Source organism: Verrucomicrobia bacterium CG1_02_43_26 (assembly GCA_001872735.1).
GTDB lineage: Bacteria > Verrucomicrobiota > Verrucomicrobiia > Opitutales > CG1-02-43-26 > CG1-02-43-26.
This window is the reverse complement of the sequence record MNWT01000007.1, coordinates 1-57,671: the sequence shown is the minus strand read 5'-3', so window position 1 is coordinate 57,671 and position 57,671 is coordinate 1. Positions and strand designations below refer to the sequence as shown.

Annotated in this window: 47 protein-coding genes, 1 tRNA gene and 2 pseudogenes (1 of these 50 running past the window's edge); 28 read left to right on the top strand and 22 right to left on the bottom strand. The window is 44.0% G+C overall.

The window, feature by feature from the left end:
• The 5 genes from AUJ82_03640 to AUJ82_03620 form a co-directional block, all read right to left on the bottom strand.
• Positions 1-1,471 carry the 5' portion of a hypothetical protein gene (locus AUJ82_03640; GenBank protein ID OIO60215.1) on the bottom strand. The gene continues 254 nt to the left of window position 1, outside the view, so only the first 1,471 of its 1,725 coding nucleotides appear in the window; its start codon is at positions 1,469-1,471; the stop codon falls past the left edge of the window.
• Positions 1,472-1,554: 83 nt separating this feature from the next.
• Positions 1,555-3,468, bottom strand: coding sequence for an amidophosphoribosyltransferase (locus AUJ82_03635; protein OIO60214.1), 1,914 nt, complete (start codon positions 3,466-3,468; stop codon positions 1,555-1,557).
• A 15-nt stretch (positions 3,469-3,483) separates the two neighbouring features.
• Positions 3,484-5,760, bottom strand: coding sequence for a phosphoribosylformylglycinamidine synthase II (locus tag AUJ82_03630; protein ID OIO60213.1), 2,277 nt, complete (start codon positions 5,758-5,760; stop codon positions 3,484-3,486).
• 13 nt (positions 5,761-5,773) lie between these two features.
• Positions 5,774-6,448, bottom strand: coding sequence for a phosphoribosylformylglycinamidine synthase I (locus AUJ82_03625; GenBank protein OIO60212.1), 675 nt, complete (start codon positions 6,446-6,448; stop codon positions 5,774-5,776).
• Between the two features lie 27 nt (positions 6,449-6,475).
• Entirely contained in the window at positions 6,476-6,742 is a 267-nt protein-coding gene (locus AUJ82_03620) for a phosphoribosylformylglycinamidine synthase, purS protein (protein OIO60228.1), read from the bottom strand.
• Positions 6,743-6,926: 184 nt separating this feature from the next.
• On the opposite strand from AUJ82_03620, the gene AUJ82_03615 reads away from it, so the two are divergent.
• The 10 genes from AUJ82_03615 to AUJ82_03570 all read left to right on the top strand — a co-directional run bounded on the left by AUJ82_03615 (position 6,927) and on the right by AUJ82_03570 (position 20,225).
• Positions 6,927-9,152 (top strand): hypothetical protein, encoded by a 2,226-nt coding sequence (locus AUJ82_03615; protein OIO60211.1) that lies wholly within the window; start codon positions 6,927-6,929, stop codon positions 9,150-9,152.
• A gap of 184 nt (positions 9,153-9,336) precedes the next feature.
• The gene (locus AUJ82_03610; GenBank protein OIO60210.1) at positions 9,337-9,630 is read left to right on the top strand and encodes a hypothetical protein; all 294 of its coding nucleotides are present in this window, start codon (positions 9,337-9,339) and stop codon (positions 9,628-9,630) included.
• Between the two features lie 33 nt (positions 9,631-9,663).
• The gene (gene gatA, locus AUJ82_03605) at positions 9,664-11,139 is read left to right on the top strand and encodes an aspartyl/glutamyl-tRNA amidotransferase subunit A (GenBank protein ID OIO60209.1); all 1,476 of its coding nucleotides are present in this window, start codon (positions 9,664-9,666) and stop codon (positions 11,137-11,139) included.
• A 24-nt stretch (positions 11,140-11,163) separates the two neighbouring features.
• Entirely contained in the window at positions 11,164-12,618 is a 1,455-nt protein-coding gene (locus AUJ82_03600) for a glutaminyl-tRNA synthase (glutamine-hydrolyzing) subunit B (protein OIO60208.1), read from the top strand.
• A 3-nt stretch (positions 12,619-12,621) separates the two neighbouring features.
• The gene (locus AUJ82_03595) at positions 12,622-13,095 is read left to right on the top strand and encodes a hypothetical protein (protein OIO60207.1); all 474 of its coding nucleotides are present in this window, start codon (positions 12,622-12,624) and stop codon (positions 13,093-13,095) included.
• A gap of 17 nt (positions 13,096-13,112) precedes the next feature.
• Positions 13,113-13,607: a hypothetical protein gene (locus tag AUJ82_03590; protein OIO60206.1), complete on the top strand. Its 495-nt coding sequence runs from the start codon at positions 13,113-13,115 to the stop codon at positions 13,605-13,607.
• Positions 13,608-13,641: 34 nt separating this feature from the next.
• The gene (locus tag AUJ82_03585; protein ID OIO60205.1) at positions 13,642-14,997 is read left to right on the top strand and encodes a signal recognition particle protein; all 1,356 of its coding nucleotides are present in this window, start codon (positions 13,642-13,644) and stop codon (positions 14,995-14,997) included.
• A 78-nt stretch (positions 14,998-15,075) separates the two neighbouring features.
• Positions 15,076-15,567: a hypothetical protein gene (locus tag AUJ82_03580; protein ID OIO60204.1), complete on the top strand. Its 492-nt coding sequence runs from the start codon at positions 15,076-15,078 to the stop codon at positions 15,565-15,567.
• Positions 15,568-15,720: 153 nt separating this feature from the next.
• On the top strand, positions 15,721-18,633 hold the full coding sequence (gene secA / locus AUJ82_03575) for a preprotein translocase subunit SecA (GenBank protein ID OIO60203.1): 2,913 nt from the start codon (positions 15,721-15,723) through the stop codon (positions 18,631-18,633).
• A complete protein-coding gene (locus AUJ82_03570; GenBank protein ID OIO60202.1) occupies positions 18,633-20,225 on the top strand; it encodes an apolipoprotein N-acyltransferase in 1,593 nt (530 codons plus the stop codon). Before secA ends, AUJ82_03570 begins: the two co-directional genes overlap by 1 nt.
• Here AUJ82_03570 and AUJ82_03565 read toward each other — a convergent pair.
• The 3 genes from AUJ82_03565 to AUJ82_03555 form a co-directional block, all read right to left on the bottom strand.
• Entirely contained in the window at positions 20,178-21,641 is a 1,464-nt protein-coding gene (locus AUJ82_03565) for a hypothetical protein (protein OIO60201.1), read from the bottom strand. The genes AUJ82_03570 and AUJ82_03565 overlap by 48 nt on opposite strands.
• Positions 21,642-21,840: 199 nt before the next feature.
• Positions 21,841-23,427, bottom strand: a complete 1,587-nt coding sequence (locus tag AUJ82_03560) for an adenylosuccinate synthase (GenBank protein ID OIO60200.1) — start codon at positions 23,425-23,427, stop codon at positions 21,841-21,843.
• A 2-nt stretch (positions 23,428-23,429) separates the two neighbouring features.
• A complete protein-coding gene (locus AUJ82_03555; GenBank protein OIO60227.1) occupies positions 23,430-24,899 on the bottom strand; it encodes a malate dehydrogenase in 1,470 nt (489 codons plus the stop codon).
• Between the two features lie 386 nt (positions 24,900-25,285).
• Between AUJ82_03555 and AUJ82_03550 the strand changes: the two genes are divergently transcribed.
• Entirely contained in the window at positions 25,286-25,582 is a 297-nt protein-coding gene (locus AUJ82_03550) for a hypothetical protein (GenBank protein OIO60199.1), read from the top strand.
• On the opposite strand, the gene AUJ82_03545 is transcribed toward AUJ82_03550, so the two are convergent.
• Positions 25,575-26,501, bottom strand: coding sequence for a phosphoribosylaminoimidazolesuccinocarboxamide synthase (locus AUJ82_03545; protein ID OIO60198.1), 927 nt, complete (start codon positions 26,499-26,501; stop codon positions 25,575-25,577). The genes AUJ82_03550 and AUJ82_03545 overlap by 8 nt on opposite strands.
• A gap of 97 nt (positions 26,502-26,598) precedes the next feature.
• Here AUJ82_03545 and AUJ82_03540 point away from each other — a divergent pair, with 97 nt between their 5' ends.
• From AUJ82_03540 to AUJ82_03515, 6 genes are read left to right on the top strand one after another with little or no spacing between them, the layout of a single operon-like run.
• On the top strand, positions 26,599-27,327 hold the full coding sequence (locus AUJ82_03540) for a tRNA pseudouridine(55) synthase TruB (protein OIO60197.1): 729 nt from the start codon (positions 26,599-26,601) through the stop codon (positions 27,325-27,327).
• Positions 27,324-28,295, top strand: coding sequence for a riboflavin biosynthesis protein RibF (locus tag AUJ82_03535; protein OIO60196.1), 972 nt, complete (start codon positions 27,324-27,326; stop codon positions 28,293-28,295). The genes AUJ82_03540 and AUJ82_03535 overlap by 4 nt, the downstream gene beginning before the upstream one ends.
• Positions 28,292-28,798: a hypothetical protein gene (locus AUJ82_03530; GenBank protein OIO60195.1), complete on the top strand. Its 507-nt coding sequence runs from the start codon at positions 28,292-28,294 to the stop codon at positions 28,796-28,798. The genes AUJ82_03535 and AUJ82_03530 overlap by 4 nt, the downstream gene beginning before the upstream one ends.
• A gap of 22 nt (positions 28,799-28,820) precedes the next feature.
• Complete coding sequence (locus AUJ82_03525) at positions 28,821-29,615, top strand: short-chain dehydrogenase (protein ID OIO60194.1); 795 nt, start codon at positions 28,821-28,823, stop codon at positions 29,613-29,615.
• 54 nt (positions 29,616-29,669) lie between these two features.
• Positions 29,670-31,331 (top strand): hypothetical protein, encoded by a 1,662-nt coding sequence (locus AUJ82_03520; protein OIO60193.1) that lies wholly within the window; start codon positions 29,670-29,672, stop codon positions 31,329-31,331.
• Positions 31,328-32,314, top strand: a complete 987-nt coding sequence (locus AUJ82_03515) for a 3-beta hydroxysteroid dehydrogenase (GenBank protein ID OIO60192.1) — start codon at positions 31,328-31,330, stop codon at positions 32,312-32,314. Before AUJ82_03520 ends, AUJ82_03515 begins: the two co-directional genes overlap by 4 nt.
• A gap of 5 nt (positions 32,315-32,319) precedes the next feature.
• Here AUJ82_03515 and AUJ82_03510 read toward each other — a convergent pair whose 3' ends face one another.
• The gene (locus AUJ82_03510; protein ID OIO60191.1) at positions 32,320-33,423 is read right to left on the bottom strand and encodes a hypothetical protein; all 1,104 of its coding nucleotides are present in this window, start codon (positions 33,421-33,423) and stop codon (positions 32,320-32,322) included.
• A 181-nt stretch (positions 33,424-33,604) separates the two neighbouring features.
• Between AUJ82_03510 and AUJ82_03505 the strand changes: the two genes are divergently transcribed.
• Genes AUJ82_03505 through AUJ82_03495 form a run of 3 tightly spaced genes read left to right on the top strand, consistent with a single transcriptional unit; the run spans position 33,605 to position 36,702 of the window.
• Positions 33,605-34,726 (top strand): aminopeptidase, encoded by a 1,122-nt coding sequence (locus AUJ82_03505; protein ID OIO60226.1) that lies wholly within the window; start codon positions 33,605-33,607, stop codon positions 34,724-34,726.
• Between the two features lie 4 nt (positions 34,727-34,730).
• Positions 34,731-35,765, top strand: a complete 1,035-nt coding sequence (locus tag AUJ82_03500; GenBank protein OIO60190.1) for a hypothetical protein — start codon at positions 34,731-34,733, stop codon at positions 35,763-35,765.
• Positions 35,752-36,702, top strand: coding sequence for a hypothetical protein (locus AUJ82_03495; protein OIO60189.1), 951 nt, complete (start codon positions 35,752-35,754; stop codon positions 36,700-36,702). The genes AUJ82_03500 and AUJ82_03495 overlap by 14 nt, the downstream gene beginning before the upstream one ends.
• Here AUJ82_03495 and AUJ82_03490 read toward each other — a convergent pair.
• From AUJ82_03490 to pgi, 4 genes are all read right to left on the bottom strand, one after another.
• Positions 36,670-37,551, bottom strand: coding sequence for a hypothetical protein (locus AUJ82_03490; protein OIO60188.1), 882 nt, complete (start codon positions 37,549-37,551; stop codon positions 36,670-36,672). The genes AUJ82_03495 and AUJ82_03490 overlap by 33 nt on opposite strands.
• A gap of 4 nt (positions 37,552-37,555) precedes the next feature.
• Positions 37,556-38,269: a 16S rRNA (cytidine(1402)-2'-O)-methyltransferase gene (locus tag AUJ82_03485; protein ID OIO60187.1), complete on the bottom strand. Its 714-nt coding sequence runs from the start codon at positions 38,267-38,269 to the stop codon at positions 37,556-37,558.
• Between the two features lie 247 nt (positions 38,270-38,516).
• The gene (locus tag AUJ82_03480) at positions 38,517-39,158 is read right to left on the bottom strand and encodes a hypothetical protein (protein ID OIO60186.1); all 642 of its coding nucleotides are present in this window, start codon (positions 39,156-39,158) and stop codon (positions 38,517-38,519) included.
• A gap of 145 nt (positions 39,159-39,303) precedes the next feature.
• Entirely contained in the window at positions 39,304-40,923 is a 1,620-nt protein-coding gene (pgi, locus tag AUJ82_03475; protein OIO60185.1) for a glucose-6-phosphate isomerase, read from the bottom strand.
• Positions 40,924-41,066: 143 nt separating this feature from the next.
• On the opposite strand from pgi, the gene AUJ82_03470 reads away from it, so the two are divergent.
• The 3 genes from AUJ82_03470 to AUJ82_03460 are packed head-to-tail and all read left to right on the top strand — an operon-like array spanning position 41,067 to position 43,145.
• Positions 41,067-41,807: an SMC-Scp complex subunit ScpB gene (locus AUJ82_03470; protein OIO60184.1), complete on the top strand. Its 741-nt coding sequence runs from the start codon at positions 41,067-41,069 to the stop codon at positions 41,805-41,807.
• Between the two features lie 11 nt (positions 41,808-41,818).
• Positions 41,819-42,880 carry a chorismate mutase gene (locus AUJ82_03465; protein ID OIO60183.1) on the top strand — a complete coding sequence of 354 codons (1,062 nt, stop codon included), beginning with the start codon at positions 41,819-41,821 and terminating at the stop codon, positions 42,878-42,880.
• Between the two features lie 4 nt (positions 42,881-42,884).
• Positions 42,885-43,145, top strand: a complete 261-nt coding sequence (locus AUJ82_03460; GenBank protein ID OIO60182.1) for a hypothetical protein — start codon at positions 42,885-42,887, stop codon at positions 43,143-43,145.
• Between the two features lie 17 nt (positions 43,146-43,162).
• On the opposite strand, the gene AUJ82_03455 is transcribed toward AUJ82_03460, so the two are convergent.
• Positions 43,163-44,269 (bottom strand): hypothetical protein, encoded by a 1,107-nt coding sequence (locus AUJ82_03455; GenBank protein ID OIO60225.1) that lies wholly within the window; start codon positions 44,267-44,269, stop codon positions 43,163-43,165.
• 89 nt (positions 44,270-44,358) lie between these two features.
• Positions 44,359-44,432: transfer RNA gene (locus AUJ82_03450), tRNA-Gly, on the bottom strand.
• 92 nt (positions 44,433-44,524) lie between these two features.
• On the opposite strand from AUJ82_03450, the gene AUJ82_03445 reads away from it, so the two are divergent.
• The 3 genes from AUJ82_03445 to AUJ82_03435 all read left to right on the top strand — a co-directional run bounded on the left by AUJ82_03445 (position 44,525) and on the right by AUJ82_03435 (position 47,532).
• Positions 44,525-45,691, top strand: a complete 1,167-nt coding sequence (locus AUJ82_03445; GenBank protein ID OIO60181.1) for a secretion system protein — start codon at positions 44,525-44,527, stop codon at positions 45,689-45,691.
• Positions 45,692-45,711: 20 nt separating this feature from the next.
• On the top strand, positions 45,712-46,902 hold the full coding sequence (locus tag AUJ82_03440) for a phosphoribosylformylglycinamidine cyclo-ligase (GenBank protein OIO60180.1): 1,191 nt from the start codon (positions 45,712-45,714) through the stop codon (positions 46,900-46,902).
• Between the two features lie 72 nt (positions 46,903-46,974).
• On the top strand, positions 46,975-47,532 hold the full coding sequence (locus AUJ82_03435; GenBank protein ID OIO60179.1) for an elongation factor P: 558 nt from the start codon (positions 46,975-46,977) through the stop codon (positions 47,530-47,532).
• A gap of 86 nt (positions 47,533-47,618) precedes the next feature.
• On the opposite strand, the gene AUJ82_03430 is transcribed toward AUJ82_03435, so the two are convergent.
• Positions 47,619-48,956: a pyrimidine-nucleoside phosphorylase gene (locus tag AUJ82_03430; GenBank protein OIO60178.1), complete on the bottom strand. Its 1,338-nt coding sequence runs from the start codon at positions 48,954-48,956 to the stop codon at positions 47,619-47,621.
• Positions 48,957-49,109: 153 nt separating this feature from the next.
• On the opposite strand from AUJ82_03430, the gene AUJ82_03425 reads away from it, so the two are divergent.
• On the top strand, positions 49,110-50,873 hold the full coding sequence (locus AUJ82_03425; GenBank protein OIO60177.1) for an arginine--tRNA ligase: 1,764 nt from the start codon (positions 49,110-49,112) through the stop codon (positions 50,871-50,873).
• 175 nt (positions 50,874-51,048) lie between these two features.
• Here the strand turns inward: AUJ82_03425 and AUJ82_03420 are convergent, their stop codons facing one another.
• From AUJ82_03420 to AUJ82_03405, 4 genes are all read right to left on the bottom strand, one after another.
• A complete protein-coding gene (locus AUJ82_03420; GenBank protein OIO60176.1) occupies positions 51,049-53,568 on the bottom strand; it encodes a hypothetical protein in 2,520 nt (839 codons plus the stop codon).
• Positions 53,569-53,698: 130 nt separating this feature from the next.
• Positions 53,699-54,262, bottom strand: coding sequence for a hypothetical protein (locus tag AUJ82_03415; GenBank protein OIO60175.1), 564 nt, complete (start codon positions 54,260-54,262; stop codon positions 53,699-53,701).
• Complete coding sequence (locus tag AUJ82_03410) at positions 54,259-55,263, bottom strand: hypothetical protein (GenBank protein OIO60174.1); 1,005 nt, start codon at positions 55,261-55,263, stop codon at positions 54,259-54,261. Before AUJ82_03410 ends, AUJ82_03415 begins: the two co-directional genes overlap by 4 nt.
• Positions 55,248-56,402: a hypothetical protein gene (locus tag AUJ82_03405; protein ID OIO60173.1), complete on the bottom strand. Its 1,155-nt coding sequence runs from the start codon at positions 56,400-56,402 to the stop codon at positions 55,248-55,250. Before AUJ82_03405 ends, AUJ82_03410 begins: the two co-directional genes overlap by 16 nt.
• 358 nt (positions 56,403-56,760) lie before the next feature.
• Between AUJ82_03405 and AUJ82_03400 the strand changes: the two are divergent.
• Positions 56,761-57,406 (top strand): annotated as a pseudogene (locus AUJ82_03400) (IS1595 family transposase).
• Between the two features lie 28 nt (positions 57,407-57,434).
• On the opposite strand, the pseudogene AUJ82_03395 reads toward AUJ82_03400, so the two are convergent.
• Positions 57,435-57,671: pseudogene (locus AUJ82_03395) on the bottom strand (hypothetical protein).

Sequence of the window (57,671 nt, the reverse complement as noted above, 5' to 3'; positions counted from 1 at the left end):
TAATATCATCAAATAGTCCAAGAGGTGGGCCAGAGGGCTCAAATTGCTTAAACAGGGAATTGTTTCTAAAGAAAAGCACGGGGCAATGTCCTGCATTGATAATAAAGGCTCTATCCAAAGAAGGGGGAATCATAACCACCGCACAGGTTGCAAAGATCGTAAGATCACCAATCTGTGCGCGAAGGGTCTCGTTAAACATATTAACCAACTCATTGAGGCCGGTAAGATTGCGCGTGGCAATATGGAGTGCCGTCCGCATAACGGCTGCCAGAAAAGCAGCAGAAACCCCTTTACCCATAACGTCTACGATCGCTAAATAAAGTTCACCATGGCTACCAATGCAAGCATCAACGTAGTCACCGGAAACTTCTCTCGCACTTTTACGTTGAGCAAAGAGTCTCCAATGATTTTGTTCCTTAATCTCAGGAATAGGAAGGAGGGTCTTCTGTATTTCCGATGCAATTTCAAGCTCTTGCAGAGCCCTTTGCTCACGGCTACGCATGATTGTATTGTTCTCGTGTGCAACTGCTATGCCAAATAAATCCGCAAATGTACGCACGGTATTAAGATCTGAAGCATTGATATAGTGTTTTTCATTACTACAAGCGACTGTAAGGGTCCCTAAAATTTGCTGGGAAGCTCGTATAGGGCAACATATACCGCAGTTAAAACCGTAAAGGCTGGAGTTTTTTGTTATTTCAGAGGGTTTTTCCCAAATAAACTCCTGTCCTTCTTCGATAACAATGTTGGGTATATCGCCTTCATCAACAGATTTGTAGTAAGAGATCTGTTGCAGATCTTTTAATAATGTGGGGTTAAGGGCTTTTCCAAAATAGAGGAAAACACCATTATTAGGCACAACGCGCGAAATATCCTGAATTGCATTTTCGATGAAATTGGAAACGGAGTCCGCATCGATCAGCGCTCTCCCCAAATGGTGAAAGGCAGCTAAACTCTCATAGCACTGCGCAAGCTCTTCGATCGTGGAATCAATAATTTTCTGACTAGGGTCGTTTGCAATAATTTCAGGCTGTTTTCTAATCAAAACCTGGCGATAGCCGGATGAGCCATACCAATGTTGCCACGAATTACAAAACTGCTTGATAATATAAAGACCTCGCCCACTCTGCGCTAGGGGATCATCTGGCAAACCGGGTTGATGGGTCGTTTCAATCGCAGGGCCATGACCGCAATCTATGACTTCTAGCCATACTTCATCCCCACGGGCACTCCAGTCTACCGTGACTTGTTTAGACGGATCTTCCTTGCTGCCGTGGAGAACCGCATTAACAACTGCTTCCGAAAAAACGAGCTTCCAGCTTTCGAGATCTCCGCCCTCTATGCCCAAATATTTCAGGAAATGGGTAAACTCTCGTCGCAAGCCTTCTACATACTCAACGCGCGCTGGAAAGGTATACAATTTCCCAACGATGGGAGAATCGCGTGTACTGAGGGTTTGAGGGGTTTCCATAGGAGATCAGGCGAGAGGCATCTCTTCACTATTTATAACAAATAATTTAGCCGAGATCACTCCTAAATTTTAGGCTTAAGAACTCAATAGCTACGACCTTGCTTCTTTTCGTAGTAATTTAAAAATGCTTTGTTTAAAACAACTTGGCCTCCGGGCGTAGGGTATTTCCCCGTAAAGTACCAATCTCCGGTATGATCCGGAATAGAGGCACGCAAAGCTTCTATCCCTTGAAAAACGATCTCCAATTGGCCAGTCCAACCGTTATCTGCAGGATACACCAGTTCCGCGATTTTTTTTGAAATTTCTTGCGGTGAAAAAGGCTCATAGAGGCGTTGAACAACATTCTTAACCTGGTTAGCCGGAAGGTCTTTTTGAGCAAGGCATTGTTGATAAACCTCGTGTATAAGGGCCGATTTCCCTTGTTCTTCTAATAACGCTATCGTCGCCTGGAACGCGATAAATTTGCCGAGCTCAGACATATCGATGCCATAGCAATCCGGGTACCGAATTTGAGGCGCAGTAGATGCAATGATAATTCGTTTTGGGTTCGTGCGGGAAAGAATGTGTAGAATGGATTCTTTAAGCGTGGTGCCGCGGACAATCGAGTCATCCACGCATACCAAGGTGTCCTCTTCTTTGATAATCCCGTAAGTGACATCATAGACGTGCGAGGCGAGGTTAATGCGATCTTTTTCTTGGCTGATAAATGTGCGTAGCTTAATATCCTTAAGCGCTATTTTTTCGGCACGCGGCCAATTTGCCATAATGAGTTCATCTAAGAGCGCGTCATTTAAATCATCATTTTTTGCGGCTTTTAAAATCTGCTCTTTAACCTCTTGGCGGCGCAGTAGCCGCAGTTCTTCGAGTAAGCCATTATAGGCGGGTTCTGCAGTATTGGGTATATAGCCAAAAACTGTTTTGGAGAAATCATAATTAACAAGCTCGGCTAAGGGCTTTGCTAAGCAAGCTCCCAGCGATTTGCGTTCTTGGTAGATTTCGGGGTCGTTTCCTCGAGAGAAGTAAATCCGCTCAAAAGAGCATTTTTGGGGTTCTTGCTTTTCCGCAAAGGGAACTTCGTAGGAATTACCCGTGTTTTTAATCACAAATACGTGGCCTGGCTTGAGCTCTTGAACCTGCTCTGCGCCAATTCCAAAAATAGTCATCAAGGGTACGCGCTCAGAAGCAACCGCAATCACTTCATCGTTGATAATATAGTGGCACGGGCGTATGCCTAGCGGATCCCTAAACACAAAGGCATCACCATTACCAATGAGACCGGCAATGACGTAGCCACCGTCCCAATCTTGAGTGGCTTCTCTAATAATAGAAGCGGGATCTAGCTCTTTGCTAATGATCTCTGTGATCTGTTCTCCAGGAACACCCCGTGCTTTCATTTCACGGTATATGCGGCCGTGAGCCTCGTCTAAATGAGATCCTATACGCTCCAATATGGTCTGTGTATCGGTATCAAAGATCGGATGCTGGCCTCGGCTCACAAGCTCTTCGTTGAGCTTATTAACATTCGTGAGATTAAAGTTACCTGCGAGGAGAAGGTTACGGGTAATCCAATTACTGCGGCGAAAGTAGGGATGACAGCTGCTTTGAGAACGAGATCCTGAGGTAGCGTAACGTAAGTGCCCCAACAGAACTTCACCCCCGAAGGGGAAAAAATCTTTTACCGAATCCGGGTTATCGCGTTGAATTCTGCCCTTGCGTACTAACTCGTTATACTCTCGCAAGCATTTATTGAAGATGTATGTGAGGCAGTTTTCATTCATGTCCCTTCTGCGAAACATGTAACGCCGCCCTATCGGAGCATTTAATTTCACACAACCGATACCCGCGCCATCTTGGCCGCGGTTGTGCTGTTTCTCCATCAATAAAAATAATTTTCGAAAACCATAAAGCGCAGTGCCATATTTCTCATGGTAATAGCTGAGAGGCTTTAAAAGCCTTATCATGGCTATTCCGCACTCATGCTTTATTTGGTCTGACATTATAAAAATTTATCTCTAAAGATGCTCGTCCATGATGGCTGGTAGCACAAGGCGCCAACGTTTTTTGAGTTCATGTGTATTCCAGGAAACGTGATTGCTTTTACCTAAATTCAAATTAATCTCCCCGGATTGGTTAGCCAAGCCCAATAAGTTGGCCGGAAGATTTATCGCTTTAGCTGCTTCTAGAATACGGGAAACGTTACCCGCATTACAGCCGATAATGATGCGGTTCTGGCTTTCCCCAAATAAGAGAGCATCTTTACGCATACTAGTGGCTTGCGTGAGATCTAAATCAATCCCAAATTGGCCTTTTCGAAAAATCATTTCTATGACCGCGACTAAGAGGCCGCCTTCAGAAATATCATGAGCCGCTTCAATGACGCCTTTTTCAATTTGGTCTAAGACAAACGCATGCAATAGAACCGCCCTCTCTAAATCTACTTGAGGAACTTCGCCTACGTTCAAGTCATGAACAACTTTCAGGAAATAACTTCCGCCAAGCTCATCCGGCCAGCCGCCCAGAAGGATCAAGGCTTCATCGCCTCGCTGAATGCGTTGCTGTATGATGTGTTCTTTTTTATCAATGATGCCGGCAATGGAAACAACGGGGGTTGGATCAATGGCGGTATCAGCATGCTCATTATATAAACTGACATTCCCTCCCACGACCGGTATATCGAAAAATTCGCACGCAGCCGCAAGTCCACGAACACTCTCTTTTAAGTAATAGTATTCATCGTTCTTGTACGGGTTACCAAAATTAAGATTATTAGTCATCCCCAAGGGCCTTGCACCTGAGCAAGTAAGATTCCTTATGCACTCAAGAACTGCTATTTGCGCGCCTTTATACGGATCAAGGGCACAGTATCTATTATTACAGTCATTAGATATGGCTAAATATTTTTCATGCCCGTTGCCCACACGTAAGCGCACGACGCCGGCGTCAGATCCGGGCTCAACCACTGTGCTCGCAAGCACCATATGGTCATACTGGCGCCATATCCAGCGTTTATCGGCGATTGTTGGGTGGCAGAGTATATCAATAAGTGTTTTTTCGATACCCTTTGCATCTAAATCAGGAATGGATTTGGGATCCCATTTACGATCAATTGCTAAGTCTTTGGGTTCAGTAACGTCTCTTTCATATACAGGGGCTTCTTCTACTAAAGAGCTTGGCGTAATCCGAGCAACCGTCTCCTTACCGTGTTTTACAATCAAAATAGGTTCTTCTATCACCTTACCAATGCAAACAGCATGGAGATCCCATTTAGTAAAGATGGATTCAATCTCTCTCTCCCTGCCTTTTTCAATGACAACCAACATACGTTCCTGGCTTTCTGAAAGCATGATCTCAAAAGGTGTCATCCCGGTTTCCCGTTGAGGGACTTTGCTGATATCAGCCTCTATCCCTACCCCACCCCGAGCAGCTGTTTCTGAAAGCGCGCAGGTAAGGCCTCCCGCACCCATATCCTGAATACCGACAACTAGCCCCGGAACAGACATTAACTCTAAGCAAGATTCCATCAGGAGCTTTTCCATAAACGGATCTCCTTTCTGAACAGCTGGGCGGTCTTTATGACTTTCCGCGGAAAGTACTTTAGATGCAAAACTAGCGCCACCCATGCCATCTCGTCCAGTTGGCGGGCCTACGTAATAAATCAAATTCCCTACTCCAGTAGCGGCACCTCGCTTAATTTGATCATGTCTCAATAAACCAAGACATAGGGCGTTCACTAATGGGTTACCCTCATAACAAGCATCAAAATAAGTATCTCCAGCAACGTTAGGAATTCCTACACAATTGCCATAGGCAGCAATCCCATGAACCACCCCGCGTAAAAGCTTTTGGGTTTTAGGAGAAGATAAATCACCAAAGCGAAGGGAATTCGTTAAGAGCACAGGCCTCGCACCCATTGTAAAGATATCTCTCAAAATTCCTCCTACTCCGGTAGCTGCTCCCTCAAAGGGCTCCACCGCACTGGGGTGGTTGTGAGATTCTATTTTAAAACAGATAGCCCAGCCGTCACCAATGTCGATAACACCTGCGTTTTCCTCGCCTGCGGCAACTAGCACCTGGCCTAGCGCCTCGGGATCTTTTTTAACCTTGGGGAGTAGCTTGAGTAAAGGTCTGGAGTTCTTATAAGCACAATGCTCAGACCACATGACACTAAACATGCCCAGCTCTACCATATTGGGCGCACGGCCCATAAGTTCTTCTATTTTAAAATACTCGTCCTCAAAAAGGCCTAATTTCAGGGCTGTTTCTAAATGATTGTTCTCTTTAATGATCATGTTTAACGCTGATTTACATCATTTTGGAGTTGAGGAATGCCTTTAAGACGGAAATGCCATGAGTGGAGGGGTGTATAGGCTCCACAGCTCTTTCTGGGTGCGGCATCATGCCAAAAATATTACCGGCTCTGTTTCGAATGCCAGCTATCTGGTTTAAGGATCCATTGGGGTTACCTCGTTCTCCTGAGTAGCGGAAAAGGACTTGCTTATGGGCCTCGAGCTCATCGAGTAACTTCCCTGGTATGCGGTAATTACCGTCACCATGGGCAATGGGAAGCTCTATATGCTCGCCCAATTTCTCTACATTAAAAGAAGGGGTAGAATTCTGTACCGCTAGCCCCTGCGTATGGCAACGAAACTCTTGGCAATTATTACGCACAAGCGCGCCAGGAAGCAGCCCCATTTCACACAAAATCTGAAAACCGTTACAAATACCCAAAATGCGGCCGCCTTGTTTGGCAAAATCAGCCAATGCGTTCATAATCGGGGAAACACAGGCAATCGCACCCGGGCGTAGGTAATCCCCAAAGGAAAAGCCGCCGGGCAAAATAACCGCATCACATTCCCCTCCAAAGCTCTTCTCCTTATGCCATACCATGCGAACCGGAATACCCAAGACATCTTTAACTGCATGGAACATGTCTTGATCACAGTTTGATCCCGGAAATTGTACTATACAAACGTTCATTATAAAAATCTTTAGTTTAGAGCCGTTTTATTCTCCAGAGCCCACTTCGAATCGGTAATCTTCGATGACGGAGTTGCACAAGAAATCGCGACAAATTTTATCTAATTCCTGCAAAAACTCGCGTGGGCTCTGAAGCGCATCCTCATCGAAATCATGCATATCAAACTCAATGACCTTCCCGATACGGACATCACCTTTTGTATAATAGCCCAAAGATTCCATAGCGTGCTTCACAGCGTTACCCTGCGGGTCCAGTAAATTCTTTTTCGGTGTAATATAGACAGTAACTTTCACAATCAAGTATGTTGGGCACAATTGGCCTCCGTTGCAAGGAAAAGGTGCGGGATTCCCAAAGCATTTTAAAACTACCATAAAAATTGAGCCTATAATTAAACTATAACTAAAATACAATTAATATTGACATTATTTAATAACTTAATATAATTATAGCTTATATTCAATTAGTGAAGCATTTATCATGGAAAAATCAAGAAATTCAAGAAACAACAGTCAAACAAGTGCAGAATTCCTTCTTAGGAAACAAAAGAATGAAGATAATAAAGGTAGTAATAGTAATGTAACAAACCTGACTGCTAACAAGAAGAACGTACCCACAGGATTTTTTGCGTGGATTGCTTGGTTGTTTGGCATAAAATGCAAATCTGTTAAAACCGAAAATCAGAAAAGCATCTCGGAATACAATGTTAAGCCTATAACCATAAAGACTAACACTATAACTGTAAAAGATCTAGTAACTGTATTAACCCAAAACGATATAAACAGCAAGAAAGGCGAGCTCTCTGATGTAACAAATATCATAAACGCTCTTTCATCTGACATTCCGTATAAGTCTCAAATGAAAACTTATCTGCAAGGATTAAAGGCAGAAAATCTACAACTAATCTACAACAACATAAACGACCCTCAGTTACTCAATACAATTGAGCTCATGTCGCACTTGGATAAAAATCCGGAAAGCTTAGAAGTCTGGAAGAAGATCAAACATAATCTAACGGTTATCAAGGCAAACTTTAATACTTTCATCACTAACAATGAGATAACTATTGAAAAAAAATATACTAAAATAATAGGTTCCAAGGAGGTATCAAAAAGCGATCTACGATCCATACTTCTCAACCAACAAACAGCTGGATTAAAGAAGTCTCAAATAGGCAGCGTATTTGAAGGAACATTAAGCCGACTAATTATTGAGCAAGATCTAGTCACTGAAAAACGTATTAAAATCAATGATGAAGATAGCTCTGCTACACAAGAAAACTATACCCTCATTAACAATGATCCCGAGTACGTACTTGTAGAATTCGAGAAAGAAGAATACCTCACATTCAATGATATTCATTGGACACAAGAAGCTCATATACCTGCCAACCCAAACATCAAAAATACAAAAGCAGAATCTCTTACAGACCTTATTGGTGATGAAAAACCAATAGAATCGATCGTTGTTAAAGAAAAAACGCAGCTAGACAATTTTCTTGAAGAAACCAAAGATAAAATTGAGGAAACGACTCAAATCGTGCATGAAAAAATTCAAGAACTTATCGTAAAGCCGTTAGATAACGTTAAGGAAAAAATTGAAGTAAGCTATAATCAGTTTCACAAAGACTATATTAGTAAATCGGAAAAGGCTGCAACAGATATTATCAAAACATTGACCTCTAAAAATGTCTCTGTAAACGACTTCGTCCAGCAAATTAAGTGCATACGCAATGACGAGTCGGGTGAGCTTAGAAAAGAAATTATAAAGCAAATTAAGAATTATAACACCGACACGCTCGGCCACATAGAAACACTGTACAATAACACAAAATCGGAAAACATTTCTAACGATCTTAAGAAGGCTTTAATTCAAGAAATAGGCATTTCTTATACAGAGGCTATAAGTTTGTTAAATTCTACAGCAAAAGCAGCTCTCGAGTCTAACAATTACTCACTCGAAGAAAATATTACTGAAGATGATCATGAAAAAATCGTTACTATCGACGAAAAGAAAACCGAGACTAAAGAAGAAGTAAAGGTTCCTACCGAAAAGAAAATTGAAAAGAAGGTTGAAATACAGAAAAAAGAAACTGTAAAAAATGTCACGATTGAAAAGAAAGAAGAAGAATCTAGCTGGTTCTCCGGGCTTAACAACATTACTCAATTAGTCACCGAAAAATACACCGAATATACTAAAGACCCCGTTACGGACTTCTTTAATGTCTTCGAAAAGAACAGCTTGAACGAAAAAAATGTGCTTAACATGATCATTCTGTTCGAACAGGCTTCAAGGGACAATATCAACTTCCCTAAATTACTTGAAGATATTGAGACAAAAGAAGTCGGGGTGCTGATTAACTTGTGGAGCTTTTTCGGAAACTTGCAACTAAACAGCAAGTTAAAAATAAAAAGTGATAAAGTTAAGACTAAAATAGAAAATAACGAAAAACTTACAAAAACAGATAAGTTTTGGCTAAACCTGTATTCGAGATTTCAGAATACGCAAAAAGCAATTGCAAGAGAGTATAAACAGAAAACCGAAACCTCGATTAGCAGCATAGGCATTGTATCCAAAAAGGATCAAATTGATAACAAGAAATTCAATGAGATTTTTAACAACTTTATCCAGGAACTCAAAAAGTCAAATTCTTCAAAAAAGGCTGAATTAAAAGAAGACAGCTGGGGTGGATTCTTCGGGCTTTAATAAAAATCAAATAAATTTCGTAAATCAAAGGGGGTATTTGGTATTTATACCGGTTCCTCCTTTTTCGTTTTTCATCAACTGTACTTCTAGCTACCCCAAACAAGCCATCGCAACATGGCATTGACTTTCTGTTCTCTCTGCATATGATTCAGGGTAATTACTAATCATTAACAGAAGATTGGCTATGGCAGAAAAAGCAGAAGAAATTAATATTGATTATTTAGCAGAACTGGCGCGTATATCGCTGACCGATGAGGAAAAGGATAATTTACGGTTCCGGCTTGAGAAAATATTAGGTTTCTTCGATAAAATTAATGCTGTAGATGTTACCGGTGTCGAGCCCATGGCCCATACCTTTCCGGTATACAATGTTTGGGATGAAGATCATACAACTGTGCCGTATACTGTTGAGCAAGCTTTGATGAACGCGCCGCAAAAAAGCCACCACCAGATTGTTGTCCCTAAGGTAGTCGAATAGTCATCCTTTTAATTTTTACATCTATTTATAACTATGGAAACTCTCTCAAACGAACTCCATTACAAGACTGTCTCCGAAGTCGTTCATCTGCTGAACAAAAAAGAGATCTCGTCTGTCGAATTAACCAAAGCCGTTATTGCACGTACAGAGTCTACCGAAAACGATTTAAAGTCCTTTATCAGCTACGATAAAGATGATGCCCTCATCTACGCAGAACTTTCGGACAAACGTCGCAAGGATGGAAAGACCATGGGGCCATTGGACGGTATTCCTGTTTCATTAAAGGACAATATGGCGCGTGAAGGCTGCCCTATGACCTGTGCTAGCCAAATCTTAAAGGATTATATTTCGCCTTACGATGCCCATGTTACTGAAAAGCTAAAGGCTGCTGGTAGTGTTTTATGGGGACAAACGAATTTAGACGAGTTTGCTATGGGTTCCACCACGGAAAACTCCGGTTTTCAGACTACATCTAACCCCTGGGGTATCGAATACGTCCCGGGCGGCAGTAGTGGTGGCAGTGCTGCCGCAGTTGCAGCAGGCCAAACAATGATTGCTTTAGGAAGTGATACAGGGGGTTCTATCCGTCAACCCGCTGCCCATTGCGGTATCGTTGGATTGAAGCCAACTTACGGTCTCGTTAGTCGCTACGGTTTGGCGGCATTTGCTTCTTCACTAGATCAAATCGGCGGCTTCGGACGTTGTGTAGATGATGTCGCTTTACTCCTACAGACTATTGCCAGCCATGACAAACGTGACTCCACGAGCTTTAAGGTAGATATTCCCGATTACCCAAAGGTCGCTCGCGATTCCAAAGGGCCTTGGACTCTTGGTGTTCCCCGTGAATATTTCGGCGAGGGTCTTAACCCGGAAATTAAGACTGCGGTAGAAAAAGCCATTAAATTTTATGAATCGCAAGGATGCCGTATTGAGGAAGTGTCTCTGCCGCATATGGAGCTGGCGATTCCGGTTTATTATATACTCGCCCCTGCTGAAGCTTCTTCAAACCTGGCTCGCTATGATGGCATCCGCTACACGACCAGAAGTAAAGCAGCTACGAATGCGGTTGATATCTTCAAGAAAAGCCGTGGTGAAGGGTTTGGCTCTGAGGTCAAACGTCGTATTATTTTAGGCACCTATGTTTTAAGCAGCGGTTATTATGATGCTTATTATTTAAGAGCGCAAAAGGTAAGGTCGTTGATCCGGCAAGACTTCCTAAAGGCATTTGAAAAAGTAGACGCTTTATTAACACCCACCACACCCGAGCCTGCCTGCAAAAAAGGCGAAAAGACAAGTGACCCCTTAAAGTTGTATTTGGAAGACGTTTATACGGTTTCCTTAAACCTTGCGGGGCTACCAGGAATCTCTCTCCCATGTGGTCAAACAAAGAATAATTTCCCTATTGGTTTGCAAATTATCGGCCAACCTTATAAAGAATCAGAGCTGTTATCGATCGCGCGTTTCTTTGAACAAGCGCATGATTACGTTAACCTGCACCCAACATTATAAATTCGCTTATCGCGTTTTCTAGCCATGGAATATGAAGCTGTCATAGGACTGGAAGTCCACGTCCAACTAAAAACGAAGTCCAAGATGTTTACCCGGGCTCCTTACAAATATGGAGAAGCTCCCAACACCCTCACAAACGGCGTTGTCCTTGCCCTACCCGGCACGCTTCCCGTTCTGAACGCTGAGGCCATCCGCAAGACGATTAAAGTCGGCCTTATGTTTGGCAGTAAAATTGCAGACATCTGTAAATGGGATCGTAAAAACTATTTTTACCCGGACTCTCCTAAGGGCTACCAGCTCTCCCAATTTGACCAACCGGTCTGTCTTGGAGGTAGTGTTGAGATTGAGCTTCCGGGTTCTTCTAGAAACATCATGGGAGTCCATCGCCATGTGCAGCTGACGCGCATTCACTTAGAAGAAGATGTTGGTAAGCTTTCCCACATGGACGGCCATAGTTTAGTGGATTACAACCGTGCGGGCGCACCGTTGATCGAAATCGTCACCGAGCCAGACATGAGTTCCGCAGAAGAAGTCTTTGCTTTTCTAACCGCCTTACGTAACTGCATGCTCTACGCGGGCGTTGCGGATTGTGATATGGAAAAGGGTCAAATGCGTTGCGATGCTAATGTAAGCGTACGCCCCGTTGGTTCCACCACATTGGGCACCAAGGTAGAAATTAAGAACCTCAATTCTATTTCCGGTGTACGCAATGGCGTTATCTACGAAATACAGCGCCAAATACAAGCTATCAAGACGGGTGAAAAGATCATTCAAGAAACCCGCCGTTGGAACGCAGAGGAGGGTTACACAAGCTCTATGCGTGGCAAGGAGCAGGCTCATGATTATCGTTATTTCCCTGATCCTGATCTTATGCCGGTTAAAATTTCCTCTGAAATGAAGGAAACGATACAATCCACCCTCCCGGAACTTCCCTTTGACAAGCAACGGCGTTTTATGGAGCAATATGATCTTCCTTACACGATTACATCTGTTCTTTGTCCTATTCAAGAATTATGCCATTTTTACGAAAAGGCTATTGAAAAGCATAACAACCCAAAAGCCATCGGAAACATCATTGCAAACGATTTACTGCGCGAGCTTTCTTCCATAGAAGGCCAACAGACAATTTCCGTGACACAATGCAAAATCACACCGGACGCGATTGCAGGTTTAATTAAGTTGGTGGATGACGGCATTATCTCTAAGCAAACTGCCCAGGAAGTGTTTGTCGAAATGTACCAAACGGGCAAGGCTGCCAGCATCATTGTTAAGGAAAAGGGTCTTGAACAAACCTCTGATACCGGAGAACTGGAACGTATCTGTGGTGAAGCAATTGCGGGTAATACTAAAGCCGTTGAGGAATTCAGATCCGGTAAGGACACCGCGATTAATGCCTTGAAAGGCCACGTCATGAAGGTTACAAAAGGAAAAGCAAACCCTAAAATGATTGATGATATCTTGCGTAAATTGCTTCAATAAATCATGAAACACTCCGAATTTGACAAAGTAATAGAGACAATTATCGAAAAGGACGACCGTTTTGATAAGGGTGCCTATTACTTTATCCGCAAGGCTCTGGATTTCACCGTACAGGAACTGCACGACCAGGGTAAAAAGCGGGAGAATTTTCACGTCACGGGCAAAGAGCTTTTGGAGGGTATTCGCAAATACGCATTAGATCAATTTGGCCCGATGACCTATACTGTCTTTACAGACTGGAAGGTGAATAACTGCGAAGACTTTGGCAGCATTGTCTTTAATCTCGTAGAAACCGGCATTTTCGGCAAAACAAAAGATGATAATATACACGATTTCACCGACGGCTATGACTTTAGTGAAGCATTCGTAAAGCCCTTTGAGCCTTCCAACAAAAGCAAAACTAAAGCTGCGGCGATAAAGAGGCCAAAAAAGAGTAGCAATACGCGCGCTTCGATCAAAAAAAAGCCGAAAGAGTAAGCTGGTTCTTTTCATCCATGAATTTGAAAAGACATTTCTTACAAAAAATTACCCTCTCACTATTATTCTTAATCCCTGCAACAATCCTTGAAGCTCAATTTAAGAAAGAATTAGAGCATCAAATAGTAATTAGCCAGGGTGTCATCGATGAGTTACAAGAACTCGCTAAAGATGTTCGGGTCAATCCTTGGTTTGGGATCGATATTCCCATAGAAATCGCGCTTTTAAAAGTAAAGTGGTCAAATGCAAAGATGCACGTTGAGTTTTTTAAAGACACTTATTGGAATGCTCAATCTTTTGAAGGCGATTCAAGGAAGCTTGCTGGTTTAAAAGAAGAAACCCTCATGCTTTATGATAAAATTCTCTTATTAACGTTCGTGCCTGCTTATGTTTATTCCTGGTTTGGTAATAATGATTATTACGCCTATTTGGAAAAAGTTAAACGATTACGCGATCGTTTACAAAAACAAGATCTTACTCCAGCTTCTTCACTAAAAAATTTGCCCTTGTAATGGGAATTCAATTCGGGGATAATAGAAACCGCTTATGTTTGAGTCCCTTACAGATCGTATGTCCGATGCTTTGCGCACTTTGCGCGGTATCAGCAAACTGACAGAAAATAATATTGAAGATGCGTTGAAGGAAGTACGTTCCGCGCTCCTTTCCGCTGATGTGCACTTCAAGGTCGCCAAAGAGTTTATCGAGCGTGTTAAAGTAGCCTCTCTGGGCCAGGATGTTTTAAAATCGATCAGCCCGGGGCAATTGATCATCAAAATCATCCATGATGAATTGGTCAAAATATTAGGCGCGGGTAAAACAGATCTTTCCGACAAGCGTCCGCTGAAGATCATGATGGTGGGTCTCCACGGTTCCGGTAAAACCACTACTACCGTAAAACTAGCCCTTTCCTTAAAGAAAAAAGGCTATAAGCCCGCATTGATAGCCTGTGACGTTTATCGTCCTGCTGCTATCGATCAATTAGAATTGCTGGCTAAACAGGAAGATATCCTCGTTTACACAGATCGTGATAGCAAGGACGTCCCTAAAATCGGTAAAAAAGGCCTGGAATGGGCAAATGAAGCAGGCTGCGATGCTATCATTTTTGACACCGCGGGTCGTCTACAGATCGATGAAAATTTAATCAAGGAGATCCAAGAACTTTCCAAAAAAGTTGAGCCAGAAGAAACATTGCTGGTTGCAGACTCCGCTTTAGGCCAAGAAGCGGTAAATGTCGCTAAACATTTTCATGATGCCGTAAACGTTACGGGCATCGTCTTAACCAAATTAGACGGTGATGCCCGAGGTGGTGCAGCCTTGTCCATGAAATCGATTGCCGATGTACCTATTAAATTTATGGGAATCGGTGAAAAACTCACGGATTTTGATATTTTTTATCCAGAACGGATGGCTCAACGTATCCTGGGCATGGGTGACGTTGTCTCTTTAGTTGAAAAAGCACAGGAGAATTATAGCGAAGAAGAAGCGGAAAAATTAGCCAAAAAAATCAAAAAAGCAGAATTTGATTTGGATGACATGTTGTCCCAGCTAAAACAATTTAAAAAAATGGGCTCAATCGCTTCTGTTGCTTCTATGCTTCCAGGCATGGGCAAAATGAATTTGGGGACTAAAGAAGAGAACCAGATCAAGCACATGGAGGCTTTGATCCAGTCCATGACCCTACAGGAACGTCAGAATCCTAAAATCATCAACGGCAGCCGCCGTATGCGTATTGCCAAGGGTGCTGGGCTTGAAGTCAAAGACTTAAACCAGTTCTTAAAGCAGTTCCTTATGATGAAAAAAATGATGAAGTCTATGAAGGGTTCCAAAGGCTTAAAATTGCAAAAAAAGATGGCGGCATCCATGGGCGGTAGCAGTAATCCATTTGCAAATATGCCACTGTAACTTGACTTTTAAATAAACCCACGTATCTTAAGGGTAAACGCAAATATATTTATTTAACTGCAATTAGAGAAATCTACTATGTCACACGTAACACTAGAAAACTACAAACAACTCCTGAGTGAATTAGGCCAAACTGTTGGTCTACCAGAACTTGCCCCAGACGAAGACAATTACTGCTGCTTAGGCTTTGATGATAAAATCGTACTCCATTTACAATATAATATTGAGAATGAAATACTTATGCTTTTTGCCCAGGTCGGCAAAATCGATGATCATCATCGCGAAGCCATCTATCCTCGCATCTTAAAGGCTAATCTTTTCTGGCAAGGAACAGGTGGTGCCACTTTGGGTGTCGATGATAACGGTGAAGTTCTCATGGCGTATCAAATCGTCATAAGCAATATGGATTTCCAAAAATTCCAAGACTTATTGGAAGGATTTGTTAACACAGCAGAATTATGGATTAATACGCTAGATGCTGTACAAAAATCCCCTGAAATGCTGGAAGAGAAATCCAGCAAGGGAAGTAGCAGCGATGAGCCGATGTCTGGCCCTGGTATTCGCGCGTAAATCTCTTACTCACACTCCTTTTAACCCAAAGACGCTTTTCTATTTTCCGAAAAGCGTCTTTTTTTGTTAATATCGATTAAAATGATGGTTTCTATTTGTCAAAGGCTCTCTTTTTATACACTATAAAAGCGATCATTATTTACGTAACACACTATGCTGGCCAAATTACTCAAAGCTTTTTCCGGTAGACATTACCGCAAGTTCATCAAACAATGTAAGCCGATCGTTGAAACGATTAACCGTTTCGAAGAAAGCTACCAGAGCCTTACAGACGACCAACTCAAGGCCAAAACACAAGAATTTAAGGAGCGCTTGGAAAAGGGCGAAACCGTGGATCAACTCCTTCCCGAAGCATTTGCCGTGGTCAAAAACGCCGCAGGTCGCCTTATGGGTAAAAAAATTAATGTGTGTGACCACGAGCTCACGTGGGGTATGGTCCATTACGATGTACAGCTCATCGGTGGTATTGCACTCCACCAAAACAAGATTGCGGAAATGGCAACCGGTGAAGGTAAAACGCTTGTGGCTACCCTACCCCTTTACCTAAACGCCCTAACGGGCAGAAATTGCCAATTGGTAACGGTAAACGACTACTTGGTACGAAGAGACGCAGAGTGGAATAGCTACTTATTTAATTTTTTGGGAATCACTGTTGGCTATATTCAAAACAACATGGACCCTGCCGCACGTAGAGATGCCTATAACCAAGACATCACTTACGGTACAGCTTCTGAATTCGGATTCGACTACTTACGCGACAATGGTATGGCGACTCGTAAGGAGGATCAGGTGCAGCGGGATCATTATTATTGTATTGTGGATGAAGTGGACTCCGTCTTGATCGATGAAGCCAGAACGCCTTTAATCATTTCCGGTCCTTCTCAAGAAACGCGTGAGGCTCCTTTTCTCCAACTGAAATCAGATGTGGATCACTTGGTTCAATTACAAGTAAAGCTGTGTAACCGTTTATCACAAGAAGCTAAGGCAGAATTTGAAAAACCGGATGGTAACCGAGAAGAAGCCGTTACCAAACTCCTTCAGGTTAAACTGGGCACGCCTAAAAATAAAAACTTGATGCGCTTGATGGAGGATGGCCCAACGCGCAAGCAGTTTGAGAAATTTGAGCTCGAGATGGGCAGCGACTTTAACCGAACAAAAATGTTCGAGATAAAGGAGGAACTGTACTTCACCATTGATGAGCGCCAACAGCAGGCAGACTTGACTCAAAAGGGTCGCGATACCATTCGCCCGAATAACCCGGATGCGTTCGTCCTTCCTGATTTACCAACCATCTTTAGCGATATTGACAAAAATAAATCGCTCCCAGATGAAGATAAAATCAAGCAAAAGCAAGCCGCAGAGCAACACTTCAGCCATGCAAGCGAAGAAATCCACTGCATCAGCCAACTCTTACGGGCTTATTGTTTGTATGAGAGGGATGTAGAATACGTTATCCAAGAGGGTAAGATCGTTATTATTGATCCAAACACCGGTCGTGCCATGGCAGGAAGGCGTTGGAGCGATGGTCTTCACCAAGCTGTTGAGGCAAAAGAGGGTGTGGCGGTTGAACGTGAGTCGAAAACCTACGCAACTATCACGATCCAAAACTACTTCCGTTTGTATGAAAAATTATCCGGTATGACGGGTACCGCGGAAACAGAGGCGCACGAATTTTTCGATATCTACAGGCTTTCCGTTGTCTCTATTCCTACGCATAGGCCTTGTATTCGTAAGGACTTCAATGACATCATTTACAAAACAAGGCGTGAAAAATTTAACGCTGTTGTAAAAGACATTGAAGACGCGCACCGTCGTGGCCAACCCATCCTAGTGGGCACCACCTCCGTTGAAGCGTCAGAAGTTTTAGGCAAATTACTGAAGCGGGTAAACATTCCCCACAGCATCTTGAATGCAAAATACCATGAACAGGAAGCTGAAATCGTTTCTCGTGCAGGCCTTAAGGGCGCTGTCACGATCGCGACGAATATGGCAGGCCGTGGTACAGACATTAAGCTAGGTGAGGGTGTACCGGAATTGGGTGGTTTATTTGTATTAGGTACAGAACGCCATGAATCGCGCCGTATTGACAGACAGCTGCGCGGCCGTTGCTCGCGTCAAGGGGACCCAGGTCAATCTCGCTTCTACATTTCTTTAGAAGATAACTTAATGCGTCTGTTTGCCAACGCAGGCCCTATCTCTCGCATTCTAGAAAGATCTTTTTCTGAAGGCGAAGAACTACAGCACCCTTTATTAAATCGTTCTATCGAATCCGCTCAAAAGAAAGTAGAGCAGCAAAACTATTCTATTCGTAAACGCCTCCTGCAGTACGATGATGTCCTTAATAAACAAAGAGAGGTGATCTACGGCATCCGAAATGATGCCATTCATAGTGAGTGTCCACGTGACATCATTCACGAAATGCTCGAAGAAGAACTGGCAAACCGCTTGGAGAGAGTTGAGGAAAATAGGAGCGAAGAAAACATAGAGATCAGTAACTTTGTGCGCTGGCTCAATATGCAATTCCCTATATCTTTAACAGAGGAGGAATATAAGGCGCAGGACTCTAAAAGCATTCTTCAATTTATTGTAAGTCGCATCAAAGAAGCTTACAAAGAAAAGGAGCAAATTGAATCTGCCGCTGAATTAACAAAACTGGAACGTTATGTTATTATTCACGCAATCGATGATCACTGGCAAAACCATTTGACCGAAATGGACGAGCTTCGCCGAAGCGTAGGGCTTCGCGGCTATGGTCAAAAAGATCCACTTAATGAATACAAGAATGATGCCTATGCGTTCTTCCAAGAGATGATTGCTAATATTCGCGGTAGTATCTGCACGGGTCTCTTCCGTTCGGCAACGAATTTAGAGAACTTCCAGCACATGCTTTCAAGGTTATCCTCTCGGGTAAACGCTAGTGGGCCAAGCAATCCTGCGCCTGCACAAGCCAGCAGTCAGCAAAAATTGCCACAAGTAACCATTCAAAGAGAAGAACCTAGAATCGGCAGAAATGATCCTTGCCCCTGTGGTAGCGGAAAGAAATATAAGAAATGCTGCGGTAAGTGATGTTTGTCAAAAAGCACGGGTCGGCAATACTAGCAGCGGCGCTTTCCGCAATCCTGTATTACGCCGCTTTTGCTCAGTTTGATGCTCCCGAGGCCGCCTACGTATTTGCGGTTCCCTTACTGTTATGGGCATTCTTCAAGCCTTCTTTTAAACATTATTTAATCGCCACGCTCATCTCGGGTTGGGTTGCTTGGTTCTTTAATATCATTTGGTTAAGCAATATTACTTGGCTGGGGACGATTGGGTTAGCGTTTATTCTGGCGCTTTACTATTCAGCGTGGTTTCTTGTCGCAAGGCTCGTGATCATCAAATCTGCCAATAAGGGGCTTATCCACAGATTGTATGATATGATTGCGCTCGCGGCTTTTTGGGTCGTGCTGGAATGGATACGTGGCGTAGTTCTCCTAAGATTCCCCTGGCTCGCTTTGGCCGTTAGCCAGTGGCAACGCCCTATATTGCTACAGATTATTTCATGGACGGGAAGCTACGGATTGTCATTTGTTTTAATATTTTTCAATCTCGGCATTGCTTATTTTTTAGCAAATATTTGCAATCGAGAACAAACGCCGATTTCGCGCTACTTGCGAACCACCCCGGAGTTTCTGCTCGCAATGGTCTTGCTGCTCGGCCTTATTATTTTCTCGATTAAGCAGACGCCTAAGCATCGCAAACAGGAGCTACTCTTCACGGCCGGCATTTCTCAACCCTATATTCTACCGTCAACGCACGAAGATTCTAAGCTCAGTCGAGAAAACTTTATGGTTCTTCAGGAGCAAACCCTCTTGTTACAAACCCTTCACCCCGATGTTATTTTGTGGCCAGAAGCCGCCGTTCCAACAGCTATCTTTGATAACGAGCTAGGCACGCGTAAATGGGTTGAATATCTCTGCAATAGTATAAATATTCCCATCTTGTTTGGCGCATTGGCAGATTACCAGAACCAGGGTTGGTATAATGGCATATTTCTTGCCCTACCCCAAAAGGGATTAGATAAAAATTATTACGCAAAGCGTAAACCCGTACCTTTTGGCGAATATGTACCCCTGCGTTTTCTTCTACCGTTTCTTGAGCGAGTGGTACCCGGAGAGTGGGACATCATTCCGGGGAATAATATTAAGCCCATACAATTACCCGTGCGTGATAAAATAGTGCGCATTGGCGGGCTCGTCTGCTATGAAGATGTTTTTCCGGACCTCTCGCGTGAAAGCGTTCGAGCTGGATCCGATGTGCTCCTGGTCTTAACAAATAATGCTTGGTTCGGAGAAGGCTCAGGTGCCTACCAACACGCCGCTCACGCCGCCTTGCGTGCTGTGGAGAATCGTAGGCCAATCGTGCGCTGTGGTAACGGTGGTTGGAGTGGCTGGATCGATGAATATGGAAACACTCGAGAGGTCGTCACTAATTCAGAAAACAGTATTTATTTTCGTGGTATTGGTAAACTAACCGTGACGGTCGATCCGGACTGGTGGCGGCGTGAATCCGTTTTTACACGCCACGGAAACTGGTTTGCCTATTTATGTATCGGCATCTGCTTGCCTAGGCTGCTAGCTCTTGCCTTCTTGCTTTTCCCAAGGCAGAACCACATCTATTAAATTATATTCCCAGGGGTGAAAATTGTTAAAGATCTTTTGAGGATTCAAAATGCCGTTGGGATCTAACGCATGCTTAATTTTGAGCATTGTATTGATCTCAACTTCATTGTATTGCAAATGAAGGTAGCTGGATTTGGCTAAACCTATGCCATGCTCACCGGTAATGGCGCCCCCGAGCTCGACCACTTTTTCCATGAGGCGATCTAATGTATCCGCAGCACGCTTCACTTCATCTTCGTTGTCTTTATGATACATGATGTTCACATGCAAGTTACCATCACCGGCATGGCCAAAAGTAGGAATTTTTAAATGTGTCTCTTCAGCTATGTTTTGTATGAAATGAACGAGCTCATGCATTCTTGTGATAGGAACCACAACGTCTTCATTAAGCTTAGTATCACCGTGCTGAAACATTGCTTTAGAGCATTGCCGTCTTATGCGCCATAGTCGCTCAGCCTCTTGATCCGTTTTAGCAAATAAATAACCTTCAGCTCGATGGCGCACCCAATTCATAATGCGATCTTCCGCATCCACAACATCCGCACTGGTGCCATCTACTTCTATCAACAGGAGAGAACGCCCCGGTAAGTTATCAAACATATGTTCAAGGGTTTCCTTTTCAACGCCCTTAACCGTCAAACGGTCCAGAAATTCAAGAGCAGAGGGAACAACCCGCATCGCAAGGAGTTCTTCTGCAGCTTTCAGCGCGTCTTCTTCATTCGGAAAGGCGGCCAAACAGGTCCACCGGCTAGATGGTTTTTTAACAAGCTTTAATACCGCGTGGGTAACAACCCCAAGCGTCCCTTCAGAGCCAATCCATAGATCGCGTAAATTATACCCCGCGGCAAATTTCTTCAGGGGCCGTCCCCATGAAACCGCTTCACCTGTAGGTAAATAACCTCTTAGCGCAATGATATAATCCCGAGTAACCCCGTATTTCACACAACGCAGCCCCCCGGCATTACAGGCAATATTGCCCCCTATTGTACAGAACTTTAATGAAGCGGGGTCTGGAGGGTAAAAGAGGCCCATTTTTTCAGCTTCCGCTTGTATTTTTCCCGTGATAGCGCCTGCGCCTACATAGGCCATCGAGTTAATCGGGTCTATTTCAATAGAAGTGAGGTTACTTAAATCAATCACCCAGCCGCCGCAAATCGGTGTTGCCGAACCTGTCAGCGTCGATCCTGTTCCCCGAACGGTAACGGGTATTTTAAATTTATTCGCCAGGGTAAGGGTTTCGCCAACTTGCCATTCTTCGGTTACTTTAACCACGGCTTCGGGCATAAAGGAAAGTCGCATGCCATCGTAAGAAGCCTTAAAGCAATCTTCTTTATCGGTTAGAACGCAATCGCCAATTGCGTTTTTTAAAAGGGCAGTTCTCTCAAATGGGGATGTTGTTCTGGTCATTAACTTCATGTTATTTTCTTCAGCCTACCAGATATTCCCAATTATTCCCAGATATTCCTGAATTATTCACAATGTTTTGGATTTTTTGAGCACTGATCATTTGATTATTTTTATTTCTTATTCAGTTAACTATCAATGACTTAAACTCAGTTTCGATCAAATCAAGTCTTTTCTTCAAAAAGAAATCGACAATTTATCCCCAAGTTATTCACATACTGTTCAGTGTACTCTGGTTATAGGTCAATAAGGACTCTCCGCGTGGAACATCCTTGATCACTTGATCGGGTTCTGGGCCAACACCAAGGTATCGAATGTTTGGGTATATTGGGGGTGTCATACCGTCATAGGCTATATCTATAATGGACTCATATAGGCCGATGACATAATTTTGCGCGTTTTGAGGGAGCTCAAAGAAGCTTCTCACATTTGAAATATCTTCACTCCAACCGGGAAACTGGCGGTAAGCCGGTGTTAGTTTATTTCTCAGGGCATCATCTCGTGGAACGTGCTTGTAAATTTTGCCCGCAGCATCTCGGTAACCGACACATACAAGGAGTTCGCTGCCTTCTTCCCAATTGCCTCGGTAAGTCAGGGCATCTAGTTTATTGATAACGATATCCTGAAAGCCGCCGTAGCGAAGAGCATCTCCTTTTTCCACCGCGTCAAACCAACCTACTTGACGTTGCCGACCAGTAGATACCCCAAATTCCAACTTCTTTAGCAAATGAGCTAACGGATGTGCATCTGCCATTTGGGTCAAAAAAACATGTGTACCTACTTTTGTATCATAGGCCTTGCAACAACCAATCGTATGCACGGGTTGCAAGGGTACACCCGTGGATTCAAACAGCTCGGGCGTAAAGGTATGGGATGCTGTAACGTTTGGCGAAAAGCCATGGCGTTTATCAAGCCAATAGGATTGCCCAAATTCAGCAATAACATATTCCTTGTACTCCAGAGCAGAGAGCGTCAGTTCTCTCAGGTCGCACAGGTTTTCTTTAAAATGAGAACCGGCAGCCCAGTAGGTTTCAATTAAGTAATCTAGATTAAGCGTAAAGGGGTGTTTTTCTTTAAAGAGGTGAAAATCGAATTCTGATTTTTTAAAAAGGTGTTGATCCAATGAATCTTGATTGGCACGCATTTCTGTCTCCGTAAGAGCATCGAAAAATGAAAACCAATCTTCATGGGTCACGCGGCAAACGTGCTCAATCACGCGCAGGGTGCGTTGTGCCCGCTCTTTAAGTTTACCCACAAATACATCCTTATTTCCGCTAAAGACACGATACGGGATAGCACATTGGTTTGCTTCATCAGCGTATGCGGGGGAAATTCCTCTGCCGGTAGAACCGCGTGGTTCTTGGGCAAGATGTTTGCAGCGATAGTTTTCCCATGCTAGGTCTAACAGGCGGTGGGTAACATCGCTAAACATAGTTTTCTCATCTATGCGCAAGCGCTCAAGTACGTTAAACTTCTTTTTTTCAAGGGGCGCAACTTCCCAGTTCAATTTTCGGGGGTCCGCAACTACTCCGCTTCCCAAGGCTATGTGTTTGACTTCTTTTAAGGCAACGCCCACAGGGAGTAAATTTAGTCTTAATCCCGCAGCCGTATGTCCTGCATTAGCGCCCCCGTTTACTTTGAGGGACATGTTGACTGTTTTCCCCTTTGCCAACAAATCCCGCACAACTTCACAAACAACGCGTCCTTTCCCTTCATCTCCCATACTAATGCCTACATCTGCAATGATGTAGCTTGAAAAATCAGAATGGGGAAGACTTTGGGGTAACGATTTGGACATTTTTATTTAGCCGTAGGGTTTGATTTTATTTCAATAACATTATGCGGCCTGGATTCCAGGTAACCTGCCTGAGTCACACGTATATAACGCGCTTTCTCTTTAAGTTCTACCAAATTACGGGCACCTAGGTACCCCATACCGGATTGTATACCGCCGCTTAGCTGAGTTAATATTTCAGAGGCCGATGTGCCAACTTCCTTCAACGCAGAGATTCCTTCTGCAGCAACTTTACGACTGGTATCTTTCTGTATATGCCCATAACGCGCGGCCGAGCCTTCTTTCATAGCTTCATGGCTCCCCATTCCTCTATATTCTTTGTACAGTTTGCCATCAATTTCAATGACCTTGCCGGGTGCTTCTAAACAACCTGCCAACAGGCCGCCGCAAATAACCGCGTCTGCCAAAGTAAGCGCTTTTACCATATCCCCACTTTTGGTAATACCGCCGTCTGCTAGTATCTGAACGCCTTTTTTCTTAGCGCCTTGAGCTGCGTAGTATAACGCGGAGAGTTGTGGTATTCCCACTCCGGCAACAATACGGGTTGTACAAATGGAGCCGGGGCCCTGTCCGATTTTAATAACGTTTGCGCCACAGTCCGCCAAAAACTCCACGCCTTCCGCAGAGGTAACATTGCCGGCAATAATGGTTAAATCTTTAAATTGCTCCCGGAGCAATCTCACCGAATCCCCTACCCCTGCAGTATGACCATGAGCCGTAGAAACCGCAATGACATCCACCCCTTCTTTCACCAACAAACTAACATGGTTTAAAATACGTTCCTTGTCTAACGAACCATCCAAATTTCGATGCGTTGCCACTGCCGCACCACAGAGCAATCGAAAATCACCATCTCTTGCGGGTTTAATTTTTGCGGTAGATTCTTCAACAATACGCTCAATGTCGCTTAAGGTAAGGAGGCCACACAATTTATCCTCATGATCCACAACAAGCAGTTTATGGATGCCCATGTTAGCGGTAAAGAACTCATCGGCTACCGTAATCGGGTTTCTCCCCAGTTCTTTTGTTGTCAGGGTGAATACATCTTCTCTGGAAATCATCGCCTCGGAAACTTTTTTACCTTTATAGCGTGAACGTATCACACGGCTCGGCAAAAAGCCTAAGAGTTTTCTCTTTTCGTCAACAACAGGAAAGGATCGGAAATCAAACTGGCGTTCCTCTATCATATCAAGGACGTCTTGTATGTAAACGTCTGGAGAAACGAGTATAGGATCTTGAATCAGGCCGTGTATATGGTTTTTGACGCGTGCGACTTCTTTTACCTGATTTTTCTCCGGCATATTGTAGTGAATCAACCCCATACCGCCATGCAATGCCATGGTGATGGCCATCTTGGATTCCGTCACTGTATCCATATCCGAAGAGATGATCGGTAAGTGAAGTGCGATCTTTTCTGCTAAACGCACATCGAGCTCCGCCTGCTTGGGAATAATGTCCGAATAGTTCGTGGCCAACGAGACATCGTCATACGTTAACCCCGTGGGCCAATTGCTCTGAAAGAAGGCATCCGCTTCCGGATAACCGTGTGTTTTATGATTATCAATATCCATATAAATGCTGCAGGCTTGTGCTACCTCATAATTTAATCAAAAGTGAGAATAAAATAACTAAAAAAATGACTTAAATAGCGGTTATTTTTCTCTCCTACGGTGGATTGTACTTTATTTAGCTAACGAACGGGTTGTATTTAGTAAATTTTCCACAAAAAATATTGAAATAATAAAAAGTGCCCTGTAATTGACATATAAAGGTTTTTTGGTTTAATGTAACCTTTATACTCTGACCCACTACTCTTTTCATGCCGTTACCTGTTATAGTCGCATGCCTTTTCGTATTTTTGATGGTGTTATCACCCGTCATTGTAAATGCGTTTTCCCCAGCAGCGAATGCTTATAACACTCAGGATATCTTTACGGATATTCATCATTGGGAACAAACTACGGGTTTGACAGAAAAGGAGCTCTTAATATTGCAAAAGGACTATAGCGAATGGTCCAAGCTCGTTGAGGGCGAAGATCTTTCACCCGAAGCACAAGTACAGATAGATAAGCTTTTTGATATCTGGCAACCTCTCGCACATAAGGGAGGTCTGGAAATTTCAGAATTGGAGGAGCTCTCACAGGTCGAGTTTAAGTAAAACTTGGCCGGTAGACAATGTGCTCAAATACTTCCATGTAGCGAATCTGAGTCTGCGTAATGATATCTAAAGGCAACGAGGGTATAGGGGGTTTTGTGCTCCACCCAAGGGATAACAAATAATTACGAATAATCTGTTTATCAAAGCCGGTAGGCAGGTTACTGGTCTCATAATCTTTCTTGAGCCAGAAGCGCGATGAGTCTGGCGTAAACGCTTCATCTATTAAGTAGAGCTGATTTGCCTCATCAACCCCAAACTCCATCTTGGCATCCGCAAGAATGAAGTGAGACTCCTCTATTCGTTGGGATGCGTTTTTAAAGAGCGCTATACTTTTTTCTTTTACTTGCGAAAACAGATCTTCCCCCAGGAGATCTGCCGCTTGCTCGTGGTAAAGGGGTTCATCATGGCCTTTTTTTGCTTTTGTTGTGGGGGTAACGGCTGGCTCCGGAAGGGCATCGAACTCTTTCATGCCATTGGGTAATTCCATATCCCACAATCGATCCGTATCCTGATAATTTCTCCAAGCATTCCCAGCTAGATATCCACGCACAATAGATTCGATTGGCAACGGCTTGAGTTTTTTAACAATCATACTTCTCTTATACAACTCGGGGTAATCCGCTAAAACTGCTAGCAGTCGCTTATTATGGTTGGGAACGATATGGTTCGGAACAACGTCCTTAAGATAATCAAACCAAAAGAGGCTCATTTGTGTCAAAATAATGCCCTTGCCGGGTATGCCTTCGTGGAGAATAACATCAAATGCAGACACCCGATCCGTGGCAATCATAAGAAGTTCCTCGCCTAGATCGTAAAGCTCGCGTACTTTCCCCGAGCCTAAATGTTTATATGGTAGCTTTGGAACGCGTAGGAGGGCTTCTTTGGGAAATGAAAAATCGTTGGGGTCTTTGATAAACATGTCTTATACATTTGTAAGAAATCTGACAAAAATGAATCCATTGGGTTGCATTATACATTATTACAGTTATAATCATTTCCTTTAGCAAATATAATTTATGTCCATCCAACAAAACGCCTTAGAGGGAATATTATTAATAGACAAGCCAAGTGGGATAACCTCCCATGATGTCGTCGATCGCGTGAGAAAAAAGCTCAAGATGAAGCGTATCGGGCACGCAGGCACATTAGACCCTTTAGCAACGGGCTTGCTGGTCATCCTTGTGGGTAAGGCTACAAAGGCTTCTCAATATTTAATGAATTTGGACAAAGAATACGAAGCTACCATGAAATTGGGCGAAGTAACCGATTCCCATGACGCGGATGGTGTCGTCACCCTAACTCGCCCCATACCTGAATTAACAGAAGAGAGCACAAAAGATTTGATGACCGGTTTCCTGGGCGACCAATACCAAATTCCGCCTATGTTCTCCGCCAAAAAAGTCAATGGCGTTCCTTTATATAAAATGGCTCGGCAGGGTAAGGTCATCGAACGGGAGCCTAGATTTATTACGGTCTATAAGTTTGAATTACTCGATTTTGCGCTCCCTCTGGTATCCTTTCGCCTCAAATGTAGTAAAGGAACTTATGTGCGAACCATTGCGCACGACTTAGGTGAAAAGATCGGTTGCGGTTCCCATTTAACGCAATTGCGTCGAACCACAATATCACATTTGGACGTGACGAATGCTTGTACGTTAGATAAGCTGGAGGAATTAAGCCTCACCGAAATTAAAGATATCTTGATTCCGGTCATAAAAGCGATCCCTCCAACAACTGTCATATGAGCAAAGAAGAAGAAGCGATTTTAGCGCAGCTGGGCAACCGTCCTATCCATCTTGCAATTGGTATTTTTGATGGTGTTCATAACGGGCACCAAAATATTATCTGGAGAGCGCTCGAGGATAGCCGTTCCGATCAGGGAATTACTGCGGTAATGACATTCTCCCCCCACCCCAGCAGGGTAATTCCAGGAAGAGCCCCTACTCCCCTCATTTACCCGACTGAAGTGAATGAAGAGCTCATGAGAGCAAATGGCGCCGAGTTAATCATACAACAAACGTTTTCAAAGGAATTTTCAGATATGCCCGCGGAGGAGTTTGTAACGTATCTCATCAACTCCCCTCTTTTAAAACATTTAAAGTACATTTACGTCGGTGAGGGTTTTAAATTTGGCCATCATCGAAAAGGGGATACGGAAATGCTCTCCAATCTCGCCCTGGAACAGGGTGTTAAGGTCATCGTTTGCCCTAAGGTAGAAGTAAATGGTCAGGTGGCTAGCAGCACCTTGATTCGTGAAAAACTCAAAGAGGGCAAGCTCGAGGAAGCAAATGAACTCTTAGGCTACACCTATTTCTCAATCGGCGAGGTCGTTGAGGGAAAACACAGAGGAACCGAGGAGCTCGATACCCCAACGCTAAATATTCATTGGGAACCTGAACTACAACCCAAGTACGGTGTCTATGTCGTTCAAATCGAAGTGGAACGCGAGGATGGCATTCATGCATTTGCAGGTGTCGCTAATTATGGAGTACGTCCCACATTTCATGAGCATGAAAAAATGCCCACACTAGAAGTGCATTGCTTATCGCCTAATGATATTACTTATGATGATGTCGTCTACGTGCGCTGGCATAAATTTTTGCGGCCCGAGAAGGAATTTGATAGCCCTGAGGCGTTAAAAAAACAAATACAATTGGACATAAAAGCCGCCATTGCGCATTTTTCAGATGATCCTAATTTTAGCGTAGAATGACCATTCCTTTTATCGTCACTTGCCTGATTTTTTTGATCGGCTTTATTGGTTCTTTCTTACCTGTCTTACCAGGCACAGCCATTGTTTTGGCTGGAATTGTAATGCATAAATTATGGGTTCCGGAACACTCCGTTTCCTGGACGTTTGTGATCGTTGCTACGGTATTGACGATTCTTGCTCAAGTGTTGGATTGGCTTTGCGCTTACTGGGGTGCCAGAAAATTTGGCGGTTCTTGGAAGGGCGGCCTGGGTGCATTTCTAGGCATATTAATCGGCCCTTTTGTATTGTCTCCCTTTTTAGGTGTAGGCGTGCTCATGGGGATCATCATAGGTCCAGTCATCGGCGCAATCGTAGGTGAACTGCTCGGAGGAAATCATATCCATAAAGCTACCAAAGCTGGCTTTGGCACCATTATCGGTGGAATCGTTTCTTTTGTCCTCAAGCTAGGTATTTCAGCTTTTATGATCGGCTATTTTTTGGTGAGCTATTGGAGTTTGTCTTAATCAAACAATAAGTAAATAAGCTATGAACAGAGTAAAAGGTAAAATTGCATTGATCGCGGGCGGCAGCCGGGGTATCGGCGCTGAAACGGCTCGTTTGCTTTCAAATGAGGGTGCTTATGTCATTATTGGCGATATCCTCGATAACGAGGGTGAACAGTTAGCCAAGGAGATCAATGGAGAATACCACCACTTGGACGTTGCTTCTGAGGAGGATTGGTTATCCTTGGTTAAAAAATTGAGGGCCTCACATGGGCGTATTGATATTTTGTTTAACAACGCCGCCATCATAGGCCTCAATGAAGATATCGGCCCGCAAGATCCCGAGCACACAAGTTTTGCAGCATGGAAGCAAATTCATCAAATCAACTTAGATGGGGTCTTTCTGGGCTGCAAATATGGTATTAATTTAATGAAGGAAAGGGGAGGCTCGATTATTAATATGTCCTCCCGGTCCGGTATCGTTGGCGTGCCCGGAGCCGCTGCCTACGCTTCTAGCAAGGCAGCCGTACGTAACCATACCAAAACAGTCGCTTTGTACTGCGCGCAAATGGGGTACAACATTCGTTGTAACTCTCTACATCCGGGCGCTATTCTTACGGCCATGTGGGATACTATGCTTGGGTCGAATGAGGAAGAGCGTAAACATAGGATTGCTAAAATTGCCGAGGGTATACCGCTGGGGCATATGGGGGAACCGATTGATGTCGCTTATGCCGTCTTATATCTGGCTTCAGATGAGTCTAAATACGTTACCGGCATAGAGTTGACAATGGATGGCGGAATTCTAGCGGGCAGCAGCGCCACGCCTGGAAAATGAGAAATTATTTATAAGTTGATCGGTAGTTAACCTTTCCATACACTGTAAATTGGTATGCAAGATGATGTCATTAATATCGCGCTTTATTTGCGGGCGCAGGCAAATAAAAATCCGCATACTTGCGCTTTGATGGCCCCCATCGAGGGCACATTCTCATTTCTCACCCGTCCTGTTTATATTAGGAAGACTTTTGCGGAACTGGAGGAAGAATCAAATGGTGTCGCGCACATACTCCAACGAAAGGGTATAAAAAGAGGTAACCGCGTCTTATTAATGGTTAGGCCGGGCATAAATCTAATCGTCATCGCCTTCGCTTTATTTAAAATCGGGGCTGTTCCCGTAATCATGGATCCGGGAATGGGGGTAAAGAATTTCCTTTCTTGTATCCAAAAAACAAATATAGATGCCTTAATTGGCGTACCGCTAGCCCATCGTTTAAGTCGTATCTTTTTTCCTTATTTTAAAAATGTACACACACGAGTAGTCGTCCGCTCAGGCGGTTTCTCGCGTGAGATTAAAAAACGGGGCTTATTTAGGGACTTTCCGCTCGCTCAAACCAAGCGAAATGAGTTGGCTGCCATATTATACACGTCTGGCTCAACGGGAGCTCCCAAGGGCGTCTGCTACGAACATGGCATGTTTGATTCCCAAATCCGCATGATTCGCGACTTCTACGGCATACAACCAGGTGAGGTAGATATGCCCATGTTGCCCATCTTTGCTTTATTCAATCCCGCTCTTGGAATGACAACTGTTATTCCTAAAATGAACCCCAGCAAACCGGCTCAAGTCAAACCAGAACTCATCGTACAGAGCATTCTCGATAACAATATCACTAATACGTTTGGCTCTCCGGCTATCTGGCACAAGATTACAGAGTATTGCGCAAAGAATGAAATCAAACTGCCTTCTATTCGCAGAATTTTAATGGCAGGCGCACCTGTCTCAGATGCGTTAATGGAACGCACCCAAGACCTTCTACCTGGCGGCGTTGTCTACAGCCCATATGGCGCCACTGAAGCTTTACCGGTCACTTCGATCGAAGCTGTCGCTAGAAAATTAGCTAAACGGCAAGGTCTCGTGGGTAAGGGCACTTGCGTGGGCAAAGCACTACCGGGAATGGAAATACGTATCATTCGTGTATCCGATGATTTAATACAGGGGCTTTCGGATGATTTAATTCTCCCGAAGGGTGAAGTGGGGGAAATCATAGTACGTGGGCCTACGGTTACTCGAGAATACTACCATCTTGCCCAAGAAACCGCCTTTGCTAAAATAAAGGATGGCCAAACGTTCTGGCACCGTATGGGCGATATCGGCTACTTGGATAAAAATGATAATTTATGGTTCTGCGGTCGTCGCGTGGAACGGGTTGTCAATGGGGATAAAACCTACTACACAGACTGTTGTGAAAGCATTTTCAACCAACATGAACACGTTTACCGAAGCGCCTTAATTGGCTTAGGCCCAAGCGAACAGGCAACGCCTGCGATTGTCATAGAGCCACATCCTCAATTCTATCCTCAAAACAGGGAAGAGGAAACTGCATTTAAGAGGGCCTTGTTAGACTTAGCTAAGCAAAATGAGGTCACACAGGACATCGATCAACTCTTCTTTTACAAAAGTTTTCCCGTAGATGTCCGTCATAATGCTAAAATACATCGTCTAACGCTCGCACATCATTTTAACAAAAAATTAAAACCCATAAACGTGTGAGGGTGCTTATTACAGGAGGTGGTGGCTTTCTTGGCAGATACATCGTAAATATGCTGCTGGATCTTGGCTACGAGGTAAACATTCTCGGGCGCTCTCCTCAACCGGATTTAGAAAAGAGGGGCGCTCGCTTTTTTCAGGGCGATATCGCAAATAAAGCAATTGTTTTAGAGGCGTCCAAGGGCACCGAGGCCATTTTTCACGTTGCCGCTAAAGCCGGTATCTGGGGCTCCTGGAAGGATTATTACGAGGTTAACGTTGTCGGTACAAAAAATGTCATTGAGGCTTGTAAGGCAAATCAGGTTTCTTATCTGGTTTATACGAGCACCCCAAGCGTCGTCTTTAATAGACAAGCATTTCGTGGGGATGATGAGTCTCTGCCTTATGGGCAAAATTGGCTGTGCCATTACGCCCACACCAAGGCAATTGCAGAGAAAATGGTGCTCGATAGTAATGATCAAGCCGGTTTAAAAACAATTGCGCTTAGGCCTCATTTAATCTGGGGCGTAGGCGACAACCATCTCGTCCCGCGTATCCTTTCTCAAGCACGAAGGGGCAAATTAAGGATAATTGGCATGGGTGATAATAAAGTGGACATCACACATGTCTCCAACGCCGCGCATGCCCACTTTTTAGCTCTGAATGCATTAATAGATAATCAGGTCTCGGGTAAGGCTTATTTCATCTCTCAGGGCGAGCCCGTCAATCTCTGGGATTGGGTTAATACTTTATTAGAACGTTTTGATATTCCTAGACTCCATAAAAAAATATCCTTTGATGCCGCCTTCTTTATAGGCGCCCTATTGGAAGGGGTTCACAAAATCGTTCCTGCCTTAGGCGAACCGCGTATGACGCGTTTCATCGCCACGGAACTCTCCAAGGATCATTACTTTGATATATCCGCCGCTAAGTACGATTTAGGTTACCAGCCCATCGTCTCCACCGAAGCGGGTCTAGATGAGCTGGTAAAAAATCTGAAAATCTAATTCGATTAACTTTTTGTGGCTGTTTTTTCCTTCTGCAGTCGCTTGGCAACTTCAGTAATCAAGCCGGACATCGATTGCTTTTTCGATTCCAAATCCACCGGTATGCCAATCTCTCGCATCGTGGCAGTTGTAATCGGTCCAATACTACAAGCCAATGGCTTTTTTGCTTTTGGGCTAAGTTGTAATGACCCTGCTTGCTCCGCAAAGGACTTCGCAGCCGAAGAACTGGCAAACAATATGGCATCCGCGCCTTTTTTACGAAAATCTTCGGCTATCGGGTTGTTTACTAAATTCGTTTTTTCGGTCTGGTAAACCTGCAAGGTGTCCACAATCGCCCGACCTTCTTCTTCTAGTTTTTTCACCAAAACGTCTCGATTCATATTACCGGTAACAACCAGTATTTTGAGATTATCCAACGTTTCCCAACCGAGAATTTCATCTGCCAACGCTTCCGCAACCGCTTGCTCCGGCAATATATCAACTTCTAATTTATAGCGTTCTATTTCAGCAGCTGTCGCGGCTCCTATACACGCAATACGCACGCCTCCTAAGCAGCGTATGTCTTTAAAGCGTTTAAAGAAAAAGTGAAAAAAGGAGCGTACGCCGTTTGTACTGGTAAATACAATCATTTCATACCCACCCAATTCTGTAAAAACATCGTCCATAACATCCGGATCACAAAAATCGGTAACATTAATTAATGGTAACTCAAGGACTTCCGCACCTAGGGCTTCTAACTGTGCTCGCGTGCTCGCGGACTGATTTTTAGAACGGGTGATAACAATTCGTTTCCCTGCCAAGGAAGAAGATGCATGTTTAGCCGCTTTTATGTCAGCGCTGGGCACAATCTCATAATCAATCCCTTCTTTATCCAGGTATTCATATAAATTTTGCACTTCTTTACTCCCTTCTTGTGCCACGTAAACAATTGCCTTATCTTTGGCAATCGCCTCGGCTACCGTCGTCTGAATATCTAAATTCGGGTAAACCTGTACTTGCTCTGCAGCAGGACGACACCAAATATTCAAGCACGTGTGCCCGGGAGCCTCGTAGTATAATAGATCGCAGGATTCTATCACATCACGCGCCTTAACGGTAAGGTGATCCATGCTCTCAGTCTTTGTTTCAATACAATATAAGGGTTTTGAATTTGTCATAAGATCTATTCTTTATGCTAGTTTTTCGTGGCATTCAGATCAATAAAATTCAAGCAACCTTGATTTGTAATTGGCATTCTTAAGCCAATTTGCCTATAATAAGGGTAAGACCAATCGTCTCACAGAACTCATTATTTTTATGGACCCTCGATTTCAGGAACTCGCCAAAGTGCTCACCGGTTTCTCTACCAAAATTAAAAAGGGGGAAAACGTTCTCATTCACGCATTTGATGTGCCGGACAAATTTGTAGCCGCTCTCATTAATGCCGTGCGCGCAAGGGGAGCTGAGCCGTTTGTCCAAATTGATCACGCAAAGGTAAGTCGTGCTCTGTATAAAGATGCCAATGCCGCTCAAATAAAGACGCTGGCAGACTACGAGCTTTTTCGCATGAAGAAAATGCAGGCCTACATTGCTGTGCGTGGCTCAGATAACATTTTTGAATTCTCCGATGTCCCGGCAGACAAAATGTCTATCCTTAACAAGGGAATGAAGCCCGTCATGGATTATAGAGTCGGCAAAACAAAATGGGTCGTCCTACGCTGGCCTTCTCCCGCAATGGCACAACAATCTCTCATGAGTACTGAAGCCTTTGAAGACTTTTTCTTCCGTGTCTGCACAATGGACTATGCTCGCATGATCCCTGGCATGAATGCGCTTAAAAAGTTAATGATGTCCACGGATAAGGTTCACATCAAGGGCCCAGGCACCGATTTGCGTTTCTCTATTAAGGGAATCCCCGCGATCGAGTGCGGTGGCGAATTTAACATCCCCGATGGCGAGGTCTTCACCGCGCCTATCAAGGACAGCATCGAGGGCGAACTGAGCTATAACGCACCCACAGTCTACCAGGGCTCTTCTTTTGATAACGTTCGTTTCGTTTTCAAAAAGGGTAAAATTGTAGAGGCTACTTCCAGTAACACCCAGCGCTTAAATGAAATTTTAGATTCAGACAAGGGCGCGCGTTACATCGGTGAATTCGCCATCGGTTTTAACCCCCATGTTAAAGAGCCTATGCGTGATATTTTATTCGATGAAAAAATCGCCGGCTCCTTCCACTTCACGCCTGGCCAGGCCTACGAGATCGCCGACAACGGAAATCGTTCTCAAGTCCACTGGGATCTCGTGTGCATCCAAAGACCTGAATACGGTGGCGGTGAAATCTATTTTGATGGAAAACTCATTCGCAAGGATGGGCTATTTATTCCTAAATCATTACACAAGTTAAACCCAGATTACCTCCTTTCTAAAAAGTAATACTATGGAATCACCTTACTTATACCACATGCCCGCAAACATTGCAGACTTCCTTAAAAATCTGCCTAAAACAGAAACGCGTATCAGCATCGAGGGTTCCGTCCCTTGGAGTTTGATCAAAAAGGCAGCGCCTAAGAAATACGCTATCCCTCCCGCAAGTTGGACTCAGGGCTACCGCTATAGCAGCTACACAGAATTCGAACAAACCCTTTCAGAAATTAATAAGGCTTATTTCACAAGTCCTGAACGTTACCATGAAGCGGCAAACGAGATTTTCAAGGAAAAGGAGCAGCAAAATGTGCGCTATATCGAGGTCGGAATCGATGTCGCTAACTTAAAAGAAGCTGGCTTAGATGGCCGTGCGGTTGCTTCCGCCATCCGTGCCGCCACTCCCGTAAATGTCGCGGTTCGCATATTTCTCGATCTCGAGCGTTCTGTTGATATCGAAAACATGGAGGATTATCTAGATGACAGCCTTATTTGGCCCCACCTCAATGGTTATATTTTTAATGGTAACGATTTAAGAATTGAGCAGGACTGGGCAAAGCGGTTCATCGAAAAGGGTCACGATCATGGTAAATTCTTTAAAGCTATTGCTGGTGAGGTAGATGGCCCGGAAAGCATTATCCCGATCATTGAGGAGTTTTCGATCAATCGCATCGTACATGGCATCACCGCTATCGAAGATCCGGAGGTCGTTCGCTTTTTAATCGATAATGAAATCGCGCTAGATATGTCCCCTATCGCCAATGTAAAGTTAAATGTCATTCGCACACTCGCAGAACATCCTATCAGGCCGTTGTACGACCAGGGCGTCACTTGCCTTGTCAGCACAGATAGAAGTTTCTGCTTCGGTAATTCGCTTATGGATGAATACGCTGGCCTTATCCAGGAACTCGACTTCAACTGCGGCGAAATTGCCGACCTTGTTAAACGCGCTTTTCAAGTTGCTCTTTTAGATGATAAACGACGAAATAGTATTATCAAAGAAATCGATTCATTAAAATCTTCCGCCATGAAAGAAAATGCAGGAAAGTAATCTCGTACAATTTATCGTTCCGGAGGAAATTAAACAGGCTCGCGCAGATAAGCTTCTTGCTCAGTTTTTCCCGGAATATAGCCGCACTCAGATCCAAAGGGTCTTCGATAATAAAGAGGTTTTCCTTCAAGGGATGCCTATTGAGCGTAAACAGGCTGTTAATTCAGGGGATGAGCTTACGTTCACAAAGCCGGAGGCTAAGGTTACTTCGCTTACCCCTACCGATATCCCTCTGGATATTATCTTTGAGGACGAATTCATCATAGCGGTTAACAAAGCTCCCGGAATCGTCATTCACCCGGGAAATGCCACAGGCGATGATACTCTCGTTCATGCTTTATTGCACCACACCCAGGGTAATTTAAGCATGTCTTCTGGAGAACTCAGGCCGGGCGTTGTACATCGTCTAGACAAAGAAACATCCGGTATCATTTTGTTTACCAAACAGGACAAAGCTTACCTGGATTTAATCAAACAGTTTTCCTCTCGTGAAGTAAAAAAGGAATACTTGGCTCTCGTCCTGGGTTGCCCTGGGCTAGAAGGTGGCAGCATTAAGGTAGCGATCGATCGCCACCCTATTCACCGAGTAAAAATGACTGTCCCGCCTACGGGTAAGGGCAAGGAAGCTCATACAGATTGGGCCATCGAAGAACGTATTGGGAAAATAGCCGCACTGGTTCGCTGCTGGCTACACACGGGTAGAACACACCAGATTCGTGTTCACTTAAGCCACCTTGGCTTTCCTATTATGGGAGACCGCCAATACGGCTATAATGCCAATAGACTCAAATTACCGGAAGCTCCTCGTGTGCTTTTACACGCGGAAAAAATTTCTTTTACCCATCCTGAAACTCAGAAAAAAATTGAGCTAAAGGCTCCTTTGCCTCAGGACTTTAAAGACTATCTAGACCTTCTGCGTCAACATAGTTCTCGCTAATCCATATCGCAAATTATGGTACGAGTGCGTATACCCCGCTCTACCATAATACAAGCATACAGAAAGCATAATTGTCAACGCAGTAGGCATCACGTCTGCCCTCGGGTGCGGTAGATGCGGTACTTCGTAGCGCTCTTTAAGCTTCATGCGGGATAACGATCGCTGCAATGCTTTAAGTTTTTCAAAGGAAACATAGGACTCCGTCTCATCTATCATCAAACGCGCAACACTAAAAGCACCTCCGCAGCCTATAAACATGGTATCACTGGAAAACTGAAACGCTTCATCATCTAGCTTCTCATAGATAGCTAATTTAATTTTCTCTTGCGTCTCCACGAGCAGCGCTTGGCTAGGGTCTTCCACAAAATGGTTCATGAGTCGAACAGCTCCTAGGGGGAGACTGCAGGTTCTTGCAATTCTTGTATCTTTATAATGAATACACTCTAAACTTCCACCCCCTAAATCGACCGCGAAGAAATCTCCGCCGTGTGCTATATGCGGGTCCGCAATAATCCCTTCAGCCACATACATAGCCTCTTCTTCTCCGGAAAGGACTTGTAGATCATATCCGGTTGCGTTTTTCAGTAACAGTAAAAATTCGTTTTGGTTCTCGGCTTCTCGTATCGCGCTTGTGCCAACGATCTTAATCGGATCACAATCGTAGTTTTTAGCGCTTTGAATCAACCCCGCTATACTTTCAATAGCATCCTGCATTGGCTTTTCTTCGAGCATGCTCCCTTTGGGAAATAACCGCACATCGCACACTTCTTTAAACAGGCTGCCCATTTCATTAGCAACGAGCAATTTAATCGTATTGCTACCAATGTCTATTACGCCGACATTTCTCATATACTTATAATGTATATGTTTCTGGCGCAAAGAGAACCACAAATTCTCCTTTTTTACTCCGGGCGTTAAATGCTTCTACAACTTCAGAGGCTTTACCGACCAAAAAGGTCTCATGGCGTTTTGTAATCTCCCTTGCCACACAAATAGTCCTCTCCGGCCCAAGCTCTTCCAGCAAATCTGCCAAACACTTATCTATCCGGTGAGACGATTCATATAAAATAACCGTATGGGGAAAATTTTTATATTCTTGAAAAAAGCGTTTACGGGCTGCCGTCTTTGGCTGCAAAAAGCCAACAAATAAAAACGCGTTCGTGGGTAACCCGGAAGCACATAAAGCGGATAAAAAGGCGGATGGCCCAGGAATCGGTATAACAGTCAACCCTTCTCGCCTACATTCTCGAATCACGCGAAACCCAGGATCGCTCAGCGCTGGTGTACCGGCATCAGAAACTAATACAATCTTCTCCCCTGCTTTTATTTTATCAAGAAGAAAGGGCGTTTGTTTATGCTCATTTTCTTCCCGATACGAAATCATGGGCTTTTGTATGTTCAGCTGATCCAGCAAAAACTTAGAAACACGGGTATCCTCACACGCTACCAGATCGCATTCCTGAAAAACCGCCTTCAATCGATCAGACATGTCCCCAAGGTTGCCGATTGGCGTTGCCGCAACATACAAGCAACCACCCTTATCAGAACCTTCAGAAGAACCAGCCATCGCCTTACATTCCTAGTCCCGGCATGCCACCTTCCCAGCTCGCGGGCCTGGACCATGGCATCTTAGAGCTAGAACGATCTTTACTTCCGCAACCACCAAGACTAAACGCCACGATTGCTATCAAAGTTAAATTTATAAGTGTCTTGATTTTCATTATATTACAAATATATACAGGGGCAATTATACCACAATTGCCCCTGCTGTCAAACCTTTGAAAAGTCTAGTTTATCGCTCAATTCAAGCAAACTCACTTAACATTATAGCCACCATGCCAGTCATTTACCGTATCAACAATAGCTTCCCATGCAAAGTCCCATCCCTCTTTTTTGGGCTGGCCAGGAGTAGGGTTAGCATCTATCAACCCTTGCACAATCTTAACTTCTCGCTCCGTTAATTTTTTGTTATCTTTCAGAAGATCTTCTTCCAGCATAGATGCCATATTTGCCATATTCCAGTGATACTGTTTCCAGCTTTGCTTCACATCACTCCAAGTAAAGTTTTGTAAACAAATATCTACAAAAGTCTTCCCGTCTTTGTTGCGAATAAGCATGAGTTCCGAAAATAGCTTTTCATCCGCAATACCAGTATCTGGATTAATTAGACAATAGAACATGCGATTGACTTCGATTGCAAGCGCATCAGCTGTATTTTGATTTCCACTTACATTCTTGGCTAAGATATGAAGAATATTCTCCCCAGTATCGCCAGTTTCAGTATATAATTGTACAATCTCACGACGAGTAATACTTTTCTGATCGGCTAAGGAACCTTGAATTTTCCCTATATTACGGAAATCATCCTTTATTAATTTATGTACTTCATTTATGAAGTCACTTTTCTTGATGGTTTTCTGCACATAACCATCAACAAGCTGCTTTGCCGCCTTCATTGAATCGATTCTATGACTTGAATTCCCTAAACTTATCCTACCACTAAACATAACACTTTCTTGGATTAATTTTTATTAATCCAAGAAAAGTAAACCTAATACAGTACAAGGTCAAGCATAAAACTAAAGGAATATAAAATTTACCCTAAACCGGATTATATGCATAGAGATTATTATAAAACGGAGTATAAGCAGTCTTCGTCACTTTTTTATCCGGATTCGCAGCCATATGCTCTAGCAGCTTAAAGACGGTTTCGGTCTTCTCCTTAGCTCCAATTTGCTCTGCGATCACTTCTGCACTAAAGGTCTGTTTAGGGTGATTCGTTAAAAAGCTCGTCACTTTCTTCTGTAGTTCAATCGTATTGGCCGCAGCTTTTTTACCTGCTTCAACTCCAGGTTGATGATATGCATTTATCCCGACTAATGAGGCATAAAATCCAACTGCCCTTTCGTATAACGCAATCAACGCTCCCACAGTAAACGGTGAAACATCATTTACGGTTACCGTAATAGATTCTCTATCTTTGTCAGATAACGCTTCCCGCGTCCCTAGCATAAACCCGTGCAGATAATCTCCGGTAGTCACACCGGGTTCCATCTCTATCGACTTATTTTGGCGATCTTTTAAAACTTCTATAAACGTGACATAAAAATTATTCACACCATCGCGCAATTGTTGAACATAGGCATGCTGGTCCGTAGAGCCTTTATTTCCGTAAACGGCTATCCCTTGGTGAACCACATTACCATTGAGGTCTTTCTCTTTACCGAGGGACTCCATCACCAACTGCTGCAAATACTTTGAAAACAGCTTCAAGCGGTCTTTGTAGGGGAGAATAACCATATCCTTCAATCCTTTACCTCCTGTAGCATGGTACCACATAAGGGCTAGCAATGCAGCTGGGTTCTTTTTGGTATCTTGTATGCGGGTCGCCTGATCCATCATCTTGGCTCCTTCCAACATATTTTTGATATCGATCCCTTGTAGTGCCGCAGGCAAAAGGCCTACCGCTGAAAGCTCGCTTGTTCGGCCACCTACCCAGTCCCACAAAGCAAAACAGGTTATCCAACCGGAATCTTTCGCAAACTTATCTAGCTTACTGCCTTCACCTGTCACGGCTACCGCGTGTTTAGTAAAATCTAGCCCCGCGCGGGTATACGCTTCTCTCATTTCTTCCATCCCGTTATGGGTCTCGGTTGTACCGCCGGACTTGGATATCACGATCACCAAGGTCTCCCCTAGCTTTCCGTCTAGCTGTGATAATACTAAATCAATTCCGTCCGGGTCGGTATTATCAATAAAGTAGGGTTTCATCTGGTTTGTCTTGGGGTCAGTAAACGCATCTGCCACAAACTGTGGTCCTAGGGCGGATCCCCCTATTCCCACAACAACGATATTCTGAAACGGCCCTTTCTGGCCAATAATCTTACCCGCGTGCACTTCGGCGGCAAAGCTGCTTATTTTATCTAAATTCTCATCGATTGCTAACATGATATCCGCAGTAGGCGCAAGCTCTGAGTCCCTCAGCCAATAATGCCCAACCATGCGTTGCTCATCCGGGTTGGCAATGCCGCCGCGCTCGAGCGCTTCCATGCTCTTGTATGCTTTTTGCATCTCAACTTCCATCTCTTTGAGATAGGTGTCTTTAAAATTAATCCGGCTAACGTCTATACTAAACCCAACCGCGGGGACTTCGCAGTAATATTCCTTAAATCGTTTCCAGTCCATAACTTCTTTTCCTACTTGGGTTTGTGAAAATGCCATTGTGCTAATACTTAGGGTTACAATACTTATAATGACGTTTATTTTTCGCATGTGAAGGTAAATGTTGAGGTTTTTTTAAAAATTTAGCTAAATAGGGTTAAGCTGTCTGTAATGAGCAATATAAACTTAAACAAGTATTCTGAATGGAGTTCAATCTCAAAAACGTACTGAGAGCTTTGCTTTTTTCTACTTCTGATGTTCTCAGTATTCGAGATATCCAGGATGTCATCATGCGTTTCCAGGCCGAGGAAAAAAAGCCTCAGGTCATTCCGGAATCCGATGATGGTACTCAACAAACCATGAATACCATCATCAATCAAGTTCCCGCGCTTATTACTGCTACTCAAATTCGTGAGGCACTCGATCAAATGGCTCAAGAATATATAGACAAAGCTTCCGTCTATCGTGTTTTAAAGGATCACGATGGCTACCGGCTCGTCATCGCACCCGAATACTCCGAATGGGTACGTGCTTTGCGTAAAGAACCCAAGCCGTTGCGTCTTAGCCAATCACTTTTAGAAACACTGGCCATCATCGCCTATCGTCAACCCACAACGCGCGCGGAAATGGAGGCTATTCGCGGGGTCGCCGTGGATAACGCCATCAATAAGCTTTTAGAGCTGGAACTTGTCAAGGTTCTCGGGCGTGCGGATCTCCCGGGCAGGCCCATGCAATACGGTACCACAGATACTTTCTTGGAGCTTTGCGGCCTGCGTGAATTAGGAGAGCTTCCTGCCTCAGATGTCCTCTCGCCTCAAAAAATCAGTGCTTGGCTAAACAAGGAGGACGAGGAACACCCGCTTTCAGATAGCGATGTCGGTCTCGCTGATGAATCAGAGGAGGAATCATCAGATAATACTGATCCCGAAAATCCAAAAAATTAATTTCACTAGAGATGGACCTAGACGACTGCAGAAAGAAAATAGATGAGGTTGACCACCAAATTGTAGACTTATTAAATGAGCGTCTCCTTGTCACAAAGGAGGTAGGCAAAATTAAGCAGAATCTTAATGAGGAGTTTTACGTCCCTGAGCGCGAAAAAAAGATTTTCGAAAAATTAGAGGCATTTAATAAGGGCCCGCTAACGAATAAATCGCTTAGGGCTATTTTTAGAGAAGTCATCTCCGCTGGCATCGCCAACCAAAAGCCACTCACCATCGCTTACTTCGGTCCGGAAGGCACGTTCACCCACCAAGCCGCCGTTACCAATTTCGGTTCTTCGGTCTCATACGTTCCTTACCGAAGTATCCAAAACGTTTTCGTTGCCGTAGAGAAAAGTGAGGCGGATTACGGGGTCGTCCCCATAGAAAATTCTACCGATGGAGCCATCACCCACTCGCTTGATCAACTGTCTGCATCTAATCTTAAGATCATCGCGCAAGTCCTTCAAAAAATTGATCTTTGTCTCATCAGTCAATCCGCCTTCAATGATATTAAAAGGGTCTATTCTATTCGCTATGCTTTAGCGCAATGCCAGGAATGGCTCACGCGAAATCTTCCACATGCCGAACTACTAGAAGCCACGAGCACCACCCACGCAATCGAGCTTGCAAAGGCATCTGATGATTCAGCAGCCGTTGCGGGCAAACTAGCTAGCACGTTATACGATGCCCCTGTAGTGGCTGAGGGAATACAAGATCTTAAGGATAATTGTACTCGTTTTCTTATCATAGCTAAAAATGTACCGGGTGGCTCCACCGAGGGGGATTTTCGTACCAGCATCACCCTTACAACCAAGCATGAGCATGGCAGTCTCAGCAAAATCTTAAAGATATTTGCGGATGAATCGATCAATTTGCTTCAAATTGAATCTAGGCCTATCCGTGGTAAGCTCTGGGAATACGCTTTCTTTATCGATATAGAAGGCCATTGGCTCAATCATAACGTAGCGCAAGCTATAGAAAAGGTTACTCCATTGACCACTTCTATCAAATGGCTGGGTAGCTATCCTGCTTAACTCCATGCAAATAAAAATACGTGTCATCCCCAATGCCTCTAGAACGCAAGTTGTGGGCTGGCTCGAGGACTCACTTAAAATCAAGGTGCAAGCTCCTCCGGAGGGTGGCCGCGCCAATGTGGCTATCATTAAATGCCTTTCAAAGGTGCTCGATGTACCGGCCAGAACGATCGAGATCCTCAAGGGCGAAACTAGTCAAAATAAGCTCGTCTGTATTCAAAATTTTTCTTTAGAAGAACTGCTTAAACGTTTCCCCAAGGACTAATCTCAGTTACAGCAAGCCTACACGAGCTTCCTATAATACCAAATCGCTAACCCTAACATAATCAGATTAGGTAACCACGCCGCAAGCACGGGCACAATCAATCCTTGCGCCCCTAGCACATCGCTTATGCTCTCTATTATATAATACAGAAAAAACAACAACGCTGCTTTGGAGACGCTCACTAGCGGGTTCGTCCTCACGGATCCTACTGCCAAGGGCACTGCGATTCCCACAACCACCAGGCAAACAAAGGGGCTTGCCATAATATTATAATACCGAACGGCATAACGGCTCATCTGCGGATTATGCTCCGGTGGCACTTTATCGAGCAACGCGCCTATTTCTAAAATAGAAAGGTCTTCGGGCAAGCGGCTTAGGTTCACCATCACTTCCGGGCTTTCTTTCAAATCTTCAAATACTTTTTTATCAAATAGAATAGACCTTATCGGCTCTTCTGTTCCTTGTGCAAATAGTAGCTCTCGTCCGTCTATAAAGTGCCATTGCTTATCTTGTTCATCAAAATAAGCTTCCCTTGCCATGATTCTTTTTTGCTCCAAACCATAGGCGTCTCGTACATAAACATTCACGCCGTAGCCTTGGTAGGTATATTCACTAAATCGATTTATCACCCATAAATGGCCGTTTTGCGGGTTATCAAAGGCTAGGTTTTCAATGATCCCTACGTCTTCTCGCTCCTGCGCTTCTTTTACAAAGCGTAAATTCTTCTTATATCCTTGCGAACGTTCCACGCTCCAGGGCACTAGCTGCGCGTTTAAATAAAATAATACTCCTGTTAGCACTATCCCAACAAACCACAGAGAACGGGATATCTGAAGGATGCTCATTCCCATCGCGCGCATCGCCACGATCTCTTGATTGCGGTGCAAATTGCCGAGTAAAAATAACAGGGAAACGAGGAGGGAAACCGGCACCACTAAGGGCAAAAACCCGGGTATTAGGAGCGCGTAATAGCGCAACACCCCCAATAAACCTACCTCATATCGCATCAACTCAGGTAAGCTCGAATATATATCTTCAAGCAACAATATCCCCAGGGTAGCTGTTAATGAAATCCCAAAGACTTTCACCCACTCAACAAATATATATCGGTCTAATAATCGCATCGCCTCCCTACAAAAAAGCAACAAGCGCTTCGCTTGGCAAGACAACTCCACTTTACTGGGCTAGTTTAAAAAAACTTTCACCCTTTAAATGGTGCGGGCAGACGGAATCGAACCGACGACACTAGCTTGGAAGGCTAAGGTTTTACCGCTAAACTATGCCCGCATGATTTTAATATGAAAGTACAATCTTTCTCGCGCCCAAGGTCAAGCCTTTTCTCTTGAAAAAACTCCTGCAATCTGCTAAAAATAAGTTATATGTCCATGTTGACCCCAACTGGTAGCTCCTCATACAGCAACAGCAGCAATTCCCCCAAAACAGGCTTTTGGGAGGGTCAGCGTCTCGCCAAATTAAGAGCGTACGAAAAGCAGGCTAAGAAAAAGAAAATCAAGCTGCAGGACCTCGCCCAATTTACGCAACAATTAGGCTCCATGCTGCAGGCTGGCTTGCCTCTTATTTCGGCATTGGATGCTCTTCAGGAACAAACCTCAAACCCGGTCTTCCAAATCATTATCCGTAATGTCCGCCTGGATATCACTGGGGGTACTTCTTTCTCAGACGCGGTAAAAAAATACCCAAACGCTTTCCCTAATCTCTTTTCTAGCATGGTTGAAGCCGGCGAAGCTTCTGGCGCGCTTGCCGAGATCATGGAAAAGGTATCGGGTTATTTTGAGGAATCTGTCAAACTTACTAAAAAGGTCAAAAGCGCCATGGCCTACCCCATTGCCGTTATCAGTCTGGCCATCATTCTCGTCAACGTACTGCTCATTTTCGTTATTCCGGTTTTCGCGGATATGTTTAAGGACTTCGGTGCCGAACTTCCTCTCCCAACTCAGCTGCTCATCAGTACCAGTAATTTCCTTAAAAGTAATATTGTCTATATAATCGCGGGAATTATCATCATATGGAGTATTTTAAGCCGCTTATTAAAAACCCCTAACGGCAAGATTCTCAAGGATCGGCTTGTTCTCGTTATTCCTATCGTAGGCCAGCTTTCCCAAAAAATTAATCTCTCGCGTTTCTGCCGTACGTTTGCCGTCCTCACGCGAAGTGGTGTCCCTATCTTGCGTTGTCTGGAAATTTGTGGCACCGCAAGCGATAATACGTTTATTTTGGATGCTTCGAACGATATCGCAAGGCAGGTTAGCCAGGGCGGGCAAATATCAGATGTCATTGCCACAAATGCCTACTTCCCTACCATGATCAAACACATGATGCGTGCCGGCGAGCAAACGGGTAACATTGATGGCATGATGCATAAAATCGCGGACTTCTACGATGTCGAAATCAATAACACCGTTGCCGCGCTAACTTCCCTTCTGGAACCTATCTTGATCGTTTTCCTGGGTATCGTTGTCGGTGGCATTGTTATGGCCATGTTCCTCCCTATCTTCCAACTTTCTTCTGTTGCGGGAAGAAACTAAACCGCCTAATACTATTAGGCATGGATAAGATCGAACAGCGTTATCTCTCTCGTGGCGTTTCGCCCACTAAGGCAGATCTCCACAGGGTTGTCGCAAACCTCTCTCCTGGCCTTTTCCCGGGATCGTTTTGTAAAATAAATGAGGATTTCTTAACGGGTGATAACACTAAATGTGCCGTCATTCACGCCGATGGTAGTGGCACAAAATCACTCATCGCTTACTTGTATTACAGGGAAACGAGCGATGCGTCCGTCTTCCAGGGCATTGCTCAGGATAGCATCGTCATGAACATCGATGATCTCTTGTGTGTCGGCGTTTATGATAACATTTTGTTGTCTAACACGATCAATCGTAACGCAAAAAATGTACCTATAGAGGTGATTAATGCGCTGATTCTGGGAACCGAATCTTTTATTAAACACCTCCAATCTCTGGGTATTCACATCCATAGTGGGGGCGGAGAAACGGCTGACGTGGGTGACATCACCTCAACGTTGTCTGTAGACTCTTGCGCCGTTGCCTTACTGGATCGTAAGCATGTCATCAATAACCGCAACATCAGGCCTGATCTCAGTATCATCGGTCTCGCCTCTTACGGGACAGCTTCTTATGAGACCCTGGAGAACAGTGGTATCGGCTGCAATGGCCTCACCAGCGCCCGTCACGATCTTCTATCTTCTTACTATAAAGGCAAATATCCCGAAACATTTGATCCCCATATCCCCAACAATCTCGTCTACTCGGGTCCCTATAAACTAGAGGATCCATTGCCGGAATCTTCCCTTACAATTGGCCAAGCGCTTCTTAGCCCCACGCGCACCTACGCCCCTGTCTTGGCAAAACTTTTAGGAGAGCATCGAGAAAAGCTCATCGGCCTCATCCACTGTTCCGGTGGCGGCCAATCCAAATGCCTTCGTTTCGGCCAAGACACCCATTTCGTAAAGGATAACCTCCTTCCCGTGCCTCCCATTTTTAAAGCAATCCAAGCGGCTACTCAAACGTCTCCTAAGGAAATGTTCCGGGTTTTTAACATGGGGCACCGTATGGAAATTTATTGCGAGCCCAACCACGCAGACTGTCTGCTAAACATTATTAAAGAATTCAATATCGATGCTGCCGTCATCGGTCACACGGAAGCTAGTCAAAGGAATTCACGGGAAAATCATCTCACAATCGTTCATGATCAACAATCGATTGAATTTTCTTTATAAATTTAAAATTTTCACATACAATTTATTATCCTTTAATCAGGGCACTTTTTAATAACGTAACTTTTTAAAACTATGGCATCACCAAATGACATCCGTAAGGGTAAAGTAATTATGTATCAGGGCACACCGCACCTCGTCCTCGATTCAATGCACCGTACCCAGGGTCGCCAAGCCGGCTTCGTCCAGTCTACTTTGCGTAACTTGAATACCGGTTCTTCCACAACCACAAAATTTCGCTCAACCGATTCCGTTGACTTCTGTCACACCGAATCCAAGAGCCTCGACTTTTCTTACATCGACTCCGAGGGCTACCACTTCATGGACCCAGAGTCTTTTGAAGATAACATCCTTCCAGAGGATATCATCGAAGACCAAAAAATGTTCCTCGTTCCCAATAATAATTACGATATCCTTTTTGTAGACGATAAAGCCGTCCAACTACAACTTCCCGCAGCCGTCACCATGTCTGTTGCCGAAGCTCCCGATGCCGTTCGTGGCGATAGTGCGTCTAATGTCCAAAAGCCCATCACGACCGAAACCGGCATGGTCATTCAGGTTCCTCTTTTTATCAAACAGGGCGAGGCTATCCGCGTCAGTACAACGGATCGTTCTTACTTAGGCCGCGCTTAATAAATTCTTTTTGTTTTTAAATAAAAAAAAGCGTCCCAAATTTATTTGGGACGCTTTTTTATTTAAACTTAAATATCAGTTACCTGTTAAGCAACACGCTCAACCACCAACTCTGGTGTAGCTGGGCGCTTAGGCGCCAAACGAAACGCAGACTTGAAGTAATCCAATGCCTGGTCCAAACGTTTCTGATCATTATAATGAATCATCATCAACGGCTGGCCTTGTTTCACCTGGGTACCCACTTTCTGTATCTCAGAAACACCTGCGGAAACATCCAGCTTCTCGCCTTTTTCACCCATCGCCAATATCTTCACACCCTCAGCAATCTTGCTTGCATCAATCGTGTGAACATACCCACGCTTAGGAGCAGGCAATTTCTTAACATGCTTCGCTACCGGGAACTTATCCGGATTATCGATATAAGTAATATCGCCGCCTTGGGCTTTAATCATATCTTTAAATTTCTCAAACGCTAGGCCTTCTTTAAGCGCGTTCTCAACAATTTGCTTCGAGGATAGTGTTGATCCCGCTACACCTGCCAAACGAACGATCTCCATACCTAGTTTAAGCACCAGTTCTTGTAAATCTTCCGGACCTTCGCCTTTTAGCAGTTGTATTGCTTCTTGTATCTCAAGCGCCGTACCCACACATGTGCCCAAGGGCTGGTTCATGTCGGTTACTAATGCCACACAACGGCGTTTCATAGAGCGACCTACTCGCGTGATCGAACGTGCCAATTGTTTCGCTTGTTCTAAATCTTTTATAAAGGAACCGTTGCCCCACTTCACGTCAACAACCAGTCCTTCAGCTCCTTCAGCAAGTTTCTTGCTCAATACACTCGCAGTGATAAGGGGTAAGCTCGCTACCGTACCGGTCAGCTTCCGCATTTGGTAAAGTTTGTTATCAACCGGTACCAGGCCTTCGTCTTGCGCCAATATCGCACAACCCACATCTCTTAATTGTTCCATCAATTTCTTTAACGGAATTTCAGACTTAAATCCGGGAATCGCGGAAAGTTTGCATAGGTTACTGATACAGAATTCTTCGTCTACAGAATTCATCGTTGGCATCACAACGCCACAGGCCGCTGCTAATGGCCCCAAAACCAATGAGGTCTTGTCGCCCACTCCTCCAGTAGAGTACTTATCTACTTTCGGGTTGGTCAGCTTGGATAGATCAATCACTTCTCCGGATAGCATCACTTCTTCAGCCAATACTGCCGTCTCTTGGGCAGACATGCCTTGAAAATAGATGGCCATCACAAGTGCTGACAATTGAAAGTCAGGCATCTCTTCATCAAGTATCGAATCCACTATGAAACGAATCTCTTCGCTCGTGAACTCCCCACCATCGCGCTTCTTTTCTATCAATTCAACAAAACTGGGTTTTTCTGCTGAACTGGAGGACGAGGTCTTTTTCTTCATAAGAATTTTTAAACGGTGAAATTTAGGAACTCTCAGTATTAAAGCTTATAATGCCTTATTAGTCCAGCTTAAATTGTTAATCTGTGATTGAGTTCATTTTAACACATTTAAATATTGACCCTAATCCCTTTATTCACATTCTCTTATAAATCTATGCCTGTAGACTTTAATATTGCCGAAGATTTAGAAAATAAAATTAAATTTGTTGCTTCCCAGCTCGATTCGTTTGATAGTTCGTTCTCTCCGGATGTCAAGCCGGCTGATCCTCGTTTCGGCGATTTCCAAGCCAATGGAGTCCTTCCTTTCGCAAAATCAGTAAAGAAAAATCCTCGAGAGCTCGCCACAGAATTAGTCAACGCCTTTAAGGCTCATAATACTTTTCCGGATAACGTCGTACAATTCGATATCGCTGGCCCGGGTTTTATCAACTTTAAGCTCTCCCCTCTCGCCTTGTTTACTTGGTTAAGGAAATACAAAACAGAGGCGGATTTCAAACACGCCGCGGGTTCTTTCCATAAGGGCAAAACCATCACCATAGATTACTCTTCCCCAAACACCGCCAAGCAAATGCATGTCGGCCACTTGCGCTCTATGGTCATCGGGGAAGCCCTTAAGCGTCTCCTCTCTTTCTGTGGCGCCAGGGTCATCGGAGATAACCATATCGGCGACTGGGGTACCCAATTCGGCATCCTCATCATGGCCATACATCGTTTTAACTATGATTTAAATTCCCCTCACGCCGATGTCCTTGAAGACCTTGAGGGTATCTACCAAAGGGGCACCGCTCTTTTCAACGAAGATCCTTCAGCAAAAGCTGAAGCCCACCAGGCTCTGGTTAAGCTGCAAAAGGGCGATGAGCATTACCTCGCCATCTGGCAGAAAATTAATGATGTTTCCTATAAGGCTTTCGAAGAGATTTACAACGCGTTTAACGTGAAATTCGATATCGTGATGGGCGAATCTTGCTACCGTAACGATGTTGACCGTATTTACAAGGAATTAGAGGAAACCGGTGTCGCGGTCGAAAGTGAGGGCGCTCTCGTAGTCTTCCACCCCAGAGAGGATCAGGATGACTACCCGTTCATCGTCCGTAAAACAGATGGTGCGTCTAACTACGCTTCAACAGACCTCGCCACCATTCTCCACCACGCAAACGAGCTGCACGCAGACGAAATGGTCTACGTCACAGATGGTCGCCAACAGGATCATTTTAAATACCTATACCTCACCGCAGAAAAATGGTTCAACGCCATGGGCTACACAAACCTTCCCAAGTACCACCACACGTGGTTTGGGAGTATATTGGGTGAAGACGGTAAGGCCATCAAAACGCGCGCGGGTAAATCCATAAAACTCAAGGAACTCGTCAAGGAAGCCATCGATCGCGCTTTCGCAGTCGTAACGGAAAAAAACCCGGATCTCTCAGAAGACGAAAGACATAAGGTAGCTAAAGTTGTCGGCATCGGCGCTCTTCGCTATGCAGATCTCTCCCAAAACCGCACGCACGATTACGTCTTTAGTTGGGAAAAACTGCTATCTTTTGATGGTAATACTGCCCCTTACTTGCTCTACGCCATCGCGCGTATTTATTCCATTTTCCGCAAACTTGATCTCACTCCAGGTGATTTCGAAGATGCCGCTTCTCCTTTCGAAACAGAAAAGGAGATCGAGCTGGCCAGAAAACTGCTCAACTTCCCCATTGCGCTACAACAGGCCATCGCAGACTTTCGTCCTCACTTTATTTGCACCTATTTGTTTGAGCTCGCAGGCTGCTTCTCTTCTTTCTACAACGCAGATAAAGTTATCGTAGAAGACAATACCGTCAAATCCCGTCGCCTCCTTCTCTGCGCTCGCACGTTAAGTGTTCTCGAAACAGGCCTTCACCTCCTGGGTCTCGAAACACTAAAGAAGATGTAAGTAGAAGTTTTCAAGATTCAGGCCGCACACACTTAGGAGTATCCAGCTCCTCCAGATACTTTTCTAAAAAAAGCTTTGATCGGCCATAACCAAACACAGCCAATCAAAGCTCAGAATAACATTCTTCAACGAATTGAAATAATTCCGCCTCATTCAGAAAATCTAGTCCACGGCATTAATTTTCACTACTACGACCGCTCTCCTTTTTTTCTGCCTGTAATTTCAACTTCGCCTCTTCCCTCTTTTCTTTGATCATTAGCTCCTGCTGCTTTTTCAATTCCTCTAACTCTTTCTCATAATCAAAATCCTCATCATCCATAGAAGGGTAAAGGTCCTCAAGAATAGAATGTAATTCTTTCTGGTTAATCTTTTTCTCCTTAAGCTCATTGTATCGTTCCAAGAGCAAGTATGAGTACAGTAGTTTTGAATCCTGCATCTGATCGCTGGAAAAGCCTGTCATTCCAACTGTAAAATTCGCAACTTGCCGTATTTTCTCATCTGAGATTTCTTCTTCTATTTTGTCTAAACCTTCAGTTGTATAACCGAACTGACTTAACCAACCTTCATACGTGAGATAGACTTCTCCTTCTTTTAGATTTTCTAGATCATCAATGGTCCTACATATAACAGACCAATAATCCGGCATACCATCCATTAGAGATGAAAAGGCTTCTTTCCCAATAACACCTATCAATTCATATAAATATTTCAAGCCTTCCGGTTTTTTCCCTTCACCATATTGTTCTGTCAAATAAAGTATCCCGAGGAAACTGAGCGCAAATAGATCTTTCTGCTTGTTAGCTTTTTCTTCCAGAGATAACAAACTTTTTTCAATCTCTTCCTCTTCTCCTATACTAGAATCACCTAACACGTACTTGATATTGAATTCCTTAAGTACCTGTGCGTTATTGCCATCAATAGCATTTCCCAAGCACTCCAATCCTTCAGGTATATCTTGTTCTATACCATGCACCCCTTCCAGGTAATAAATCCCCAAAAGAAACTGTGCCCTCAGCTCACCGAGCTTAACAGCTATTTCAAGGAATCTAACACCCAAATCTATTTCTTCCTGATTGCCCTTCGCACCTTCTAGCAGGCTCTTCCCAAGGAAATAGCACGCAATTTCATCATCCTCTATTGTTACAACACCACCGCTATTAAAGCTATTCACCAAGTACTCCACTCCTGTAGAAATATTTTTTTCTACGCCATATTTGCCTTCTAGAGAGATCATTCCCAATTCGTAAAGCGCATGCTCATTTTCAAGCTCACCAGCTTGCTCTAGGTACTTAATCCCCTTTTCAATATGTTGCCTTACACCATATTTGCCTTCTAGATAGATCATTCCCAATTCGTAAAGCGCATATCCATTTTCAAGCTCACCGGCTTGCTCTAGATACTTGATTAACATAGCATCCTCATTCTCGCCTTCAAGCGCAGCAGCTTGTTTTATATAATAGACCCCATCGTCAGTATCTTGAACTATTCCATATTTGCCTGCTAAATAGATCATTCCCAATTCGTAAAATGCTTTAGCATCTTTCTTCTCACCCGCTTGCTCTAGGTACTGTATCAATGCTTGAGCTGCATCCTCATACTCAAACTCAGCGGCTTGCCTTAGGTACTTGATCCCTTCATCACTATTCTTATCTACGCCATATTTGCCTTCTAGATAGATCATTCCCAATTCGTAAAGCACATCCTCATTTTCATACGCAGCGGCTTGCCTTAGGTACTTGATCCCTTCATCACTATTCTTATCTACGCCATATTTGCCTTCTAGATAGATCATTCCCAATTCGTAAAGCCCATCCTCGTGTTTAAGCTCAGCGGCTTGCCTTAAGTACTTAATCCCCGTAATAATGTTCTCTTTTACGCCATATCTGCCTTTTAGATAGATCATTCCCAATTCGTAAGGCGCATCCTCGTGTTTAAGCTCAGCGGCTCTCCCTAAACACCCAAGCCCCGCATTAATGTCCTTTTTTACGCCATATTTGCCTTCTAGGGAGATAATTCCTAATTCGTAAATCGCATCAGCCTGTTTAAGCACACCGGCTTGACATAAATACCCAAACCCCTTCTCAATATTTTGTTCTACGTCATACCCACCTTCTACAACGTTATACCTACCTTCTAAATAGAGCATTCCTAATTCGTAAAGCGCACCAGCCTGTTTAAGCTCAGCGGCTTTACCTAAACATATCACTCCCTGCTCATAATCTTGATTTACTCCATAACCGTTCAGATAGCAAAATCCAATAAAAAAGAGCTCATCGGCACCATCAGAACTGTTCGTTTCTACTTGTTCAACAACAGATTTCACTTTTTCCTGAGTCACACCCCCATTTGAAACAAGCGATTCCTTATGCAATAATTCGAGGGCACGGTGGTTCAAGTTTTCAGCGCTTTCTATCAACTGTTTATACCCTTCTTCTTTTCTTCCGGCTATTATATTACTAAGACCTTCTTGATAAAGCTCTTCTTTTGTTTTTTGTTGACGTTGTACACTTGTAATTTTTCGTTGCTCCAATGGTTTCTCTTCTCCATCACATTCCGAAAATAAGCGCCTTTTAGGGGATGAAGATGTATCCTGAGAAACCACTTGGTTTCCGCTTCCCTCATTCACTCCACTAGACTCACCTTCTTGGTATTTATAATTATCTTTATTATTCGATTTTGGCTGTATATTATCCATAATAATTTAAAGACGAGATTGTATATAAAAAACACACAACAGTCAATTAAAACCAACGATACCGTAAAACCCCAAATATCAGTTAAAACGGGTCACGAAAAGTTCAAAGAATAGTCAGAAACTGAATTGATTAAACCACCTCGCCCCTAGCCGCGGATACACTCGCCAACCACGACACAAATTCTCTTAAGTCCGCAAAGCATTTAATCGTTTCTTGTTCCGATTTCGCTTTTATCCGGTCACACTCGGGCTTTCCGGTAGAAACCCACGCGGCATTAATTCCGCCAAGCAGCCCGGCTTCAATATCACTGATCTTGTCACCCACCATCCAACAATCACTGCGTTCTAGCCCGTGAGCTTCCATCATCTCCAAAATAAATTTAGGCGATGGTTTTCTGTAAACAATCTGGTCTCCGGGTGCCTCAGGCGCTATACACAATTCTGTAAAAATACTTTCTTCCAATGCCATCAATTCCAACATCCTGCTATTACAAGCATGCACTTGCTCCCATGTGTAATACCCCCTGCTAATCCCGCTTTGGTTAGTAAACAGAAACAGCTTGTAGCCCAACGCTTTCGCTTCCCGTAGCGCCTCAGCAACACCAGGCACGACTTCTACATCCTTGGGGTCACTCAAATAGTGTTTATCTAAAATCAATACACCGTCTCTGTCTAAAAAAAGTGCCTTACTCATGCAATTATATCTTTACTGTTACTACTATAGGCTAAAATCTCTTGTGGCTTCACAATCGCGGTTCCTAGTTTACCTACGACAACGCCCGCGGCAACGTTTGCCAAATTAGCCGCGTCTTCAAGAACCGCTTCCGCTGCCAAGGCTAAGGCTAGTGTCGCAATCACCGTATCACCCGCACCGGAAACATCAAACACTTCGCGCACTTTCGTAGGAATGACATCAATCACTTTCCCTTCACGGCTCGTCATCATCCCTTCTGCCCCCAGGGTCACAATCAGGTTCTCGGGGTGGTATTTCTCCCATATTTTTTTACATACTTGCTCATACGGGTAGGATTCATGTCTACTCAAATGAATGTCCGCCAATTGCAGCGATTCCGCCCGATTAGGGGTTAACAAGCTCACACCACTAAAATCAATCTGTCTCTTCGGCTTAGGGTCCATTGCTACAAATACGCCTTTACTTTTCGCGTCTTTAATAAGTCTTTTCACAAACACCTCAGAGATCACTCCCTTGGCGTAGTCAGACAGTATCACAACATCAACATTATCCAAACAGGGTAAAACATACTTCTCATACCCCGCTTCATTAATAATATACTCCGCCGGCGAGCTCTCCCGATCCAATCGGCATAGTTGCTGGTTGCGCACCACTACACGGGTCTTTAAGATAGTAGAGGCTTGGCGATCTTCTTCATAACAATGATGATAACGTACATCAAACTCTTGCAAAATACTTCTTAGCCGAAGCCCGGCATCGTCTCGCCCAATATATCCGGCCATCTGTGTTTTTTTACTGAGTGCCGCAACATTAAGCGCCACATTCGCCGCTCCACCAGCCACATAGGTATCCATGCTCACGTCAATCACAGGCACCGGCGCTTCCGGGGAAATACGCTCAGAATCCCCCCATATATAATGATCCAGCATCGGGTCCCCTACCACTAAGGCGCTCACACCTTCTATCTTGGCTAATAAATCTTTCATTAAATAATGCTCCAATTGTAATGGAAGTCGGATAACAATTCAATACCTGCTTTCTTAACCCATACAACGTCTTCAATCCGGCAAGCGCCTAACCCGGGGTAATACAATCCGGGCTCCACAGTCACGACATTCCCCGCTTTTAACTTCCCACCTGTCTTTCCTAAGCGTGGCTCCTCATGCACATCTAGCCCAAGCCCATGCCCTGTACTGTGTATAAATCCTTGTGGTACACCGTCTATAACCCCGGTCTTATACCCTGCTTTTTCAAAATACTGCACAACGGCCTCATGTACTTTTTTCCCGCTAACACCGGCTTTTAGAAGGGCAATGGCGGATTTCTGAGCTTCTAAAACGGTGTGTACTAATTTCTTCTGCCCGTCATTTGCTTTTCCTTTTAAAAAGGTTCTCGTCATATCCCCATAATACCCCGTATGGGTCACGCGTGGAAATATATCCACAACGATCAGCTCGTTCGCGTAAATTGGTCCACTCCCCCTGCAATGCGGATCACAGCCTTGATCACCACAGGCCACAATCGTATGGCTAGATACTGCTCCTCGTTCCAGGCAAGCCACTTCTATTCTATATTTTAAATACTCAGCAGTCAGTGCTTTCCCTTTGTAGTAAACGGTTCTGCCTTTTACTTTAGAGGCGCGCAAAATCTCTTCAACAACCGCAAAACCCGCCTCACTGGCTTTATTCCCTTCTCTTATCAGGGCTGCCTCCGCCTCGTTTTTCACGGCTCTTTTCGGAAAAATCGCCCCATCGACAATGCTTACAGCCACCCGAGCTCGTCTTAAGTCCGCATACAATCCGGCCGGGAAGCGCTCTGGCACAACAAACTCTTTTATCCCTTCCACGTGCGCCAAATACTTCACAAGATCCACTAGCCCAACTTTTTGCTTCCGAAATAACCTGCTCGTCTCTTTCAATGAATCTTCCAAAGAATACACCACGTCAAAATCAGATTCTTTAACGCCTCGAGCATATTCCAATTGATTCAAAAAGCACACGCGTCGCTTACCTTCCACTTGGCACGCCAAAAATGAATCCGGCACAAAAAGTTTTCCCAAATACAACAAATCTGCATCCCTTTCAGAATCACCGTACAACAATACGCCTGTCTTGTTTTTAACTTTTCTAACTTGCGTCATCTCTTTTATAAAAACGGCTTCTCAAATACTGCGCAAACTTATTCAACACGATGTATATTCCGCTCTTAATGGGCAAAATGTCAAAAACCATAACTAGCTCGCAACGACAGCCACTTGACCAAGCTCATCCCCCCCCCCATTTTCCGCCTCCTTCACTTGTTAATACTAAAAATAATCCACTTAAATCTAACCGATTCTTGGTTTTTTTACAAACCATGCTATATTATTCTATGAACATAGGGTCTTTTAGTGGTAACACCTTATTTAGACATGGGGGCTGTAGTGATTATAGTAATAAAACTTCAAGGGTCAGGACAACTTAATTGATTGGATAAATCAATTAAGTCATTACTGATCAATGAGAAACAAATACATAGTTCGTGGGCGAATTTCGGAGGGAAAATTCCGTGAAATCGTGAGGTATTTTGCCCTGGATATTGAGGCAACGAAGATAGCAAAATTAACTCGATTAAGCCGCAACACAATCAATAAAATTGTATTGGCAATCAGAGAACGAATCGCTGAGTTTTGTGAGATGGAATCTCCTTTTAAAGGAGAAATAGAAGTGGACGAAAGTTACTTTGGCGGGCGAAGAATAAAGGGATTAAGAGGCAGAGGAGCGTCTGGAAAGTTACCTGTGTTTGGTTTGCTTAAAAGGCAGGGGAAAGTATATACTGAAGTTATAGATGATTGCTTGAAAGCGACTTTACAAGCGGTTATTCGAGGGAAAGTGGATATTGAAAGCGTTATACATTCAGATGGATGGAAAGGTTATTAGGGTCAATCATTCACGCAATGAGTTTGCTTCTCAAGTATCACACATTAACGGCATTGAAAGCTTTTGGGCTTTTGCCAAAACTCGCTTGGCTAAGTTCAAAGGTTTGCCTGAAAGAACCTTCTATCTCCATCTAAAAGAATCCGAATTCAGGTTTAATTATCGACATCAAGATCCCTATCCTTTACTATTGAAAATCACCAGAAATCATCCCCTTAAGTTGTCCTGACCCAAAAAATTTTTTTTCAACAAATGTTTCAATTCGACTTTTCAATCCCTTTCCATCTCAGATATAATGGCTTGAGATCGTCTTTCTTAAGCCCTACCTCCTCTAAGGTTTTGATTAAATCTTCATTGTCTTCATGGCCGAATAAGGGCGTTTCGCCGTCCTTATTTGCGATGGATAGGAGTTTCGTGATGTCTTCTAGGGAGAAATCGCTGTCAATTAACGCTTTTAGCGTCGCTGGCAAGTGGCCTCTCCATGCTGCTATATG

What these genes read in the sequence shown, in the direction of transcription:
- AUJ82_03635 (OIO60214.1), bottom strand. Translation starts at nt 3,468, where the DNA reads ATGTCAGACCAAATAAAGCATGAGTGCGGAATAGCCATGATAAGGCTT.
- AUJ82_03630 (OIO60213.1), bottom strand. Translation starts at nt 5,760, where the DNA reads ATGATCATTAAAGAGAACAATCATTTAGAAACAGCCCTGAAATTAGGC.
- AUJ82_03625 (OIO60212.1), bottom strand. Translation starts at nt 6,448, where the DNA reads ATGAACGTTTGTATAGTACAATTTCCGGGATCAAACTGTGATCAAGAC.
- AUJ82_03615 (OIO60211.1), top strand. Translation starts at nt 6,927, where the DNA reads ATGGAAAAATCAAGAAATTCAAGAAACAACAGTCAAACAAGTGCAGAA.
- AUJ82_03610 (OIO60210.1), top strand. Translation starts at nt 9,337, where the DNA reads ATGGCAGAAAAAGCAGAAGAAATTAATATTGATTATTTAGCAGAACTG.
- gatA (OIO60209.1), top strand. Translation starts at nt 9,664, where the DNA reads ATGGAAACTCTCTCAAACGAACTCCATTACAAGACTGTCTCCGAAGTC.
- AUJ82_03600 (OIO60208.1), top strand. Translation starts at nt 11,164, where the DNA reads ATGGAATATGAAGCTGTCATAGGACTGGAAGTCCACGTCCAACTAAAA.
- AUJ82_03595 (OIO60207.1), top strand. Translation starts at nt 12,622, where the DNA reads ATGAAACACTCCGAATTTGACAAAGTAATAGAGACAATTATCGAAAAG.
- AUJ82_03590 (OIO60206.1), top strand. Translation starts at nt 13,113, where the DNA reads ATGAATTTGAAAAGACATTTCTTACAAAAAATTACCCTCTCACTATTA.
- AUJ82_03585 (OIO60205.1), top strand. Translation starts at nt 13,642, where the DNA reads ATGTTTGAGTCCCTTACAGATCGTATGTCCGATGCTTTGCGCACTTTG.
- AUJ82_03580 (OIO60204.1), top strand. Translation starts at nt 15,076, where the DNA reads ATGTCACACGTAACACTAGAAAACTACAAACAACTCCTGAGTGAATTA.
- secA (OIO60203.1), top strand. Translation starts at nt 15,721, where the DNA reads ATGCTGGCCAAATTACTCAAAGCTTTTTCCGGTAGACATTACCGCAAG.
- AUJ82_03570 (OIO60202.1), top strand. Translation starts at nt 18,633, where the DNA reads ATGTTTGTCAAAAAGCACGGGTCGGCAATACTAGCAGCGGCGCTTTCC.
- AUJ82_03565 (OIO60201.1), bottom strand. Translation starts at nt 21,641, where the DNA reads ATGAAGTTAATGACCAGAACAACATCCCCATTTGAGAGAACTGCCCTT.
- AUJ82_03560 (OIO60200.1), bottom strand. Translation starts at nt 23,427, where the DNA reads ATGTCCAAATCGTTACCCCAAAGTCTTCCCCATTCTGATTTTTCAAGC.
- AUJ82_03550 (OIO60199.1), top strand. Translation starts at nt 25,286, where the DNA reads ATGGTGTTATCACCCGTCATTGTAAATGCGTTTTCCCCAGCAGCGAAT.
- AUJ82_03545 (OIO60198.1), bottom strand. Translation starts at nt 26,501, where the DNA reads ATGTTTATCAAAGACCCCAACGATTTTTCATTTCCCAAAGAAGCCCTC.
- AUJ82_03540 (OIO60197.1), top strand. Translation starts at nt 26,599, where the DNA reads ATGTCCATCCAACAAAACGCCTTAGAGGGAATATTATTAATAGACAAG.
- AUJ82_03535 (OIO60196.1), top strand. Translation starts at nt 27,324, where the DNA reads ATGAGCAAAGAAGAAGAAGCGATTTTAGCGCAGCTGGGCAACCGTCCT.
- AUJ82_03530 (OIO60195.1), top strand. Translation starts at nt 28,292, where the DNA reads ATGACCATTCCTTTTATCGTCACTTGCCTGATTTTTTTGATCGGCTTT.
- AUJ82_03525 (OIO60194.1), top strand. Translation starts at nt 28,821, where the DNA reads ATGAACAGAGTAAAAGGTAAAATTGCATTGATCGCGGGCGGCAGCCGG.
- AUJ82_03520 (OIO60193.1), top strand. Translation starts at nt 29,670, where the DNA reads ATGCAAGATGATGTCATTAATATCGCGCTTTATTTGCGGGCGCAGGCA.
- AUJ82_03510 (OIO60191.1), bottom strand. Translation starts at nt 33,423, where the DNA reads ATGGATCACCTTACCGTTAAGGCGCGTGATGTGATAGAATCCTGCGAT.
- AUJ82_03500 (OIO60190.1), top strand. Translation starts at nt 34,731, where the DNA reads ATGGAATCACCTTACTTATACCACATGCCCGCAAACATTGCAGACTTC.
- AUJ82_03495 (OIO60189.1), top strand. Translation starts at nt 35,752, where the DNA reads ATGCAGGAAAGTAATCTCGTACAATTTATCGTTCCGGAGGAAATTAAA.
- AUJ82_03490 (OIO60188.1), bottom strand. Translation starts at nt 37,551, where the DNA reads ATGAGAAATGTCGGCGTAATAGACATTGGTAGCAATACGATTAAATTG.
- AUJ82_03485 (OIO60187.1), bottom strand. Translation starts at nt 38,269, where the DNA reads ATGGCTGGTTCTTCTGAAGGTTCTGATAAGGGTGGTTGCTTGTATGTT.
- AUJ82_03480 (OIO60186.1), bottom strand. Translation starts at nt 39,158, where the DNA reads ATGAAGGCGGCAAAGCAGCTTGTTGATGGTTATGTGCAGAAAACCATC.
- pgi (OIO60185.1), bottom strand. Translation starts at nt 40,923, where the DNA reads ATGGCATTTTCACAAACCCAAGTAGGAAAAGAAGTTATGGACTGGAAA.
- AUJ82_03470 (OIO60184.1), top strand. Translation starts at nt 41,067, where the DNA reads ATGGAGTTCAATCTCAAAAACGTACTGAGAGCTTTGCTTTTTTCTACT.
- AUJ82_03465 (OIO60183.1), top strand. Translation starts at nt 41,819, where the DNA reads ATGGACCTAGACGACTGCAGAAAGAAAATAGATGAGGTTGACCACCAA.
- AUJ82_03460 (OIO60182.1), top strand. Translation starts at nt 42,885, where the DNA reads ATGCAAATAAAAATACGTGTCATCCCCAATGCCTCTAGAACGCAAGTT.
- AUJ82_03455 (OIO60225.1), bottom strand. Translation starts at nt 44,269, where the DNA reads ATGCGATTATTAGACCGATATATATTTGTTGAGTGGGTGAAAGTCTTT.
- AUJ82_03445 (OIO60181.1), top strand. Translation starts at nt 44,525, where the DNA reads ATGTCCATGTTGACCCCAACTGGTAGCTCCTCATACAGCAACAGCAGC.
- AUJ82_03440 (OIO60180.1), top strand. Translation starts at nt 45,712, where the DNA reads ATGGATAAGATCGAACAGCGTTATCTCTCTCGTGGCGTTTCGCCCACT.
- AUJ82_03435 (OIO60179.1), top strand. Translation starts at nt 46,975, where the DNA reads ATGGCATCACCAAATGACATCCGTAAGGGTAAAGTAATTATGTATCAG.
- AUJ82_03430 (OIO60178.1), bottom strand. Translation starts at nt 48,956, where the DNA reads ATGAAGAAAAAGACCTCGTCCTCCAGTTCAGCAGAAAAACCCAGTTTT.
- AUJ82_03425 (OIO60177.1), top strand. Translation starts at nt 49,110, where the DNA reads ATGCCTGTAGACTTTAATATTGCCGAAGATTTAGAAAATAAAATTAAA.
- AUJ82_03420 (OIO60176.1), bottom strand. Translation starts at nt 53,568, where the DNA reads ATGGATAATATACAGCCAAAATCGAATAATAAAGATAATTATAAATAC.
- AUJ82_03415 (OIO60175.1), bottom strand. Translation starts at nt 54,262, where the DNA reads ATGAGTAAGGCACTTTTTTTAGACAGAGACGGTGTATTGATTTTAGAT.
- AUJ82_03405 (OIO60173.1), bottom strand. Translation starts at nt 56,402, where the DNA reads ATGACGCAAGTTAGAAAAGTTAAAAACAAGACAGGCGTATTGTTGTAC.